The 57671-nt window shown below is 43.9% G+C and carries 55 protein-coding genes (1 of these 55 running past the window's edge); 46 read left to right on the top strand and 9 right to left on the bottom strand.

Annotated elements, in window-relative coordinates; genetic code table 11:
* The 5 genes from J7M13_06525 to J7M13_06505 form a co-directional block, all read right to left on the bottom strand.
* Positions 1-179, bottom strand: the beginning of a protein-coding gene (locus tag J7M13_06525) for an FAD-dependent oxidoreductase (GenBank protein ID MCD6363636.1). 1057 nt of this gene lie to the left of the window's left edge; the window shows 179 of its 1236 coding nt (coding positions 1-179); it begins with the start codon at positions 177-179; the stop codon falls past the left edge of the window.
* The gene (locus J7M13_06520) at positions 172-1659 is read right to left on the bottom strand and encodes an NAD(P)/FAD-dependent oxidoreductase (protein ID MCD6363635.1); all 1488 of its coding nucleotides are present in this window, start codon (positions 1657-1659) and stop codon (positions 172-174) included. Before J7M13_06520 ends, J7M13_06525 begins: the two co-directional genes overlap by 8 nt.
* Before the next feature lie 74 nt (positions 1660-1733).
* A complete protein-coding gene (locus J7M13_06515) occupies positions 1734-2468 on the bottom strand; it encodes an MBL fold metallo-hydrolase (protein MCD6363634.1) in 735 nt (244 codons plus the stop codon).
* Between the two features lie 15 nt (positions 2469-2483).
* Positions 2484-3947, bottom strand: coding sequence for a sodium:solute symporter family protein (locus tag J7M13_06510; GenBank protein ID MCD6363633.1), 1464 nt, complete (start codon positions 3945-3947; stop codon positions 2484-2486).
* A 4-nt stretch (positions 3948-3951) separates the two neighbouring features.
* A complete protein-coding gene (locus J7M13_06505) occupies positions 3952-4215 on the bottom strand; it encodes a hypothetical protein (GenBank protein ID MCD6363632.1) in 264 nt (87 codons plus the stop codon).
* A gap of 230 nt (positions 4216-4445) precedes the next feature.
* Here J7M13_06505 and J7M13_06500 point away from each other — a divergent pair, with 230 nt between their 5' ends.
* The 45 genes from J7M13_06500 (at position 4446) to J7M13_06280 (ending at position 51147) form a co-directional block, all read left to right on the top strand.
* Positions 4446-5441 carry a DctP family TRAP transporter solute-binding subunit gene (locus J7M13_06500; GenBank protein ID MCD6363631.1) on the top strand — a complete coding sequence of 332 codons (996 nt, stop codon included), beginning with the start codon at positions 4446-4448 and terminating at the stop codon, positions 5439-5441.
* Complete coding sequence (locus J7M13_06495) at positions 5438-5908, top strand: TRAP transporter small permease (GenBank protein MCD6363630.1); 471 nt, start codon at positions 5438-5440, stop codon at positions 5906-5908. The genes J7M13_06500 and J7M13_06495 overlap by 4 nt, the downstream gene beginning before the upstream one ends.
* Positions 5905-7191 carry a TRAP transporter large permease gene (locus tag J7M13_06490; GenBank protein MCD6363629.1) on the top strand — a complete coding sequence of 429 codons (1287 nt, stop codon included), beginning with the start codon at positions 5905-5907 and terminating at the stop codon, positions 7189-7191. Before J7M13_06495 ends, J7M13_06490 begins: the two co-directional genes overlap by 4 nt.
* Positions 7192-7205: 14 nt before the next feature.
* Entirely contained in the window at positions 7206-8027 is an 822-nt protein-coding gene (locus tag J7M13_06485) for a hypothetical protein (protein MCD6363628.1), read from the top strand.
* Complete coding sequence (locus tag J7M13_06480; protein ID MCD6363627.1) at positions 8027-8695, top strand: FadR family transcriptional regulator; 669 nt, start codon at positions 8027-8029, stop codon at positions 8693-8695. The genes J7M13_06485 and J7M13_06480 overlap by 1 nt, the downstream gene beginning before the upstream one ends.
* A gap of 91 nt (positions 8696-8786) precedes the next feature.
* Complete coding sequence (locus J7M13_06475; GenBank protein ID MCD6363626.1) at positions 8787-10247, top strand: PAS domain-containing sensor histidine kinase; 1461 nt, start codon at positions 8787-8789, stop codon at positions 10245-10247.
* A gap of 86 nt (positions 10248-10333) precedes the next feature.
* A complete protein-coding gene (rpsO, locus tag J7M13_06470; protein ID MCD6363625.1) occupies positions 10334-10603 on the top strand; it encodes a 30S ribosomal protein S15 in 270 nt (89 codons plus the stop codon).
* A gap of 7 nt (positions 10604-10610) precedes the next feature.
* Entirely contained in the window at positions 10611-12740 is a 2130-nt protein-coding gene (locus J7M13_06465) for a polyribonucleotide nucleotidyltransferase (GenBank protein MCD6363624.1), read from the top strand.
* A gap of 3 nt (positions 12741-12743) precedes the next feature.
* Positions 12744-13190, top strand: a complete 447-nt coding sequence (gene dut, locus J7M13_06460) for a dUTP diphosphatase (GenBank protein MCD6363623.1) — start codon at positions 12744-12746, stop codon at positions 13188-13190.
* Positions 13187-14833, top strand: coding sequence for a ribonuclease J (locus tag J7M13_06455; GenBank protein MCD6363622.1), 1647 nt, complete (start codon positions 13187-13189; stop codon positions 14831-14833). The genes dut and J7M13_06455 overlap by 4 nt, the downstream gene beginning before the upstream one ends.
* Positions 14830-15606 carry an undecaprenyl-diphosphate phosphatase gene (locus J7M13_06450; GenBank protein MCD6363621.1) on the top strand — a complete coding sequence of 259 codons (777 nt, stop codon included), beginning with the start codon at positions 14830-14832 and terminating at the stop codon, positions 15604-15606. Before J7M13_06455 ends, J7M13_06450 begins: the two co-directional genes overlap by 4 nt.
* Positions 15603-16220: a septum formation protein Maf gene (maf, locus tag J7M13_06445; GenBank protein MCD6363620.1), complete on the top strand. Its 618-nt coding sequence runs from the start codon at positions 15603-15605 to the stop codon at positions 16218-16220. The genes J7M13_06450 and maf overlap by 4 nt, the downstream gene beginning before the upstream one ends.
* Positions 16217-18151 carry a hypothetical protein gene (locus J7M13_06440; protein MCD6363619.1) on the top strand — a complete coding sequence of 645 codons (1935 nt, stop codon included), beginning with the start codon at positions 16217-16219 and terminating at the stop codon, positions 18149-18151. Before maf ends, J7M13_06440 begins: the two co-directional genes overlap by 4 nt.
* Positions 18148-19167, top strand: coding sequence for a polysaccharide pyruvyl transferase family protein (locus J7M13_06435; protein ID MCD6363618.1), 1020 nt, complete (start codon positions 18148-18150; stop codon positions 19165-19167). The genes J7M13_06440 and J7M13_06435 overlap by 4 nt, the downstream gene beginning before the upstream one ends.
* Positions 19164-19997 carry a transketolase gene (locus J7M13_06430; protein ID MCD6363617.1) on the top strand — a complete coding sequence of 278 codons (834 nt, stop codon included), beginning with the start codon at positions 19164-19166 and terminating at the stop codon, positions 19995-19997. The genes J7M13_06435 and J7M13_06430 overlap by 4 nt, the downstream gene beginning before the upstream one ends.
* A 3-nt stretch (positions 19998-20000) precedes the next feature.
* On the top strand, positions 20001-20939 hold the full coding sequence (locus tag J7M13_06425; protein MCD6363616.1) for a transketolase family protein: 939 nt from the start codon (positions 20001-20003) through the stop codon (positions 20937-20939).
* Complete coding sequence (gene ftsE, locus J7M13_06420; protein ID MCD6363615.1) at positions 20926-21606, top strand: cell division ATP-binding protein FtsE; 681 nt, start codon at positions 20926-20928, stop codon at positions 21604-21606. The genes J7M13_06425 and ftsE overlap by 14 nt, the downstream gene beginning before the upstream one ends.
* Complete coding sequence (gene ftsX, locus J7M13_06415) at positions 21599-22486, top strand: permease-like cell division protein FtsX (protein MCD6363614.1); 888 nt, start codon at positions 21599-21601, stop codon at positions 22484-22486. The genes ftsE and ftsX overlap by 8 nt, the downstream gene beginning before the upstream one ends.
* Entirely contained in the window at positions 22479-23654 is a 1176-nt protein-coding gene (locus tag J7M13_06410; protein ID MCD6363613.1) for a peptidoglycan DD-metalloendopeptidase family protein, read from the top strand. The genes ftsX and J7M13_06410 overlap by 8 nt, the downstream gene beginning before the upstream one ends.
* Complete coding sequence (locus J7M13_06405; GenBank protein ID MCD6363612.1) at positions 23651-23866, top strand: DUF951 domain-containing protein; 216 nt, start codon at positions 23651-23653, stop codon at positions 23864-23866. Before J7M13_06410 ends, J7M13_06405 begins: the two co-directional genes overlap by 4 nt.
* A complete protein-coding gene (locus J7M13_06400; GenBank protein ID MCD6363611.1) occupies positions 23811-24257 on the top strand; it encodes a 23S rRNA (pseudouridine(1915)-N(3))-methyltransferase RlmH in 447 nt (148 codons plus the stop codon). The genes J7M13_06405 and J7M13_06400 overlap by 56 nt, the downstream gene beginning before the upstream one ends.
* On the top strand, positions 24253-24564 hold the full coding sequence (locus J7M13_06395; GenBank protein ID MCD6363610.1) for a YbaB/EbfC family nucleoid-associated protein: 312 nt from the start codon (positions 24253-24255) through the stop codon (positions 24562-24564). Before J7M13_06400 ends, J7M13_06395 begins: the two co-directional genes overlap by 5 nt.
* Positions 24555-25160 (top strand): recombination protein RecR, encoded by a 606-nt coding sequence (gene recR / locus J7M13_06390; GenBank protein MCD6363609.1) that lies wholly within the window; start codon positions 24555-24557, stop codon positions 25158-25160. The genes J7M13_06395 and recR overlap by 10 nt, the downstream gene beginning before the upstream one ends.
* A 27-nt stretch (positions 25161-25187) precedes the next feature.
* On the top strand, positions 25188-26279 hold the full coding sequence (locus J7M13_06385) for a TRAM domain-containing protein (GenBank protein ID MCD6363608.1): 1092 nt from the start codon (positions 25188-25190) through the stop codon (positions 26277-26279).
* Positions 26280-26286: 7 nt separating this feature from the next.
* Positions 26287-26772, top strand: a complete 486-nt coding sequence (locus tag J7M13_06380) for a 2-C-methyl-D-erythritol 2,4-cyclodiphosphate synthase (protein ID MCD6363607.1) — start codon at positions 26287-26289, stop codon at positions 26770-26772.
* Positions 26765-27517, top strand: coding sequence for a septal ring lytic transglycosylase RlpA family protein (locus tag J7M13_06375; protein MCD6363606.1), 753 nt, complete (start codon positions 26765-26767; stop codon positions 27515-27517). The genes J7M13_06380 and J7M13_06375 overlap by 8 nt, the downstream gene beginning before the upstream one ends.
* A gap of 6 nt (positions 27518-27523) precedes the next feature.
* Positions 27524-28948 carry a glutamate--tRNA ligase gene (locus tag J7M13_06370; protein ID MCD6363605.1) on the top strand — a complete coding sequence of 475 codons (1425 nt, stop codon included), beginning with the start codon at positions 27524-27526 and terminating at the stop codon, positions 28946-28948.
* Positions 28945-30207, top strand: coding sequence for a glycosyltransferase family 2 protein (locus tag J7M13_06365; protein MCD6363604.1), 1263 nt, complete (start codon positions 28945-28947; stop codon positions 30205-30207). The genes J7M13_06370 and J7M13_06365 overlap by 4 nt, the downstream gene beginning before the upstream one ends.
* Positions 30208-30212: 5 nt before the next feature.
* Positions 30213-32099 carry a threonine--tRNA ligase gene (gene thrS, locus J7M13_06360; GenBank protein ID MCD6363603.1) on the top strand — a complete coding sequence of 629 codons (1887 nt, stop codon included), beginning with the start codon at positions 30213-30215 and terminating at the stop codon, positions 32097-32099.
* Positions 32071-32907: an RluA family pseudouridine synthase gene (locus J7M13_06355; protein MCD6363602.1), complete on the top strand. Its 837-nt coding sequence runs from the start codon at positions 32071-32073 to the stop codon at positions 32905-32907. Before thrS ends, J7M13_06355 begins: the two co-directional genes overlap by 29 nt.
* A gap of 220 nt (positions 32908-33127) precedes the next feature.
* Positions 33128-33616 (top strand): translation initiation factor IF-3, encoded by a 489-nt coding sequence (gene infC / locus J7M13_06350; GenBank protein MCD6363601.1) that lies wholly within the window; start codon positions 33128-33130, stop codon positions 33614-33616.
* A gap of 15 nt (positions 33617-33631) precedes the next feature.
* Positions 33632-33823 carry a 50S ribosomal protein L35 gene (gene rpmI, locus J7M13_06345; GenBank protein MCD6363600.1) on the top strand — a complete coding sequence of 64 codons (192 nt, stop codon included), beginning with the start codon at positions 33632-33634 and terminating at the stop codon, positions 33821-33823.
* Between the two features lie 28 nt (positions 33824-33851).
* The gene (rplT, locus tag J7M13_06340) at positions 33852-34214 is read left to right on the top strand and encodes a 50S ribosomal protein L20 (GenBank protein ID MCD6363599.1); all 363 of its coding nucleotides are present in this window, start codon (positions 33852-33854) and stop codon (positions 34212-34214) included.
* Between the two features lie 49 nt (positions 34215-34263).
* Positions 34264-35274, top strand: a complete 1011-nt coding sequence (gene pheS, locus J7M13_06335; protein ID MCD6363598.1) for a phenylalanine--tRNA ligase subunit alpha — start codon at positions 34264-34266, stop codon at positions 35272-35274.
* Between the two features lie 12 nt (positions 35275-35286).
* On the top strand, positions 35287-37689 hold the full coding sequence (locus tag J7M13_06330) for a phenylalanine--tRNA ligase subunit beta (protein MCD6363597.1): 2403 nt from the start codon (positions 35287-35289) through the stop codon (positions 37687-37689).
* A gap of 16 nt (positions 37690-37705) precedes the next feature.
* Positions 37706-37948 (top strand): cell division protein ZapB, encoded by a 243-nt coding sequence (zapB, locus tag J7M13_06325; GenBank protein MCD6363596.1) that lies wholly within the window; start codon positions 37706-37708, stop codon positions 37946-37948.
* Entirely contained in the window at positions 37948-38199 is a 252-nt protein-coding gene (locus J7M13_06320) for a cell division protein ZapA (GenBank protein MCD6363595.1), read from the top strand. Before zapB ends, J7M13_06320 begins: the two co-directional genes overlap by 1 nt.
* Positions 38181-38690, top strand: a complete 510-nt coding sequence (locus J7M13_06315; GenBank protein MCD6363594.1) for a CvpA family protein — start codon at positions 38181-38183, stop codon at positions 38688-38690. Before J7M13_06320 ends, J7M13_06315 begins: the two co-directional genes overlap by 19 nt.
* Positions 38681-41017, top strand: coding sequence for an endonuclease MutS2 (locus J7M13_06310; protein MCD6363593.1), 2337 nt, complete (start codon positions 38681-38683; stop codon positions 41015-41017). Before J7M13_06315 ends, J7M13_06310 begins: the two co-directional genes overlap by 10 nt.
* Before the next feature lie 12 nt (positions 41018-41029).
* On the top strand, positions 41030-43177 hold the full coding sequence (locus tag J7M13_06305; GenBank protein MCD6363592.1) for a cell division protein FtsA: 2148 nt from the start codon (positions 41030-41032) through the stop codon (positions 43175-43177).
* Between the two features lie 30 nt (positions 43178-43207).
* The gene (locus J7M13_06300; protein MCD6363591.1) at positions 43208-45037 is read left to right on the top strand and encodes a hypothetical protein; all 1830 of its coding nucleotides are present in this window, start codon (positions 43208-43210) and stop codon (positions 45035-45037) included.
* Positions 45034-46857: a HEAT repeat domain-containing protein gene (locus J7M13_06295; GenBank protein MCD6363590.1), complete on the top strand. Its 1824-nt coding sequence runs from the start codon at positions 45034-45036 to the stop codon at positions 46855-46857. Before J7M13_06300 ends, J7M13_06295 begins: the two co-directional genes overlap by 4 nt.
* Positions 46835-49456 (top strand): UvrD-helicase domain-containing protein, encoded by a 2622-nt coding sequence (locus J7M13_06290; GenBank protein MCD6363589.1) that lies wholly within the window; start codon positions 46835-46837, stop codon positions 49454-49456. The genes J7M13_06295 and J7M13_06290 overlap by 23 nt, the downstream gene beginning before the upstream one ends.
* A 20-nt stretch (positions 49457-49476) precedes the next feature.
* Positions 49477-49956, top strand: a complete 480-nt coding sequence (locus tag J7M13_06285; GenBank protein ID MCD6363588.1) for a purine-binding chemotaxis protein CheW — start codon at positions 49477-49479, stop codon at positions 49954-49956.
* 24 nt (positions 49957-49980) lie between these two features.
* Positions 49981-51147 carry an HD-GYP domain-containing protein gene (locus J7M13_06280; protein MCD6363587.1) on the top strand — a complete coding sequence of 389 codons (1167 nt, stop codon included), beginning with the start codon at positions 49981-49983 and terminating at the stop codon, positions 51145-51147.
* Here the strand turns inward: J7M13_06280 and rnr are convergent.
* From rnr to J7M13_06260, 4 genes are read right to left on the bottom strand one after another with little or no spacing between them, the layout of a single operon-like run.
* Positions 51112-53232 carry a ribonuclease R gene (gene rnr, locus J7M13_06275; GenBank protein MCD6363586.1) on the bottom strand — a complete coding sequence of 707 codons (2121 nt, stop codon included), beginning with the start codon at positions 53230-53232 and terminating at the stop codon, positions 51112-51114. The genes J7M13_06280 and rnr overlap by 36 nt on opposite strands.
* On the bottom strand, positions 53187-54368 hold the full coding sequence (locus J7M13_06270) for an amidohydrolase (GenBank protein ID MCD6363585.1): 1182 nt from the start codon (positions 54366-54368) through the stop codon (positions 53187-53189). Before J7M13_06270 ends, rnr begins: the two co-directional genes overlap by 46 nt.
* A 13-nt stretch (positions 54369-54381) precedes the next feature.
* Positions 54382-55905, bottom strand: coding sequence for a glutamine-hydrolyzing GMP synthase (gene guaA, locus J7M13_06265; GenBank protein MCD6363584.1), 1524 nt, complete (start codon positions 55903-55905; stop codon positions 54382-54384).
* A gap of 3 nt (positions 55906-55908) precedes the next feature.
* Positions 55909-56901 carry a hypothetical protein gene (locus tag J7M13_06260; GenBank protein MCD6363583.1) on the bottom strand — a complete coding sequence of 331 codons (993 nt, stop codon included), beginning with the start codon at positions 56899-56901 and terminating at the stop codon, positions 55909-55911.
* Positions 56902-56992: 91 nt separating this feature from the next.
* Here J7M13_06260 and J7M13_06255 point away from each other — a divergent pair.
* A partial coding sequence (locus tag J7M13_06255) for a cache domain-containing protein (protein ID MCD6363582.1) occupies positions 56993-57671 on the top strand: 679 nt, incomplete at its 3' end.

The following is a 57671-nucleotide window of genomic DNA, read 5'->3' as shown; positions in this document are numbered from 1 at the left end:
AGAGTTTCCTTAAAGTTATGAAGTCCAAAGCCGTCATGAATACACTGGTTCAAAATACCACCGAGTTTTCTTTCCCTCTCTATCAGAAGGACATCATTGATGCCTATTTCCTTAAGCTTTGTTGCGCAAGCTAAGCCCGCCGGCCCCGCTCCTATTATCACAACATCTCTCTCAGTCATTTTCTCTCATCCTCCCCGAAAAGAGCCAGGAGCCCTCTTTGTGAAGCTGAAAATCCTCCGGTTTATAGCCATATTCTTTTTCGAGAATTTCTATTATTTTAGGCAGACAGTAGCCTCCCTGACATCTTCCCATCATGGCTCTTGTCCTAAACTTTATACTTGCCAGCGTTTTGGCTCCTAAGGGGTTTTCTATGGCTTCTATTATCTCCCTTCGGGTGATTTTTTCACACCTGCAGATGATCTCTCCCCAGTCTGGATCCTCGCCTGCCTTTTTCTCCCTTTCTTCCTCGCTCAATTCCTCAAATCGCTCTCCTCTTAGATATCTGGGTTCGAAATTCTCCTTGGGAGTGAGTTTTTCTTTCTTCTCTATTATTCCCCGCACCATTTTGGCTATTGCAGGCGCTGCGGTTAACCCGGGAGATTCTATTCCTATCAGGTTTATAAATCTGGGAATGGATTCTTCCTCCTTTATCACGAAATCAAAGAAGCGCGTATCTCCGGGGGGAACCGGCTTTGCCCTTATCCCTGAAAATGTTCTTATAACATCGCTTCTTTTGAAGTAGGGCCAAAGCTTATATCCCTCTTCATACAGCTTATTCATGACTTCAGGAGTGCTTTCATAATCTTCTGGATCCTCGATATATTCTGCGGAAGGTCCTACGAGGATAGGTCCCTCTGGGGTAGGTGTAAGGTGAACTCCCAGGTGCCCGCCTACCTTCTTTGCAGGAACGGGATAGATCGGCATCTTAAGAAGAGGAGCTAAGATTTTATCAAGGAGTAGGTATTCTCCCCTGCATGGGTATATCCTATAGTCGTTTATTCCAACCATTTTGGAAAAGTCAGCAGAGTGAACGCCCGTTGCATTTATGAGCCATTTACACTCGTATTTGTTTCCGTTTTCGTCTTTGAGCTTGAAAATGCCGTTTTCCTTTTCAACCTTCCTTATTTCACAGTTAAGGAAGTATTTTACGCCGTTGTAGTGTGCGGTTTCCGCAAGCGCTATGGTGAGAAGATAGGGGGAGAATATCGCGGTTGCTGGAGAGTACATACAGGCTATTGCTCCTTTGACACCAGGGCATATTTTTTCGACATTTTCATTCTCTCTTATTATCTCTAATCCCTCAACTCCGTTAGCTTCACCACGCTCCTTAAGCTTATGAAGCTCCTCAACCTCTTCCTCATCGAAGGCAACGAGCACTTTTCCCGTTGCTTTAAAGGGCACCTTAAGGAGCCTGATCCATTCCCTCATGATTTTGTTTCCCTCCACGCAGAGCCTTGCCTTTAGTGAACCAGGCTGATAGTAAAATCCCGCGTGAAGAACTCCGCTATTCCTTCCGCTTGTTCCAAAGCACACATCTGGTTCTTTCTCAAAAACAGCAATTTTCAGATTATATCTTGACAGTTCATATGCTATTGCGGATCCTATAACTCCTCCCCCGACTATTCCTATATCAAACACGTTTTCACCTCCCGGCGCGATTATAGTAATACCCCGCTCAGAGTTAGTATACTGAGTATATTAGGATTGTCAAGAGGCGCGGGGCAAATTGAAAACTATATCAGTAGATGTTTTTGGGGGAGGGAGTAAGGGGTACTATATGTTGTCATTTCTATTCTGAGAGGATTACTTATATATTTTATTCTTCTGTTCTCTATTATGAAGGGTCTATCATGTCCAGGAACTATTATATCTGCTAGTTTGGTAATGATTTCATAGTTCCTAATAGAACTTTTTGGATCATAGAAAGAAGGCGGAGGAGTCTTATGAACTAAGTCCCACGCATTTTTAAGAGCGTCGCCTGTGAAAATGATGTTTTTATCATCTTTATCTTTTGCTATAATGCCAGCGCTGCCAGGCGTGTGTCCCGGCAGCGCTATAACTTTCACTCCTTCTTCTATTTCTTCGTTTTCTTTTACAAGTTGGAATCTGTTCTTTTTATACTGGTACTCTATGAATGTCAGTGGGATAAATGGATCATCGTGCTTTTTAAATTCCCCAGATAATGCATAAATAAGCTCTTTTTCAAGTAACATAATTTTGGCTTTCTCAAAAATTTCTATATTTATACAATGATCAAAATGAAGGTGTGTAAGGAAAATGATTTCTATATCTTCTGGTAAAATGCCTGCTTTCTCTAAGCTTGAAAGAAGCAGCTTTCTATCGCTGTAGGAACCTGTGTCAATTAAAATACAACTCTTTTTGCATTTTAACAGTGATACTGTACACCATCCTAATGCTCCTCGATTAGAATTGATCGGTACTCCGCGAAGAATTATTTTGTAAATCATGATTAGGTTATCGAGTTAAACATATTTTATAAGTTCATGAAATCTGTTTATCCTCTGCTTGGGTGGAGGAGGAGATAAAAGCGTGGTTACCACGAAAGCAATTCCTCCAACCATTAATCCCCAAAGTACGTTATATATTCCAAGAGGGAAAGGCCAGGCTAACCATGTTAGTATAGATGTTGTTCCGGAAGTTATCATGCTTGCGTAAGCTGAAATTTTGCCAGCACGGGGCCAGAATAGAACCCCTAATAAAGGATACATGTATCCAGATATGCATATGGCTGTTCCTGCGGTTGATATAGGTACGATCAAGCCTGGTCTAAGTAAAGCAATGAAAAGCACTGTTAATCCAAGAACTAAGACTATAGCTCTTCCATAGAAAGTTTCTTTTGTGGGAGAGAGCTTTTTACGGCTGGGATTCTGAATGAGATCTCTTAGCACTAATGAGGACGTTGTAAGAAGCTGGCTATTGAGCGTTGAAGTTCCAGCAGCAAAAGCTCCTCCTACTACTAATGCTGCTATGTATGGAGGCAGATATTTTGCTGAGAATAATATGGTTATAGAGTCGGTTGCCTTGCCTTTTATGCCTGGGATTAAGATAGTACATGCAATGCCGAGAAGAAAAACAGGAATGGTTTGCACCCACCCGCTTAATATGGAAGAGGCTATGGTAACCTTGCTTATTGTTCTTGGATCTTTAGCCATCATTAGCCTTTGAAACATATGGGGGAGAAGAACTGCGAACCCCCATGTTAGAACGAAGCCGATCCACATGCCGAATTTTATTTTTCCTGGCTTGAGAAGAGCAGGATTATTCTGCGATACCTTTCTAAAAACGCCTTCAAATCCTCCTCCTAAATGCATTGCATATAAAGCTATTCCAAGCATAACGGATAGGAAAAAGATTCCTTGAAATGTGTCTGTCCATACCACGGATCTCACGCCTGCCATTGCTATTACAAGAACCATGAAGACGAAAGTGATAGTTACCCCTGTCGAAAATGAAATGGCTCCGTTTGTGAATGTTTCTATGGCAATGCCCCCACCCATAAGCTGAACCGATATGTAAGGTAATAAAGCTAAGATTCCCATTATAGATGCTATTATGCCCAGCCATTTCGATTCATAATAATCATTTATAAGCTCTGAATATGTTATGTAGCCATACTTTTTCCCAAGGAGCCAAACTTTGGTCCCTATAAACCATACCATTAAAGGCCATGTTAAATTCCATAAGAGCATCATGGAAACAAACGATAATCCTGCTCTATAGTTTCCTCCAACAGCACCTAAGAAAGTCCATAGGCTCGCATACGTTGCTATTAAAGTCCCGGATAAGACAATGGTACCAAGGCCTCTGCTTCCTAAGTAGTAGTCTTCCGCTGTTGCTTTGGTACGTTTATAACCTATAAATCCTATTGCTAAAACTACGGCCATGTAGGATCCAACTACCGCTATAAGCCATCCAATAGAGGACATTTTTTTACCCTCCTTTCTTTTCAAGTTCTTCAAGCAGCTTAAAAGCTTTTTTGTAGAAAGGAGGGGAAAACACTTTTACCACGATTATTGCATTTACTACTCCCCATACTCCCATGCATAGCATAAAGAAGATTGAAAAGGGGAAAGGCCCAACATATGGAGTTATGGAATTTCCTATTACCCCTGCCCCTTGCAAAGAGAAGAGGATGAACCATAGTACGAGGATTCCTATAACTGACTTTTTCATATTTTTCCTATTCTCTGCCATCTCCCTCACTCCCTTTGTTTATTATTGAGCTGAGTATACCTAGTTTACTATCTATAAAGAGTATATACTTCTGGTCTTTATTTGTCAATATCGTGAATCCGCTTTTATATAGCTGAAAAAACGAAGTAAAGTAAGGGGAGGATGTATACTTGGCAAACCTATTGACACTACATTGTCTACCGGGTATACTTAGGATACCTAATATCCTATATTTTGCGGAGGTGAGAAAGATGGACGGACGGAAGCTGATAGCAGTGGTAGTGATGTTATGTTTTCTTGCTTTTCCGCTAATGGCCTTTGCTCGCACGATTCAGCTTGGATACGTTACGGCGGCGGTTAAAACTGATCCCTATTGTATAGCTGCTACTAAGTTCGCTGAGCTCGTTGAAAAATATACGGGAGGGAAAATTAAGGTTCAGCTTTTCCCGAGCGGGCAGCTTGGGAATGAGAGGCAGATGATAGAAGGCATAAGGATGGGTACGCAAGACATGGGTTTAATCACCAACGCTCCCGTTGGAGCTTTCGTTTCCACATTTATGGTGCTTGATCTTCCGTTTATATTCCCGAGTGCCGAGATAGCTCACAAGGTTTTAGATGGTTCCACGGGTAGGATGCTCTTAAGCAAGCTCGATAAGATTCATATTAAGGGATTGGCTTTTGCTGAGGGAGGCTTCAGGCACATGATAAATAACGTTCGTCCTATATACTCGCCTAAGGATCTCAAGGGGTTAAAGTTCAGAGTCATGAAGACTCCTATCTATATAGGGTTGTTCCGCGCGCTTGGCGCGAACGCCGTGCCAATTCCATGGGGAGAAGCGTTTACGGCGGTCCAGCAAGGCGTTGTTGATGGCCTTGAGATACCGATTTCGGTGATATGGGCTAATAAGTTTTATGAGGTTACTAAGTATCTCTCTTTAACTGGGCATACCTACTCTCCGCTTATCTTTATGGTTTCTGGGATGGTGTGGAATACGCTTTCTCCTGAGGAAAAGAAAGTCTTTCAAAAGGCTGCGCTTGAGGCTGCCAGATATGAGAGGGCGCGCTTGAGTGAAATAGAGGGGGATCTTCTTAAGAAGCTTGCGGGTAAGGGTATGAAGATAAATGAGGTTCCCGACAAAAAGCCGTTCCAGAAAGCGGTAAGACCACTTTATAAGGAGTTCGAGGGCAAAATAGGCAAAGATGTTCTCAATGCGGTCCTAAAAGCTGTTGAGAAGGAGTCGAAGTGAGGAAAATAAGCGCTTGGATATATAAAGCTTTGGAAATAGCGGGAGGGCTCCTTATAGGAGCTCTCGTGATTCTCATAGGAATAGAGGTCTTCTTTAGGTACGTTGTTGGAAATGCTCTTTCTTGGCCTGAGGAAGTCTGTGGCTTTATATTCGTTTGGGCTACGATGATAGGTGCGGTCTTGTGCGCTAAGGCAGATTCTCACGCTGCAGTTACCGTTGTGTTAAATCTATTTCCAGTGCGGCTTCGTAAGCTCATAAGGATTTCTCTACAGATTATAGTGCTCGTTTATGGCTACTTGATGATAACTCAGGGTGTTAAAATAATGTCTTTGTTTGGTTTTGAGAAGTCTCCCGCTGCGGGGATAAGTCTGGTTTGGGAGTATTCCTCAATTCCCGTGGCGGGGGTCCTTCTTATATTTTATGCCTCGCTTAAGATATTTGCTACCTTAGTAGGTGATGAGAAATGAACGTTGGAATAGTCCTCTTGGTTACCCTTGCCCTTCTAATTGCTTTGGGGCTTCCTATAGCCTTTTCCATAGGTATCTCCAGTATAGTTGCCTTGATTATGATGGGAAAAGCCTTAATGGTTTTCCCTCAGTTTTTAGTGGCTGGGACGGATAAATTTGCTCTTCTTGCTATCCCCTTTTTTATCCTTGTTGGAGCAATAATGGAAAAAAGCAGAATTTCTGACGCTCTTATAGAGCTTGCTTCCAAGTTGGTTGGCTTCATAGTTGGAGGGCTTGCTATGGTTACTGTTGTTGCCTCAATGTTTTTCGCAGCGGTTTCGGGGTCAGGTCCCGCTACCGTCGCGGCTATAGGTTCTATTATGATACCGGAGATGAAAAGAAGAGGGTATAGCATAGACTTCGCTGCGGGTATAGCGGCTTCTGCTGGAGCACTTGGACCAATTATACCTCCCAGTATCCCGATGATAGTTTTCGGAGTTATAGCTCAGGTTTCTATAACTAAGCTGTTTTTAACCGGTGTTGGAGCGGGTTTGCTTTTAGGAGGGCTTTTAATAATAACATCGTTTATAAAAGCCAAGAGGGAAAATGTCCCAAAATTTGGCAGGGTTCCCTCGGGCATTGAGGTTCTGAGGGCTCTCTGGAATGCGAAGTTTGCTCTTGGGGCTCCTTTAATAATACTGGGTGGGATTTATGGAGGGGTTTTCACTCCGTCAGAGGCAGGAGCTATAGGCTGTATATACTGCATGATAGTTGGTTTTTGTATAACAAAGGAGCTTACCTTAGGTAAGCTCATGGAATGTCTTATATCTACCGCAAAGCTCTCTGCCATAATCATGTTCATAATAGCAAATGCTGCAATCTTCGGATGGATAATGGCAAGCGCTCGAGTTCCAGTAGCTGTTTCTCAGTTCATGCTCAATCTCTGCCAAGGTAGCAGGGTTCTATTTTTGATACTTGTTAATGTGCTTCTTCTCTTGGTTGGTGCGGTTATGGATACCGTTGCAGCTCAGATTATTCTTGTTCCAGTGCTTCTTCCCGCCGCTATGAAGCTTGGAATAGATCCTATACATTTTGGCTGTATAGTTGTCGTTAATCTCGTTATAGGGTATATGACTCCTCCGCTGGGCTATAATCTTTATGTTGCTGCTCCGCTTTCAGGCTTGAATCTTGAGAGAACGAGCAAGGCCGTTGTTCCCTTTCTTATCGCTTCTATAATAGGGCTTTTTCTCCTTTCCTATATTCCATCTATACCGCTCTTTTTCCCAAAACTTCTCATGAGGTAGGGGGGTGACTTTTCTTGCTTGAAGGTGCTATAGATATGCACGTTCACACATCTCCAGATATTGTTCCGAGAAAACTTTCTGATTTGGAGCTTGTTAGAGCTGCGGAAAAGGCTGGTATGGCAGGTGTGCTTTTGAAGAATCACTTCGAACCTACTGTATCGAGGGCAATTATAGTTCAGAAGCTCGTGCGGAAGACAAAAGTTTATGGTGGAATCGTTTTGAATAACAGTGTTGGTGGCTTAAACCCCGAAGCGGTTGAGGTTGCTTTGAAACTTGGGGCTAAAGAGGTGTGGATGCCTACCGTTGATGCGGTTAATCACCTTGAAAAGGAGGGTAAACCTTCTTATGAAGGCATAACTATATTACGAGAAGATGGTAGATTGAAAGATGAGGTTTATGACATTTTGGATATGATTTCTAAAGGCGCCGCTATTTTGGGAACGGGTCATCTTTCGCTCAGAGAGATTTTAATTTTAATAGAGGAGGCTTTAAGAAGAGGGGTTCAAAAGATATTGGTTACTCATCCTGAGTTTTGGATAACGAGAGTGCCCCTTGATATTCAAAAGGAGCTTTCCAAAAGAGGTGTTTATTTTGAAAGGTGCTTCTATGTTGCAACGATTTCCGGTAAGAATGGGGTTCCTGTGAGGGATATAGCATGCGCTATAAAATTTGTGGGAGTCCAAAGCACGATTATATCTTCCGATCTCGGTCAGGTTTATAACCCTGACCCAATTTCTGGATTAGGAAGCTATGTAAGGGAATTGATGAAAGCTGGTATAATGGAGAGTGAAATAGACATAATGTTAAAGATGAATCCGAGGGAGTTACTGCTCTAATGAGTGCGTTCAGAACGAGAAGGGTTTATGAAGAGGTTGCAGAGGAGATAAAGAGCTGGATACTGGAAGGCAGGCTTAAGCCTGGTGAAAGGCTTCCTTCCGAGGAAGAGCTTTTAAGGAGGTTCGGCGTTAGCAGGGCTTCCTTGAGGGAAGCTTTCAGGCTTCTTGAGTCAATGGGATTGGTTGAAACCGTGCTTGGTAGGGGACGGTTTGTGAGATCTATTCCGTATATGGATAAGGATAGCCCTAAGATTTTTTATGAAACCATAGTTGCGCGAGAGCTTCTTGAGCCATCCATAACGAGGTATGCTGCAAGAAGCGCTACTCAGGAAGATGTTGAACGTATAAGAAGGGTCATAGAGAGAGTGGAGGGTAAGAAGGATATAAGGATGAGTGAGCTTATAAAGTATGATCAGGATTTTCACCTCGAGGTTGCTAAGGCAACGCATAACTTTCTGCTTATAAATATAACGATGGATTATCTTAACATAATAAAGGGCTTAAGGGAAAGCACCCTTAAAGTTCCCGGTAGAAAGGAAAAATCCTTTAAGGAGCATAAAAGAATTTATGAGGCTATAGCCCGTAGGGATGAGGAGGAGGCTTATAAGGCAGATCTTGAACATGTAAGGAATATAAGGAAGATAATAGAAAAGTTATATGGTATTTAGAACATCAGCTTACTTGAAAATTATCTGAAAGGATATTAAAATAAGTTCTGAAAAGGAAGAAGATCGATAGTGGAAGGAGTGAAATTGCTTTTTGTCCTCCGTGAGCGATATGGATACCTCCCCAGAGGCGGAGTTAATTGAGATCTTAGGGATTGGGCTTTTGAAGCTTGATGAGATTGGTTTAATCCTCTTTATAAATGATTCAGGAGCTTACCTCCTCGGTTTCGATTCTCCGCGGGAGATAGCAGGGAAAAGGTATATATGGGAATTCTTTTGGAAGGAAAAAGATATTGAGGAAAGAAAGGCCTTCTACGGAAAGCTCCTTGATATAGCAGAGGCGGAGGGGGATCTTTTTGATTTCGCATGTATCTTCTCATCTAAAAAAGGAAGCGATTTTTGCGGAATTTTAAGAGGTAAAGTCCTTCGCGATGAGCATCAGCGGAGATTTCTATCGGGAGCGATTTTTAAGCTTTCTAAGGAAGAAGAGATCTATATGAGGGTTTTTAGAGGGCTCCCAACCGCTATATTCGAGATAGAGGGGGAAAGTAAACTTGTTTTTATAAACGAGTTTGGAGCACGGGAACTTTTTGGGTGTTCTGCTAAGGACATGATAGGTAAAGATGTACGTGACTTTTACGCTGATAGGGATTTTGCTAAGAAGATTACTGGAGAGATAGTTAAGATTCTTTCAAGAGAAGGAAAATTGAGAATGGATAGACTACTTCTCAGGAGGGCTGATGGTGAGTTTTTCTGGGTAACATCTCTTGTTAAAGGCATTTATGATAAAGATGGGAAGCTTATCGGCAGAGAGGGTATGCTCATTAAGGTGGGAGATTATGAAGCTTCGCAGGGGAGCGCTCTTTTCGAACACTACAGGGGGCTTCTTAGAACTATTGGACATGATATTAGGTCTCTTTCCTCTTCTATCATCGGTTTTTTAAGCGTTCTTAGGGATACTGAGCTCGATGAGTTTCAGAGAGATTTGGTTGATAAGGCCTTTTCCGGTGCTCAGCATCTAACAGAGCTTCTTGATAATCTCTTGAGCTCTTTTAGCCTTCAGAGTGGAAAAATGGAGCTTATAGAAACCCCGTTTGATCTTAAGGAGGCGCTTGAGGAAGTTGCGGTGCTTATTTCTCCTCGCTTGAGGGAGGGAGTAGAGCTTCGAGTAAAGGTTAGGAAATTGCCCTATCGCTTGGTGGGCGATTCATATAAGCTGAAGCAGATTGTGTTAAATCTGCTTAGCAACTCCGCTAAGTTTACCGAAAGCGGATTTGTAGAGCTTGCAATCGATGAGATTTTAGATGAGGGAAATAGCGTTAGGGTTCTGATACATGTGAAGGATACGGGACCAGGGATTCCGGAGGACAAGAGAGAAGAGATATTTATGCCATTTAGTCGTCTTTCTTCCTCGCATGAGGGGACGGGCTTAGGGCTTTATATATCCAAAAGCATGGCGCTTCTTATGGGAGGAGATATTTGGCTTGGGGATTCTAAGGAAGGCGCGATATTCTATCTTCGTCTTCCCTTCAAGAAGGAGAAGAGTGTGATATAATTTTCATTAGCCCTCATCTAAGTTTACCGTTCTCCCCGACGATGGGCTTGGTTGGGGGCGATTAAAATTTGAAGGAGGGGGTTACTATGTCTTTAAGCAAGGAGGAAAAGGAGAGCATAATAAAGGAGTATAGGATTCACGAAAGCGATACTGGTTCACCCGAGGTTCAGGTGGCCTTGTTGACGGCGAGAATCAGGCATTTAACAGAGCACCTAAAACAGCATCCTAAGGATTTTCACTCAAGAAGGGGTCTTTTTAAGATGGTTGGTAAGAGGCGTAGGCTTCTTGCCTATCTGAAGGACAAGGATCCGCGGAGGTATTTTGAGCTTATAAGGCGTCTTGGCCTCAGGAGGTAGTTTCAAGATGGTGGAGATAGTAGAGGGAGATGTAGGGGGGCGAGAGCTCTCCTTTGAGGTTGGTAGAGTTGCCCGGCAGGCTCATGGAGCTACCCTCGTTAGATATGGTGGTACGGTAGTTCTCGTTACCGCTGTGATATCTGAGGAGGTTAGAGAAGGTATAGACTTTCTTCCGCTCCTTGTTGATTACGAGGAGCGTTTCTATGCTGCCGGGAAGATTCCTGGGGGGTTTTTCAAGCGTGAGGGGAGACCCAGTGAGAACGCCATCCTGAGTGCTCGTTTGGTCGACCGTTCCATAAGGCCTCTCTTTCCAAGGGGATTCAGAAATGATGTACATGTTGTCGTTACGGTTTTGTCATACGATCAGCTTAATCAGCCGGAAATACTTGCCATAAACGGTGCTTCTCTTGCTTTGAGTATATCTGAGATTCCCTTTGATGGTCCCGTTGCTGCTGTAAGGGTTGGCTATATAGACGGGGAGTTTATAGTTAACCCGACCGAGCCGGAGCTTGAAACCAGTGAGCTTGATCTTGTGGTAGCTGGGACTAAGGATGCTATAGTCATGGTTGAATCTGGGGCACGGGAGATACCTGAGAAGGTCATGGTGGAGGCGATGGCGTTTGCACATGAACATATCAGGAAGATCATAGAGATACAGGAAAGACTTATCGAAAGACTTGGTAAGGAGAAGATAAGGCTTGAGCCTCCCGAGAAGAATGAAGAGCTCTCTCGCATAATAAGGGAACGCTGGACTCAGGCTATTAGAGAAGCCTTAAACATTAGAACTAAGATAGAGAGGAATGCTGCTCTCAAGAAGATAGAAAAGGAGATATATACCGAGCTTGGAGAGGAATTCCTTGGGTATGAGTTTCAGATGAAGGAAGAGTTTGAGGCGTTGCTTCATGAAACCGTGAGAAGAATGATAGTTGAGGAGGGAGTAAGGGCTGACGGTAGAGGTTGGAAGGATATAAGACCCATAACCTGCGAGGTGGGGGTGCTTCCGAGGACGCATGGATCTGCCCTTTTCACGAGAGGTGAGACGCAGGCTCTCGTTATAACTACGATCGGTGTAGTAGGAGACGAACAGATAATAGATGGTCTTGGCGAGGAGGAAGCCAAAAGATTTATGCTTCACTATAATTTCCCACCTTATAGCGTTAGAGAGGTTAGGCCCATGAGGGGCCCTGGAAGAAGAGAAATAGGGCATGGAGCATTAGCCGAGCGTGCTCTTAAGGCGGTTATACCATCGGAAGATGACTTTCCCTATACCATACGGGTAGTTTCGGAGATCCTTTCGTCAAATGGTTCAACATCAATGGCGACCGTATGTGGTGGGACTCTCTCTCTTATGGATGCAGGTGTTCCTATAAGGTCGCCCGTTGCTGGAATAGCCATGGGATTGATAAAGGAGGGAGATAAAATAGTGGTTTTAAGTGATATCCTTGGACTTGAGGATCATCACGGGGATATGGACTTTAAGGTCGCTGGTACGGAGAAGGGAATAACCGCCCTTCAGATGGATCTTAAGGTGAAGGGGATATCCTTTGATACGCTTGAGGCGGCTCTTGAGCAGGCGCGTGAGGGAAGGCTTTATATCCTCGGTAAGATGAGAGAGGCCATTTCCGAACCTCGACCATCGCTTTCGCCTTATGCTCCAAGGATAATGGTTGCGGAGATAAACCCGGATAAGATTCACGAGGTTATAGGTCCGGGTGGGAAGATAATAAGGGATATAATAAGAAAAACGGGTGCCAAGATAGATATAGAAGAGGATGGAAAGGTTTACATATCCTCTCCGACTGAGGAAAGTGGGCTTAAAGCTCTTGAGATGATAAAGAATATAGCTCGTGAGGTTAAAGAGGGAGATGTATTTAAGGGTAAGGTTACAAGAGTTACGAAGTTCGGTGCTTTCGTTGAGATATGGCCTGGTAAGATAGGTCTGGTTCATATATCTGAGCTTTCTGATAGGAAGATAAGGAGCGTTGAAGATGTGGTTAAGGTTGGGGATGAGATAGAGGTGATGGTTATAGGTGTAGATAGCCTTGGAAGAATAAGCTTAAGCCGTAGAAAGGTCCTTGAATCGTCCAAAACTAAAAAGCCCCCTTTTAAGAGGCAGGGTGGATACAGGAGGATCTGATGCATGAGAGAGAATAGAGTAGTTCTCAGGATTAAAAGGGAGGGGGAAGATATCCCTCTCCCTTCTTATATTACGGAAGGTTCCTCGGGTTTGGATCTTAGGGCAGGGGAGGATGTGGTAATTCCTCCCGGTGAGTGGAGAGCTGTTTCAACGGGTTTGAGAATATCCTTGCCTTCTGGCTACGAGGTTCAAATTAGGCCGAGAAGCGGTCTCGCCTTGAAATATGGGGTAACGGTTTTAAACGCGCCGGGTACAGTAGATTCGGATTACCGGGGAGTAATAAAGGTCATTCTGATAAATCATGGTAGGAAAGCTTTTTGGATAAGAAAGGGTGATAGGATAGCTCAAATGGTTATAGTGAAGGTAGAGCACGCTGAGGTTAAGGAGGTGGATCTTCTTGATGAGACTCAACGGGGAGAGGGGGGATTCGGACACACTGGTTTAAGATGACTGGAAAGCTTTTGCTTGTGCCCCTTGGGGGATTGGGCGAAATCGGTAAGAATATGATGTTTCTTCAGTATGAAGATAGCATAATGGTTATAGATGCGGGCTTGGCTTTTCCAGATGAAGACATGCCAGGCGTAGATCTGGTTATCCCCGATATAAGCTATCTTCTTGAAAATAGAGATAAGGTCCTTGGAATAGTTCTGACTCATGGGCATGAGGACCATGTAGGGGCACTTCCTTATGTGCTTAAGGATCTGGATGTCCCCGTGTACGGGACTCCATTAACTCTCGCGGTAGTAGAGAGCAAGCTTAAAGAGGGTTTTGATTTTAAAAAGAGAATCATAAGGGCGAAGGAGAGGTTTACATTGGGACCTTTTGAGGTTGAGTTCTTGAGGGTATGTCATAGCATAGCCGATGGGGTTGGTTTAGCGATAAAAACCCCTGTTGGTCTTATTCTTCATACGGGGGATTTTAAGCTTGATCAGACTCCTGTCGATGGGAGGATAACCGATTACAGAAGATTTGCAGAGCTCGGCGATGAGGGGGTTCTTCTGCTTCTTTCCGATAGCACTAATGCCGAACATGAGGGTTATACGCCTTCTGAGAGGGAGGTTGGGATAGCCTTTGATGAGCTGTTTATGCGCGAGAGAGAGAGAAGGATAATCGTCGCAACGTTTTCTTCGAATATTCATAGGATTCAGCAGGTTATGGAAGCAGCCTCAAGGCATGGTAGGAAGGTTGCCATAGTGGGAAAAAGTATGCTGAAACTCGTGGAGCTTGCCAAAAGCCTTGGCTATCTCAATTTTTCAGAAGATATGCTGATTACGCCGGAAGAAGTAGAGATGTGTTTTCCCCATGAGGTCGTTGTGATAACTACGGGAAGTCAGGGAGAACCTCTCTCAGGCTTGAGTCTCATGGCTTCCGGGGAGCACAAATACGTTAAGATAACCTCGGACGATGTGGTGATTATTTCTGCGCTTCCTATCCCGGGTAATGAGAGGTTAGTGGCAAGAACGGTAAATCAGCTCTTTCAAAGAGGGGCGGAAGTGCTTTATGAGCCTTACAGGCAGGTCCACGTTTCAGGGCATGCGAGCAGGGAGGAGCTCAAGCTGATGCTTAACTTCACGCGCCCTAAGTATTTCGTTCCAATTCATGGTGAGTATAGGCACCTCGTTAGGCATGCTCAGCTTGCTCAGGATGTCGGGCTTCCCAGAGATGATATATTTATCCTGAGAAATGGCGATGTGCTTGAGCTTTCAAGTGAGGGGGCAAAAATAAGAGGTAGGATTCAAACGGGAGCGATCCTCATAGATGGTCTTGGCATTGGGGATGTGGGGAATGAGGTTTTGAGAGAAAGAAAGAGGTTATCTCGGGATGGCATAGTTGCCGTCTCGATAGTTATGGGGGAAGAGGGGCTCTTGTGTGAGCCGAGGATAGAATCACAGGGCTTTATATATGAGAGGGAGTGGGATGGCTTGATGGATGAGGCTAAGGATAGGGTTTCCAAGCTTGTTAGCACACTTCAAGGTATGAGCGATTCAACTCTTGAGGGAAAGGTAGTCGAGGCGTTGAGGTCTCTTTTCTTTGAGAGAACGGGAAGATACCCCGTTATAATTCCGATGCTCATAAGAGTACCCGGAAGATGACTGCACTTGAAGGTTTCATTCTTGGAGCAGTGCAAGGATTAACGGAGTTTCTTCCTATAAGTAGCTCTGGGCATCTCGTTATTCTTGAAAAACTTTGGGGGATAGGAGAAGATATTCTCTTTTTCAACGTTTCTCTTCATGCAGCGAGCCTGCTTGCGCTCTTTATCGTTTTTAGAAGAACCGTTTTGAGTCTCTTAAAGGGGTTTTTCTTTGAGGGGGGATACTATGGAAGGCTTTCGTGGGTGATAGTTTTTGCTCTCATTCCCACGGGCATAATAGGAATTACTCTTGAAAAGAGGATTGAGCTTCTTGGGATGAGGGAGATAGGTGTAATGTACCTCATAACTGCCTTTTTCCTCTTCTCGATGAGATATCTTGGAGGCTTAAGGGATTTAAGAAGCGTGGGTTTAAGAGATGGGGTTTTTATAGGAATAGCGCAGGGAATAGGCGTTCTACCTGGGATATCCAGATCTGGTATAACTATTTTCGCTGGTTCCTATCTTGGTTTAGATAGGGATAGTGCTATTAGATTCTCGTTTCTTCTCGCTATTCCAACCATAGGGGGGGCTTTTCTGCTTGAGCTTAAAGATGCATTTCTAACCTCTGGTAGATTTGTGTTTTTTTCGAAGCCCCTTCTCATTGGCTTTTTAAGCTCTTTTATCTTTAGCTTGCTTGCTATAGAGATCCTTCTTAGGACTCTTGTGCAGAGAAAGATTCATTGGTTTTCTCTTTATTGCTTGTTTCTCGGGGTGATACTTCTTTTAATAAGATGAGGTTAATTCTCGCTTCGTCATCTCCGAGAAGACAGGATCTCTTAAGGATGATAGGGTTGCGTTTTGATGTGATTCCTCCTTCAGATGTGGAGGAAAAGTTTGATTTGGGAGAAAGTCCGGAGAATCTCGCTATTAAGCTCGCGCTTCTTAAGGCGGAAAGCGTGGCTGAGAAGTTTCTCCCCTTTCTCGGTAAAAACGAAAGAGCCTTGGTTATAGGGGCTGATACGTTGGTTGAACTTGATGGAGAACTTCTCGGAAAACCTGCTTCGTGGGAAGATGCCTTTTACATGCTTGAGCTTCTTCAAGGGAAAACGCACAGAGTTTTAACCGGCTTAGGGGTTGTTGAGCTTCCCTCTTTGAATAAGGAAAGTGCTTGTGAAATAACGCTTGTCAGCTTTTCTCCCCTTTCACGTGAGGAGATAGAGCTTTATCTTAGAAGCGGTGAGTGGAGTGGTAAGGCAGGAGCTTATGCTATTCAGGGGAGGGCTTCTCTTTTTGTAGAGCGGATAGAGGGATGCTATTTTAACGTTGTTGGCTTGCCCTTGGGCCTTTTAAGAAGAACCTTGCTTAAGTTTGGAGTGGATATTCTTGCTTTTGGGGGTGGAGGCGCGTGAAGAGATACAGGATTTCGCGTAAAGTCTTGATGGCTCTTTTTTTAGCAGGACTTGCTGCAAGCTTTTATTTGCTTTATCTTAGAGTGTCTGCGGAAATCGGAAATAGGGTCTTTTCCGCTTCTCTCGATATGGAGGAACTTAAAACGGTTTCGCTGATAGAAGGGGTTCCTCTCAGGAAAGTTATAAATGACTTTAGGAAAAGTGGGGCTAACGCTGTTTCCGTGTATGCTTTCACGCTTGAAACGCTGGAAAGGGAAGGCAAGGCTATCATATTTCCGGGATACGAGGGAGTTAATTACGCTTGGCTAAAGGGGGAGTTTAATCCATCTTTTACCTATGCGGTTTTCAAAGATGGGAAGCTGGCTAAGGAAGTAGCCTCCGCTCTTTGCTCTGCTCTTGGCAGAAAGAGGGTATCGCTTAAGCTTTATGGAAATCACATACTTATAGAGGTTAAAAAGGATCTCGAAACTTTGCTTGAGATCCCGCTGGGATTCTCGCGGGAGGAGATCGATCTTCTTAAGGGAGCGGGATTTAAGATTTTTCTTCGGATAAAGAATTTTAGAGAAGTCAATCGTGCTTATATAAGATATATATTTGATCAGATGGATAAACTCGGAAGCGAGAAAATAGTTATATTCGAGGGGGAAGAGGTTCTCGGGTATCCTCTCTTTATAGATGATGTGGCAGAGGAGATGAAAAAAAGAGGCTATCTCATGGGGGTCGTTGAATTTGCCAAGCAGTCTGGGAAGGAAAGCCTTGCTCTTAAGGTATTTCCTCGCCTGCTCCTCGTTCATAGTATAGATCCTAATGAAATGCTTACTTATACGGAGGGTAAGGCTGTTTCAAGATATTTAAGAGCTGTAAAGGAAAGAAGTATGAGAGTCCTTTATTTAAGATTTTTCCTTAATCGGCCTGGCGATCTTATAAGAGAAAACATTCGGTACGTTTCAACCGTTATAGCTGATGTAAAGGGTATTGGTTTCAAGCTTGGTGTGCCGAAGCCGCTACCATTCTGGTGGATTCCAATACCGGTACTGCTGGTTATTCTACTCGGGGTAGCCTCACTGACGGTTATCCTTATAGATCTGTGGAGACCCTTAAGCGATCACTACAAGCTCGTGTTTCTGGCTCTTATAACGCTAATTTATGTTAACTTTTATCTTGAAAGAACTCTTATTTTTGGAAATATATGTCTCGCTTTTATGGTTTCAATAGTTTTCCCGGTATGGGGGATGTCCTTACTTCTTAAGAGAATGAAAAAAGTTTCCTTAGAGCACAGGGTTGGATCCTATGTAAAGGGATTCACCGAATTGAGCTTTTATCCACTCTTGGCGTCGCTATCCGCTGCCGTTTACATTGGAGGAGTACTGGGTGAGCCGCTTTTCATGACCAAGCTTCTTCAGTTTAAGGGGGTTAAGCTGGCGTATCTCTTACCGCTTTTAATTTCAGGGCTATTGGCTTTCTATAGTGAAGGAAGGAAGCTAAGGGATTTCCTCAAGGAACCTTTGCTCAAGGAGGAGTTTCTCGTTTTCTTGGTTCTAATTGCCGTTTTGGGAGTATATCTTCTAAGAAGCGGAAATTTCCCGTTGCTTAGGCCAGCTTTGGTCGAGAGGGAAGCAAGAAGCTTTCTTGAGAGTCTGCTTTATGCACGTCCGAGATTTAAAGAATTCCTGATAGGTTATCCCGCAATTGCTCTCTTCATATTCCTCAGCTATAGAGGATTTCTTTGGAGGTATAGACCGCTCGTTTTTATGTTCGGAGCTATGGCACCTGTTTCAGTTATAAATACGTTCTGTCATATTCATACGCCGGTTCTGTTCTCGCTTTTAAGGACGCTTAACGGTTTCATTCTTGGTTGGTTTCTCAGCGTGGTTGTGCTCTTCTTCCTCTATTTTATTCCACGGGCTTGGGAGATATTAAGAGGAGAATGAGAGTTTTTATATCAGGTTATTACGGCTTCGGGAATCTCGGGGATGAAATGCTTCTCGATGCTCTTAAGAAACTGCTTTTACTTGTGGGTGTTGGAAGGGAGGATCTGATTGTCTTATCGGCTTCTCCTCAAAAGACGTATGAGGAACACGGTCTCCCCTCCATGCGGAGGGGAGACCTTTTAGCTATCTTTAAGACCATACGTAAGAATGATCTATTGATAAGTGGTCCAGGCGGGTTGTTTCAGGATATAACAGGTCCCTTTACTCCAGCGTTCTATGCCACTCATCTTTTTCTCGCTTGGATTAAAGGAGCGAAGATCTGGGTTTATGGTCAGAGCTTAGGTCCCATAAAAAGGAAGATAAACATGGCTCTTCTTAAGCTCGCTCTGGAGAGGGCTTCTCTTATAACCTTGAGGGATAGCGGGATGAAGAGCATCGTTCCGAAGGAGAAGCTCTGCTTTACACCAGATCCTGCCTTTTCTCTTGAGTTTTCTCACGCTCATCAGGAAAGAAAGGGAATATGCTTTGTCTTTAGGCAGTGGAAATGGAATTTAGAGGAAATCATTCAGGAGGCTTTAAAGCTTGGTCATCCCTTGACCTTGGTTTCATTTCAGCCCTCCGTTGAAAGAGAGGTGGGTTTAAGGCTCTCCCGGAGATATAATTTGCCGTTTGTGATGCTCGACAACTGGCTTGAGGCTTGTGAGCTCATTTCCTCGTTTGAGGTGGTCATTGGAATGAGGCTTCACTCGCTTGTGATCTCCGCTATAACTTCTACTCCATTTATAGGCATAGGTTATGATCCAAAGGTTAAAAACTTATGTATACCTCTTGGTATGCCATGTATCGATCTTAAGGGGGTGGACTTTCTCTATAGATATACGAATGATCTCATGGTAAAATGGAATGAGATATCAAACGAGCTTAGGGAGAAAGTAGAGCTCCTGAGAGAGAAGGTGAGAGTGGTTTTTAAGGAATGTTGGAATCTTCTCTTGGAAGGGGGAAGCACAAGAGAATGAGAAAGCCGTCTGTCGAACTTATAGAGAAGCTCAGGGATATAGCAAAAGAGGTTAGACGCGATGTGGTTAAGATGACGGGCATTGCGGGGTCGGGACATCCTGGAGGCTCGTTGTCTGCGGTTGAAATTCTCGTTTCCCTTTATTTTGCGAGAATGAGGCATAATCCTAAGGATCCTTATTGGCCTGAGAGGGATAGGTTTGTTCTATCGAAAGGGCACGCGGCTCCCGCACTATATTCCATTTTGTCGCTTTGTGGGTACTTCCCCCGGGAGGAGCTCTGGACCCTTAGAAAGGTGGGATCTCGCCTCCAGGGACATCCTTCAAGGCTTGACACTCCCGGCGTTGAGGCTTCCACGGGTTCCTTGGGAATAGGCTTTGGTATAGCTCAAGGTATGGCAATAGCTGGGAAGCTTGATAGGAAAGATTACAGGGTTTTCGTTCTGCTGGGCGATGGGGAAATAGAGGAAGGAATGGTTTGGGAAGTTGCAATGTCCTCTGCTCATTATCATCTTGATAATTTCACCGCGATACTTGACTATAACGGGTTGCAGATAGATGGTTCGGTTCATGAGGTTATGTCTCCCTATCCCATAGCTTCCAAGTGGAGAGCTTTTGGGTGGGAGGTTTTTGAGGTAGATGGGCATGATTTTTACCAAATACTCGAGGCTTTCGATAGGGTCGAGGAAATTAGAGGGGCTCCCTCAATCATTATAGCCCACACCGTTAAGGGGAAAGGGGTATCTTTTATGGAGAATAATGTAGCATTTCATGGAAAAGCGCCTAAACCTGAGGAAGTTGAAATTGCGCTTAGAGAGCTTGGGGAGGAATAGCAGATGGTTGCTAAAAGAAGCCTTAGAGATGCTTATGGTGAGGCTCTTATTAAGCTGGGTGAGGAAAGAGAGGACATAGTGGTTTTCGATGCTGATCTTTCTTCCTCCACAAGGACAAGCAAGTTTGCTTCTCGCTTTCCAAACAGGTTTTTTAATATGGGGATAGCTGAGGCGAACATGATGTCTACCGCTTCAGGTTTGGCTTTATCTGGAAAGACCGTGTTTGCAAGCACGTTTGCTGTGTTTGCAAGCTGTAGAGCTTATGACCAGGTTAGGGTGGCTATAGCTTACTCTAAGGCTAACGTTAAGATCGTTGCCACTCATGGAGGGATAACCGTTGGGGAGGATGGCGCGACACATCATGCCATAGAAGATATAGCTCTTATGAGGGTTATGCCTAACTTCAAAGTTCTTGCAACTTGCGACTATGAATCTACTTACTCTATGGTGTTGAAGATAGCGGAAGAGGAAGGACCATTCTATCTTCGCTTGACCAGGGTTTCACTACCTGAGCTCTATGAAAGGGGAGAGAATTTCGATATTGGAGAGGGAAAGCTTCTTAAGGAAGGGAGCGATCTCACGCTCATATCGGAGGGCCCGCTGGTTCATGAGGCTCTTTTGGCGTCTCAGATGTTGGAAAAGGAGGGCATTTCGGTGGAGGTTATAGATTGCTATTCTATAAAGCCTTTACCCGAGGAGCTCATTTTGGATAGCGTTTCTAAAACGGGAAGGGTTATGACCGCTGAAGATCACAGCATTATAGGTGGGCTTGGTGGAGCGATCGCGGAGCTTCTTTCCGAGAGGAAGCCGCTCCCGCTTAAAAGATTGGGAATTCCGGATAAATTTTGCTTCTCTGGAAGCGCTTCCGATCTTCTTAAATATATGGGGCTTGATGCTTTGGGTATCGCGAGAGAGGTGAAAGATTTCCTTGATAAGGTTTAGCGCGGTGACTAAGGTTTACCCTCACAGAATAGTAGCCTTAAGAGATGTTAGCGTGCATATAGAAAAGGGAGAATTCGTCTTTCTGATAGGTCCCACGGGTTCTGGTAAGACAACCTTCCTTAAGCTTATATACCGAGAGATAAAGCCGACACGGGGCAGTGTTTACGTTATGGGAGAAAACCTCGCGAAGATGAAAGAGAGAAGGATCCCTTATTTAAGAAGGCAAATAGGGGTGGTATTTCAGGATTTCAAGCTTTTACCTTATAAAAACGTTTGTGAGAATATTGCTTTTGCTCTCGAGGTTATAGGTTGCAATCCTGCAGAAATAGAAGCACGGGTTGAAGAGGTTCTCGAAAGGGTTGGTTTATCTCATAGAAGTCATCTGCTTCCCTATCAGCTTTCTGGAGGAGAACGTCAAAGGGCGGCAATGGCAAGAGCGCTTGTGAACGATCCCCCCATACTTCTTGCCGATGAACCCACGGGTAATCTTGACTTTGAAGCAGCAAAAAGCATTATAGATCTTTTAGTAGAGGCGAACCTTCGCGGAACCACGGTCGTTGTTGCGACCCATAACAGGGATATAGTAAACGCTTTAAGAAAAAGGGTTATAGCTCTTAAAGATGGGACCGTAGTAAGGGACGATAAAGAAGGGGGATATGATGCGTAGGCTTGGATATTTCGTCAGAGAAGCTCTTAAAGGACTATGGCGGCATGGATTTATGAGCTTTCTCACGATAACGACGATATTTATAGTGCTTTTTATAATGGGGCTTTTCGCTCTGATAGGTTTGAATCTGCATTTCGCCGTAGGATCGCTTTCGCAGAGTCTTCGAATAAAGCTCGTGCTTAGAGGGAATCCTACCCCAGCAGATGTTCAAAGAGTTTATGCTCGTCTTCTCGCCCTGAAGGAGGTTAAGGAGGCGAGGTTTATATCCCGTGGGGAGGGCTTAAGAAGGTTAGCTAAGGAGCTTGGCAGGGGTGACCTGCTTGAGCTTCTTAAGAGTAATCCTTTACCGGATGTATTCGATATAAGGGTTAAACGAGCCTCTGATATAGAAGAAGTTGTAAGGATTATAAAGAGCTGGAGGGAAACTGAGGATGTTATATATGGGAGAGAGGCAGCTCGAAAACTTCTTGCTATCCAGAAATTCCTTTTGTATGGAGGAGGAGCTTTGGGGTTAATACTCGGTGTAGCTGCCCTGCTTGTTATATTCAATACCGTTAGGCTCGTCGTTTACGCGAGGAGAGAAGAGATAGAGATAATGAGACTCGTTGGGGCTACCCGATGGTTTATAAGATTTCCGTTTCTATTCGAAGGAGTAATTTTGGGAGGGATAGGGGGTGGGCTTGCGTCTGCTCTGCTGTTTTTTGCCTATAAAGAAGCAGTCAGGTTCATCTCGGTGCAGTTTCCCTTCGTCCCACTAATAAGCAATATAAGCGTTCTTTATAAACTATGTGGGGCGATATCGATCGCTGGCTTACTGATAGGATTGATAGGTGGACTTTTTGCGGTGCAAAAGTTTCTCGGAGGGGTTACACTTGAGTAAGAAGTGGTTTTCTTTTTTACTATTCATTCTTCTGCTGCTTCCGTCAGTTTCGTTTGCCATAAATTATGATGCGGAGATAGAGAAGAGGCAAAAGCTTCTCGAGAGGATAAAAAAACAACTTAGATATCAGGAAAAACTGATAAAGTACAAGGCGAGGAAGGAGAAGAGCATTCTCGCTCAGATTAATCGTCTTGATAAGGAGATAGAGAGAAAAAGACTTGAGATTAAGATAACCGATTTCAAGATAAGAAAGCTTAAAAGTGAGATAGATAAAAAAAGAAAGCTTATAGCGAGATTGCTTCGGGAGCTCGAGGAGAAAAGGGCGCTTCTCTCAAGCAGAATTAAGGCTATGTATAGGTATGGCAGGATAGGGTATCTTGAGGCTCTTCTTAAGGCTTCCTCGTGGGAGGATCTTGCCTTAAGAGGCCTTTATCTTAAGAGAATAGCTTCTTATGAAGCCTCGCTCATTGATGAGATAAGACGCAAAGAGATGAAAGTCTCTAAGGAAAAGGCTCTCCTTGAGAGGAAGCTAAAGAGATTCTTTGCGCTTAAAAGAACGCTCCAGAAAGAGATGGCAGAGCTTGGGAGGAAGAAATTGAGGAGACAGGCTCTGCTTAAAAAAATACAAAAGGAGAAGAAACTTTACCAAAGAGCTCGTGCGGAATTTGAGGAGCTCTCGCGAAAGCTTGAATTAGCTATAAGAAAGCTAATCTTAGAGAAGAAGATGGCTTCTTCGAGAAGGGTGGTGAGTGGGGGGAGCTTTAGGCTTGGATACAGAAGGGTGAGATTAGTATGGCCCGTAAGAGGGAGAATTACCTCAGGCTTTGGCTATAGAATTCATCCTATATTTAAGACGAAGAGGTTCCATGCTGGGATAGATATAGCTGCTCCTACGGGGACTGCGGTTAAGGCAGCTGCAAGCGGTGAGGTGCTTTATGCTGGCTGGCTAAGAGGATATGGCAAAGTTATTATAATACTTCATAGAGGGGGAATGGCTACAGTTTATGCCCATTTGAGAGATATAGTCGTCAGAGAGGGACAAAGAGTCGCGCAAGGGGAAATAATAGGTAGCGTTGGCTCTACTGGTTGGTCAACGGGGCCTCATCTTTATTTCGAGGTCAGAATTGATGGCAGGGCGGTGAATCCTCTTAAGTATCTTCCAAGATGAGGGTTGGAAGTATTGTCGCTCTGAGGAAGGCTCACCCTTGCGGGGGACGGAAGTGGAAAGTCATAAGAACGGGTGCAGATGTTAAGCTTAGATGTATGAGATGTGGCAGAGAAATATGGCTTCCAAGAAGCAGGTTAAAGAGGTTGATGGTTAAGCATGGCTTACAGGATAAGGGTAGTAGCAGTGGGGAAAATAAGGCAGTCCTTCTATAAAGATGCTATAAATGAGTACTTAAAAAGGCTTAAACCGCTTTGTAGGATAAGTATCGATGAAATTCCGGAAAGCGGTGACCCAGAGACCGAGGGAAAGAAGATATTAAAGGCCTTAAGGGAAAGGGATTTTCTTATAGCCCTTGATGAAAGGGGAGAGATGATAACGTCTATGGGACTTTCACAGAAGCTCGAGGAGCTTTTTGTTAAAGGACGGGAGCCGGTCTTCATTCTCGGGGGGATAAAAGGGTTATCCGAGGAGGTTAGGAAGCGTGTCTCATGTGTTTGGTCTCTTTCGAGATTGACTTTCACGCATGAGCTCGCGAGAGTGATACTTTTTGAGCAAATATATAGGGCTTTTAAGATAATGAGGAAAGAGCCCTATCACTATTAAGGGGGTGTTTTTCTTGGGAGGGAAATTATTTAAACAGCTTCAGGATAGGCTCGTAAAGGTTCAGCAGGAACTTGCTATGGAAACGGTTGAGGGATCCGCTGGTGGTGGTATGGTAAGGGTTGTGGCTAACGGTCAGCAGGAGATACTGGAAGTTCATATAGAACCGGAGGTTGTTAATCCCGAGGATGTTGAAATGCTTTCCGATCTTATAGTTGCTGCTACGAACGATGCCTTAAAGAAGGCTCGTGAGCTGGCGATGAGCAGGATGGGAAGTCTTCTGGGAGGTATGAAGCTCCCTTGGTTTTAGCCAAGTCTCTTAAGGAACTTATAGCGCTTTTAAGCGAGCTTCCGGGATTGGGAGAAAAGAGCTCTCAACGAATCGTTTTTTATCTCCTTAGAGAAAAGCCTGAGAGAGTTAGAAGGATAGCCGATCTTCTCGTTGAGGTGCGTGAGAAGCTAAGACCGTGTTCCGTGTGTGGGGCTCTTAGTGATAGCGATCCGTGTGGTATATGTTCTGATCCTTCGAGAGACCGATCGGTTATATGTGTTGTAGAGGATACTCTTGATCTTTTAAGCATAGAGAGAGCATCGTGTTATAAGGGAGTTTATCACGTTTTGGGTGGACTTATATCGTTTGTTGAGGGGAGAAGCCCTGAGGATATAAATATTGAGGGGTTAATAAACAGGGTTAGAAATGGGGATGTGAGGGAGGTTATATTAGCTCTTGACCCGAGCGTCGAGGGAGATACTACTATGTTTTATATAGCAGAGCTTCTTAAGCCTTTTAGGGTTAAGATTACACGTCTTGCCTTTGGAATTCCCATAGGCGGGGATATAGAAATGGCGGATTCGTTGACTTTAACGAAGGCTTTCGAGGGTAGGAGGATGATAGAGGAGGTGTGATAGTTGGGTGAGAAACAGCCGCGTTTTGTGGAAAAGCTCCTTCAGATAACCTTCGTTCTCCTCGGCGTGGGAATAGGATATCAGGTTGGCTTATATACTCTCAAATATATAGAGCATCCGTTGACCGCGGTGGGTAAAATGAGCCTGGTTGGTGCTATTACGGTCTTCGGGGGCTTTATTATGTACATATTTTCTCCAGGCATAATAGGTTCCATTTTGAGAGTGGTTAGCAAGGTTGAAAGTGATCTTCAAAAATTTCCGGCTACCGATATAGCGATAGGTTTGCTTGGGTTGATCTTGGGGCTTGTGATTGCCAATCTCTTAGCGGTTTCTCTTACCCCCATTCCGATAATAGGGGATTACTTTCCCTTGATACTTAACATAGCCTTTGGATATTTAGGTGTCAGATTAGCGCTCACTAAAAAGGAAGAGATAATATCGTTTTTCGGATCTATTCCACGGCTTAAGGATAGGTTTTCCTTTAAAGGGTTGAAAAGAGATAGTGCTTATGGGGAGATGGTTTGTCCAAAGATAGTAGATACGAGTGTTATAATAGATGGAAGAATATTTGATATTTATAAAAGCGGTTTCCTCGAGGGTGTGATTCTGATACCGAAATTCGTTCTCAATGAGCTCCAGTATGTTGCGGATTCCACGGATCCGATGAAGAGAAACAGGGGAAGGAGGGGCCTTGATGTTTTAACCAAGCTACAGAGTGAGGGAGGGAATAACGTCAAGATATACGAGGGAGATGTAGAGGGGAGAAACGTTGATGAGAAGCTTATATCTCTTGCTAAGAAACTCAATGCTGAGATAATAACCACGGATTACAATTTAAATAAAGTTGCTAATATAGAAGGAATAAAGGTGCTCAATATAAACGAGTTGGCTAATGCGCTGAAGCCTGTGGTTCTGCCCGGTGAGGAGCTCGTCATTCAGATAATAAGAGAGGGTAAAGAAATGGGGCAGGGAGTAGGATATCTTGATGATGGAACGATGGTAGTTGTTGAGGAGGGAAAGTATTATATAGGTAAAACCGTTGAGATTTCTGTGACGAGCGTTCTTCAAACCGCGGCGGGCAGGATGATATTCGGCAAGATAAAGAAGGTGTTAAGATAGGATAAAAATGGAGGGAAGAATAGGGTTAGGATATGATATTCATCCTCTTGTAAGAGGCAAAAAGCTTTTTTTGGGAGGGGTGGAAATAGAGCATTCAGAAGGGCTTTTGGGCCACTCGGATGCTGATGTTGTTCTGCATTCTCTATGCGATGCTTTGCTCGGAGCCTTAGCGCTGGGGGATCTCGGAGATTATTTCCCTCCGGGAGATCCGGTGTATGAAGGAATGAGAAGCGATTATTTTCTTAGGAAAGTGCTCATGATGCTAAAAGATAGGGGTTATTCCCCATACCAGGTTGATATAACGGTAGTTGCTCAGGTACCGCGTCTTAAGAAATATATATCTGCGATGAGAGAAAATATATCATCCATGCTTGGCATAGATATAGGGATGGTTAGCGTAAAGGCGGTTAGTCCTGAGGGGCTGGGAGCTCTTGGAAGGGGAGAAGGAATTTCAGCTATAACTATCGTGAAGGTGGTGAAGAGCAATGGGTAAGAGGACCGTGTTTCTCACCTTAGTTTTGTTTCTTTTGCTTCTCGTCACCGCTTCGTCTTACGCTCTTTCGTTTCCTTGCTGGTACGAGAAAAAGGGAGACTTAGTTGAGGTCAGGTTTTCGGGCTATCTCGTTATGAGACTTAAGGGAGATGATGCTGAGAGGAGAGCGAACGATTTCGCTTGTAAGATAAATTCCCTCTGGAAGAGAGGGATACTTTTCAGAAAGTTCGAGGCGGTTAAGGCGAGGGATGGAGGCTATTTAATCCGATATGATGGAATTAATATCTTCAAGATTACGGCGCAAGACGCAGAGAGGAATAAAACAACGCCATTTTACCTTGCTGCCAAGTGGTTGAATAACCTTTGTTATGGGATGTCTCGTCTTCAGGCTTACAGACTATGGTCTCGAAGACTCTCTCACCCGAGGATAATGGTAGGTTATGCTTCATGGTATGGTGGAAGACGCTGGAATATGAGGCGAACCGCAAGTGGAGAGCTCTTCTGGGATAGGAAGCTCGTTGCGGCGTCAAAAACGCTGCCCTTCGACTCGCTCGTTAAGGTTACGGACTTAAAAACCGGTAAGTGGGTTATAGTTAGGATAATAGACAGGGGTCCTTACGTTAAGGGAAGGATAGTGGATCTCTCTAAGCTCGCTGCTGAGCTTCTTAATATGGTCAAGAAAGGCGTGATCAAGGTAAAGGTTGAAGTAATCCAGTGGGATGATAGATTTGGAGGGAAGAGGTGAAGGCTTTTGAGCGTTAGAGTTAGATTTGCTCCCAGCCCCACAGGATATCTCCACGTTGGCGGAGCAAGAACGGCGTTATTTAACTATCTATTTGCTAAGAAGATGAAAGGGAGCTTTATTCTCAGGATAGAGGACACTGATAGGGAAAGATCAACTGTCGAGGCAGAAAGGGCTATTATGGAGGATCTGAAATGGCTTGGGTTGCTCTGGGATGAAGGGCCTTACAGACAGACCGATAGACTGGACATATATAGAAAGCATGCGGAGGAATTGCTTGAGAAAGGGCTCGCTTACCCATGCTATTGCACGGAGGAGGAAATAGAGAAGATGAGGGAGGATATGCTGAGGAGGGGAATGACGCCAAGATACGATGGCAGATGTAGAAACCTTTCCGAGAGTGAAAGAAGAAAACTTGAGGCCGAGGGTAGGGTTCCAGTGTTGCGGTTCAAAGTTCCGGACGAAAGTGAGATAAGCTTCTGCGATCTGGTAAAGGGGGAGCTGAGGTTTAAGCTATCAGAAATAGGCGATTTCGTGATAATGAGATCAGACGGTGTTCCTACCTATAATTTCGCGGTGGTTATCGATGATCACTATATGAATATAACTCACGTTATAAGGGCTGATGAGCATATAGCTAATACTCCAAAGCAGCTTTTGATATATAGAGCTTTTGAATGGGATCCTCCGCAGTTTGTTCACGTGTCTATGATACTGGGACCTGATAGAAAAAAGCTGAGTAAGCGGCATGGAGCAGTTTCAGTTGGAAAATACAGAGAAGATGGTTATCTTCCAGAGGCACTTGATAATTATCTTCTGCTTCTTGGTTGGTCATCTCCAGATGAGAGAGAAATATTTTCCATGGAGGAAATGATAGAGGCTTTTTCTCTTGATAGGCTTTCTAAGAGCCCTGCCGTTTTCGACGCGGGAAAGCTTCGCTGGATGAATGGCTACTACATGAGAAAGCTCCCGCTCGAAAGGATCTTTTCGTATGCTAAGCCCTTTTTCCAGAGGGCAGGCTTTCCTGATGATGATGTTTGGCTTAAGAGGGTAGTTTCGGTTTACAGGGAGCATACCTCTACCTTGAGGGAAATGGTTGAGGAAGCAATTCCTCTGATTAGGTATTCACTTTCTCCCAAGGATGAGTTGATGAAGAACCTTAGGAAGGAAGAGGTTCCCAATATTCTCAGGAGCTTTATTGAGCTTTTTTCCCCATATGCTGAAAGAGAGTTGGGAGCTACCGAGGTTTGGGAACTTCTAAGGAGCCTTGTTAAAAGCCTTGGGCTTAAAACCGGCAAAGTTCTCTTTCCGCTAAGGGTTGCTCTGACGGGAAGGAGATCCGGGCCAGAGCTTTATCACTTTATAGAGCTCATCGGTATAGAGGAGGCTATTGGGAGGGCTAAAAGGGCTTTAGAAATGCTGGAGGAAAGATGAGCGGGGGAGAAATCTGGTTTTATCTTACGCTGTTCGTCCAGTTCGTGGTAGCTCTTCTGGGCGGATATTATGTTTTCGTATATACGGTGGGGCTGCTTCCGTGGCGTAGGGAAAAAAAGGCGCGGGAAGAGCGTTTTTTAAGATTCACTATTTTGATTCCTGCTCATAATGAGCGAGATGTGATAGATAGACTTATAGAGAACCTGAAAAGGTTGGATTATCCAAGTGATTTTTATAAGATTATAGTTATAGCTGATAACTGCACCGACGATACGGCTGAAGTTGCCCTTAAAAGCGGAGCAATTGTGTGGAGGAGATATGATCCTTTAAAAAAGGGCAAGCAGTATGCGCTTGATTGGGCTTTCAAGCGGCTTCTTGAGGAAGAGGACTTCGATGCGGTTTGTGTTTTCGATGCTGATAACCTGGTATCTCTTAACTTTCTTAGGAGAGTTAATGAAAGGCTTCTTTCAGGGGAAAAGGTAGTCCAGTGTTATCTTGATACAAAGAATCCGCTCGATAGCTGGGTAACTAAGGCTTATGCGCTTGGATACTGGATATCCAACAGAGTTTTTCAGTTCGCGAGGTGGAGGCTCGGTTTCTCCGCTGTCCTCGGTGGAACGGGGTTTTCCCTAACGCGTGATCTCCTGGAAAGGTATGCTCTTGGTTTAACCTCACTAACTGAAGATCTTGAGCTAACTGTTAAGCTTAACCTTAAGGGGGTAAAGGTGGGCTGGATACATGACGCCAAGGTATACGATGAGAAACCCTTAACGTTTAGGGAATCTTGGTATCAGAGATTGAGGTGGATGAGAGGGCATTGGGATGTTGCGCTCAGGTATGGCTTTGCCCTTCTTAAAAAAGCGATTCTGGAGGGAAAGCTTCATATGCTGGATATGTTCTTTTATGCGATATCACCCTTAAGAATACTCTTGGGGGGGGCTATAATATTCTTTCTTCTTCTCTCCTCCTTTGCAGATGTGGGCATGGGGGGAATTCACACAGGTGGTTTTTTACCGTTTTGGCTTTGGGTTTCCATTTCTGTTTGGGTATGGCTTTATCCACTTGTAGCTTTAATTCAGGAAAAGGTCCCTTTAAGGCTTTTTCCTTATCTTTTCTATCTGGTGGTATGGAGTTTAACTTGGATCCCCGTTGTAGTTCAGGCTCTCTTGAGCGTGAGAGTCAGGAGCTGGTCCCACACGAGGCACACGCGTTCCCTGACTCTCGAGGAGCTAACTAACCTAAATTTTAAAAGGAGCTGATGAGTATGCCGAACGTTAAGGTTGGAGAGAAGATTATAAGTGTAGATAAGGGAGCTAAGCTCCTTGATATAGCGGTCTTGCTTGGGTTTAAGGAGGCTCTTATGGCGGAAGTTAACGGAAAGGTTGTGGAGCTCACCTTTGAGGTAGACGAGGATTGTGAGGTTAACTTTCTTGATTTCTCTCACCCTGAGGCTCAAAGGGCTTTTTGGCATACTGCCTCTCATATTATGGCGCAGGCGGTAAAGCGCCTTTTCCCTCAGGTTAAGCTGGGAATAGGACCTGCGATAGAGAAAGGCTTCTACTATGATTTCGATTATCCCGATGGTTTTTCTCCGCAGGATCTTGAGAGAATTGAGGAGGAAATGAAGAAGATAGTCGAGGAGGATTATCCTGTAATAAGGGAGTTTAAGACAAGAGATGAGGCTGAGGAGATTCTTAAAGATGAACCTTATAAGCTTGAGCTTCTTAAGGATATACCTGATGAAAGGATCAGCTTCTATAGGCAGGGGGAGTTCATAGATCTGTGTGCGGGACCTCACGTTCCATCAACCGGGCTCATAAAGTACTTTAAGCTCTTGAGCGTTGCGGGGGCTTACTGGAGAGGGGACGAGAGGAATCCCATGCTTCAAAGAATATATGGAACTGCATTTCCAGCTAAGGAGATGCTTGAAGAACATTTAAGAAGGCTGGAAGAGGCGAAGAAGAGGGATCACAGACTTCTTGGTAGGGAGCTTGATCTGTTCAGCCTTCATCCCGAGGGTCCGGGATTTCCCTTCTTCCATCCTAAGGGAATGGTTGTCTTAAATGAGCTTATAGATTTTTGGAGAAGGGAGCACAGGAAAGCGGGGTATTTGGAGATAAGAACACCTCTTGTACTTAATAGAGAGCTTTGGGAGCGCTCAGGGCATTGGGATCACTATAAGGAAAACATGTATTTCACTAAGATAGATGAGGTGGATTACGCTATAAAGCCGATGAACTGCCCTGGTGCGATACTCGTATTTAAAGAAGGCATAAAGAGCTACAGAGATCTACCTTTGCGCCTTGCTGAGCTGGGCATAGTCCATAGACATGAGAGATCTGGCGTTCTGCATGGACTCATGAGGGTTAGAGCTTTTACGCAGGATGATGCACATATCTTCTGTACACCCGAACAGATAAAGAGTGAGATAGAGGGCATAATAAGGCTTGCAGATCACTTTTACAGGGATATATTCGGTTTCGATTATTCAGTTGAGCTTAGTACGAAACCAGAGAAAGCCATGGGATCGGATGAGATATGGGAGAAGGCAACAAGCGCTCTTAAGGATACGCTTGATGACCTGTCTATCCCTTATGAGATTAAGAAGGGTGAGGGAGCTTTTTATGGCCCTAAGATAGACTTTCACCTTAAAGATTGCATAGGTAGGACATGGCAGTGTGGTACCATACAGCTTGATTTTCTCATGCCGGAGAAATTCGATATAACCTATATCGGACCTGATGGAGAGAGGCACAGGCCCGTAATGCTTCACAGGGTAATATATGGTAGCTTAGAAAGGTTTTTTGGTATTCTCATAGAGCACTATGCTGGTGCCTTTCCTCTGTGGCTCGCCCCACTTCAAATAAAGGTGTTAACGATAGGAGAGGCTCACATTCCTTATGCGCGGGAAGTTTATAAAAAGCTTCTTGATGCGGGGTACAGGGTTGAACTTGACGATAGGAATGAGAAACTTGGTTACAAGATAAGAGGAGCTCAGCTCGAGAAGGTGCCCTATATGGTAATAGTTGGAGATAAGGAGGTTAATGAGAGAAAGCTTTCCGTGAGAGAAAGAAGGGAAGGAGATCTGGGAAGCTTTACTTTGGAGGAGTTTATGAGACTGCTTGAGGAAAGAAAGAAAAACTTTAAGTGACTTTTTGAGCTTTCAATGCAAAGATAGACTTATCACACTTCGCGAGTTTCTCGCAAGGGAACTTTCTATATCGCGAAGAATGGCTAAAAGGCTTATCGATAGAGGTTGGGTTTTCGTAAATGAGGAAAGGGTTTCTAAGGCTAACTTTCCCTTAAGTGATGGAGATCGAGTTGAGGCTATTATCTATGAGCCTGATTACACTTATGATATCCTTTACGAGGATGAATATATAGTTGCGATTAGCAAACCCCCCTTTATGCCGACAAATGAATCCCCCAAAAGCTTGGAAAGCACATTAAGAAGGGATGGATATAAGGTTAGGGCCATCCATAGGTTGGACTTAGAAACAACTGGAGCTGTCCTCTTTGCTAAGGGAGATGGTGTTTTTAATAAGTTTAAGGAGCTGTTTAAGAAAAAGGAAATTGGCAAACTTTATATAGTTATAGTGGAGGGGAGAGTGGATAGAGAAGCCTTTGAGGTAAGCTTTCGCGTGGGGGGAAAAGAAGCGCACTCCTTTTTTAGGGTTCTTAAGCGTGGTAATATCGCAACATTGCTTCAGGCAAGGATAACAACGGGTAGAAAGCACCAGATAAGGATTCATCTCTCGATGGTGGGACATCCAGTAGTTGGTGAGAAACTTTACAGAAAAGGAAGAATTTGGGAGGAAGCCATTCGTAAGGTTCCCAGATGTATGCTTCATTGCGAAGAGCTTTCTTTTAAACACCCTTTGAGCGGAAAGCTTCTTAAGATACGTGCTCCTCTCCCCGAAGATTTTAAAAGGGTTTGGGAGAAACTTCTTTACTTATAAGCTTTTTCATGATATACTTCAATTGATTCTTTCTTCAGTAAGAAGGGGCATCTATCTGCCTCTCACCCTGCGGCGAGGGAGCTTGCAGGGTCCTTATTAAAGCGAGAAAAAGATCGTTTTTCGTGGCTAAAAAGGGCAGATAGGTGTATTCTATCTGCCCTTTTTAAAATATCTTGCTTGAGAAAAGAATCGGAGGTGATATGTTATTAAGGAACATCGGATCAACGAGCAGATCAGGGCGAGGAAGGTTAGACTTATCGACGAGGATGGCAAGCAGATAGGTATATGTAATATCCAAGAGGCTCTTCGGATCGCTTCCGAGAAACAGCTTGATCTCGTTGAGGTAGCTCCTGAGGCAAATCCTCCAGTTTGTAAACTTATGGATTATGGAAAGTATCGCTATGAGATGAAGAAAAAAATGAAGCAGACTAAGAGTAAAACTAAGGGAGCTGTTGTTAAGGAGATAAGGATGAGGCCAAAGATAGAAGAGCACGATTACAGGTTTAAGCTTAAGAGCATCAGAGAGTTTCTTCAAGACGGATGTAAAGTTAAGGTTACGATGTTTTTCAGAGGAAGGGAGTTAAGTTATGCCGATAACGGTAGGGAAATCCTAAACAGGGTTGTTGAGGAAACCAAGGATATTGGTAGACTTGAATGGGGTCCAAAGGCAGAGGGGTGGTCTATGAGTCTTATGCTTGCTCCAAAATAGAGGAGGGATGAAGCCATGATGAAAACTCGTAAAAGCGTGGCAAAGAGATTTAAGATAACCGCTACGGGTAAGGTTAAGTACATGAAAACGGGAAGAAGTCATCTCTTAAGAAGAAAGAGCCCTAAGAGGAAGAGACAATTGAGGAGAGATGCCTTCTTAGGGGGAAGCGATGCTTACAATGTTAAGGAAATGCTGCCCTATGCTTAAATCGCGATGAGGAAAAGGGGTGAGAGATATGAGGGTTAAAAACGCAAGCTCTGGAAAAGGAAGGAGAAAGAAGCTATTTAAACTTACCAAGGGTTACTATGGTCAGAAGAAAAACGTTTTTAGGAGAGCTAACGAGGCTATGCTGAAAGCTCTTAGCTATTCCTATAGGGATAGAAAGGCGAGGAAGAGGGAGTTTAGGAGGCTCTGGATAGCGAGGATAAATGCTGCTGCAAGAGAGGAGGGGTTGACCTATAGTCGGTTTATAAATGGTTTGAAAAAAGCTGGCGTGGCTATAAATCGTAAGATGCTCGCTGAGATGGCAATTTATGATAGGGACTCCTTCGTGAAGCTGGTCGATGTTGCTAAAGAAAGCCTTGGACTGGCGGGCTGATCTTTGCTTTTTGGAGGGAGGAAGCCCGTTAATGAATACAGATAAGATAATGAACATAGATGAGATAAGGGAAAGCTTTGTAAGAGATATAGGGGAGGTTTCAACCCTCCCCGCTCTGTATGAGGTAAAATCCAGATATATAGGCAGGAAGGGGAAAATAAGCTTTCTATTTAAAAATCTTAAAGGTTTGCCTCCGGAAAGGAGGAAAGAAGAGGGGAGACTTCTTAACGAGCTTAAGGGGTGGATAGAGGAGAGGATAAGGGAGAAGGAGAAGGAAATACGTGCAGCAGAGGCTCATAGAAGGGAGCTTGAGGGAAGGATTGACTTTACTCTTCCTGGCAGGCGCATTAGGATAGGAAATATCCATCCTTTAAACATAGTTTTAAGAGAGATAATAGAAATTTTTTCATCTATGGGGTTTTCTCTCGAGGAAGGACCGGAAGTAGAGCTCGATTATTATAACTTTGAGGCTCTCAATATACCCAAGGATCATCCTGCGAGGGACATGCATGATACTTTCTACATCACGGAAGGAGCGCTTCTTAGAACCCATACTTCTCCGGTTCAAATAAGGGTAATGAAGGAAAAGAAGCCCCCTTTGAGAGTTATTTCTGCCGGCAAGGTCTATAGAAGGGATTTGGATCCCACCCACTCTCCCATGTTTCATCAGGTTGAGGGCTTGCTCGTCGACGAAGATGTTAAGCTTGCTGATCTTAAGGGAGTTTTATCTGAGTTTGCTAATAGAATATTTGGAGGGAAGAGGAGAACGCGTTTCAGACCCAGCTATTTTCCATTTACGGAACCGAGCTTGGAGGTTGATGTTGAGTGCGTTAGATGTGGAGGGGAAGGGTGTTCTGTCTGTAAAGGAACGGGATGGCTTGAAATACTTGGCGCGGGAATGGTTCATCCCGAGGTTTTTAAAGCTGTGGGCTATGATAGTGGCAAGTATGTAGGTTTTGCCTTTGGGCTTGGCGTTGAAAGGATAACGATGCTTAAGTATGGTATAGATGACTTGAGGCTCTTTTTCGAAAACGATCTGCGCTTTCTAAGGCAGTTTTAGGGAGGGGTAGGAATGAGGCTTTCCTTTAAGTGGCTTAATGAGTTCATAGATGTTGGATTTTCACCTGAAGCGCTCGCTGATAAGCTTCTCATGGTTGGTCTCGAGGTCGAGGAAGTTGAAAGGCTTAATCCTGGTATCAGCGGGCTGGTAGCTGCGAGGGTGAGGAAAACGGAGCGCTTTGAATCGGGGTATAGTGTGCATCTTTCGGTAGGTGATAAGATTTATTTTGCTTTCTATGATGGAGAGACTCCTCCACAAACTGGAGAAATGGTAGTGATTGCTCCTGCAGGATCTTCTATTCCCGGGGGAGGCATGGTCAGAGAATACTCGATCGCTGGAAGTAGCTTTAACGCTATCCTCCCTTCGGAAGAAAGACTTGGTATAGGAGAGGAAGGGGGATTTATAAGGCTTCCAGAGAGCGTATCTGAGGGGGAAGATTTCGTTAAACTGTATGAGCTGGATGATGTGATTTTAGATATAAGTATAACTCCTAATAGAGGAGATTGCCTGAGCATGCTTGGTGTGGCAAGAGAAGTTGCTGCTATAAAGGGCATGGGACCGGCGAATCTTCTTCCTAAGTTCGATCTTGAGGAGGAAGGAGAAGACATAAGGGACCTCGTTAGCGTAGAGGTACAGGATTATGAGCTTTGTCCGAGATATGTTGGTAGGGTTATAGAAAATGTTAAGGTGGGGGAAAGCCCACTGTGGCTCAAGAGAAGGTTGATCCATTGTGGACTAAGGCCCGTGAATAACGTTGTTGACATAACGAACTATGTTATGCTTGAGCTGGGGCAACCGCTTCATGCGTTCGATCTCGACCTTATAAGGGGTAAAAAGATAATTATAAGGAAAGCGCTTGAGGGTGAAAAGCTGATCTGTATAGACGGGGTGGAAAGGAGGTTTACACCCGAGAATCTCCTAATTGCCGATGTGGAAAGGCCTATAGCTATAGCTGGTGTTATCGGGGGTGAGGAAACTGAGATATGGAGCGGAACCAAAAACGTTTTCCTTGAATCGGCTTTCTTTAATCCATCTTCTGTGAGAATGACGGCACGTTATCTTGGAGTATCTACGGAGGCCTCATATAGATTTGAAAGAAGGGTTGACCCGGGAAATACCCTCTTTTCAGCCGATAGGGCTGCCTATCTCATTTCAAAAATAGCATCTGGTAAGGTGGCACGGGGTTACTTTGATCTTTCTAAGGAGACATTTAGGTCGTGGTATGTGATGCTTCGGCCTGGGAGAGTCAATAAGATACTGGGCACTCAGCTAAGAAATGAAGAAATAATAACCATTCTTTCCTCGCTTGGCTTTGCCTCGAGATATAGAGAGGATCTTCTCGAGGTGGAGATTCCGACTTATAGAGGAGATATTCAAAGAGAGATAGATCTTATAGAAGAAGTGGCGAGGATATACGGGTATGTAAAAATTCCGGCGAGAATGCCTTGGGGAGAAACTCAGGTAGGTGGCATGAGTGAGGCTCAAAAGCTCGAATGGAAGGTTAGGGATATTCTCGTTGGAAGTGGTCTTACTGAGGTAATAACCTATAGCTTTATAGATCCCTCTATCTTCGATGCTCTTCTTCTGCCTGAGGGACATCGCTTGAGAAAAGTCGTTAAATTAAAAAATCCGTTGAGGGAAAATCAGTCCGTTATGAGGACCTTCATGCTTCCCGGTTTATTTAGCGTTCTTCTCACGAACTACAGGCGAGGACTGAGAGAGATGTCTCTCTTTGAAATAGGCAGGATTTTCATCACCGACCTTACTCCCGAGGGCTTGCCCACGGAGAAAACGAGAATAGGGTTTATAATGCTTGGTGGGGTAGATAAAGAGCTGATAACCGGCTGTAAAATTCCCAGGGATTTTCTAAACCTTAAGGGAGCAGTTGAGAATCTTTTCGATGCTCTTAAGATTGAAGGCTATACCTTTGAAGAACTTAAGGAGGATCTTCCCTTTCTGTCTCGCTATAACTCTTCCTCTATATCTATAGGTGGTAAGGCAATCGGGTGGATTGGAGAGCTGAGCCCGAAGATAAGAATAGAGCATGATATTGAGGAAGCAGTATATATAGCAGAGCTCGATTTTGACCTTCTTTTATCGCTCGTTTCAAGAGAGATAAGGTATAAGGGATTACCTAAGTTCCCTGCGGTGAGAAGAGATGTATCCGTGATCGTACCCTTAGAAGGAAAAGCTGCGGAGGTAGAGAGGATAATACGTCAGACGGGTGGAGAGATGGTTGAGGAGGTAAGGGTATTTGATTTCTATCAGGGACCGCAGATTCCACAGGGATATAGAAGTTTGGCTTTCTCTGTAATTTATAGGCTTAGGGACAGGACTCTTAAGGATGAGGAAGTAGATGTCGTTCACTCTAAGGTAAGGGAGAGCCTTCGCCAGGCCGGCTTCGAGGTCAGATAAGGAGGGGATTCCGGAGTTGATGGAAGAGCTGAAAGCCCTTGAGGAGAAGGTAGATGCCTTAATTTCCCTTGTGGGGAAATTAAGGGAGGAGAATAGCAAACTCAGAGAAGAGCTCTCAAAGGCGAATGAGAGATTAAAAGAAATTGAAGAAATAGAGAAGCAGAGAGAGCAGTTCTTAAGGGAAAAGCGCGACATGGAAGACAGAATAAGGAGAATTTTTGCCAAGCTTGTTGATGTTGTTAATAAGGAAGGCGAGTAATGGCTAAGGTTAAGCTCGTTATCTTGGGGGAAACGTACTGGATAAAAGGAGATGAGCCTGAGGACAAGCTCAAAGAGCTTGCATCTATGGTGAGTGATACGCTAAGGGATATAGAAGAAACGTTCCCCCATCTTGACTCTCGCGAGAAGCTTATAATGCTTTCGCTGAATCTTGCTGAAAGACTTGTCGATTTGAGGAGAAACCTTCTTAAAATCGGGAAGAGGGTGGAGGAGTGCCTCATGAAGGAATAAATGTTGGTTTTTTAGATATCTTTGCATTAGCCCTTATACTGTTTCTCTTCGTGCGAGGGTGGTTTAGAGGCATATCGAGAGAGCTAACCTCCCTGGTGGGGTTAATAGTTGGTTTAGGAATTGCTTTTAAATATTACCCCAGTTTAGCGGGAGGATTGCGGTTGAGGTTTCCCTCCATTGCTTCGTTTTCTTCCTTAATATCTTTTGCTCTGATATTCTTCCTCGTGCTTGTTTTTTTCTCTCTTTTGGGGGTTTTGCTCCATAAGATTCTTAAGGCAGTTTGGCTGGGTTGGCTCGATAAATGGGGGGGAGCCCTCTTCGGGGTTGCGGAAGCGCTCGTTATCTTAAGCGCGCTCTTTTTCGTAATTTCTGTGCTTCCCGAGGTTACCTTATTGAAAACTCTTAGGGAAAGCTCGCTATTTTATGGGATTTTCAAAAAATATGCTTTTCCTTATGTAAGGAGGGTGATAGGTGAATTAAAATGGATGTAGATAAGAGGACAAGGAGACTTCTTGAATTTGAGGCGTTTAAGGAGCTGGTGTCGAAAAAGGCTCTTACAAGCATGGGCAGAAGGAGAATACTCGCTAAAACCACTCTGGATAAGGATAAGCTCAAGAGAGAGCTCATCCTGCTTGAAGAGTTTCATCGACTTCTTTCATCTGGAGAGTTTCCTCCCTTTACGGGGGCTCTTGAGGATATAACCCCGCTTTTAGAGAACCTTAAAACATCTCTGAAGCTCTTTCCCGAGGAGCTTCTTAAAATAAGGGATTTCTGTAAAAGCGTGGAGAAGCTGAGGGATTATTTTCACTCGCTTAGAGGGGAATATCCTTCGCTCTACTCTCTTGCGAAGGATATTGAGCCTTTAAGAGGGCTTTCTTCATCGATATCAAGCGCTATAAATGATAGGGGAGAGGTGGATTCCGGAGCTTCTCCCCTCCTTTCTTCTTTGAGAAGGCGGATAAAAGCTCTTGAGGAGAGAATAAAGGGTGAGCTTTCTAAAATAATATATTCTCCTGATTTCTCCGATGTAATTCAGGAACCGATATATACTCTTAGGGAAGGGAGATATGTTATTCCCGTCAGGCGGGATAAAAAGGGATCCTTTCCGGGAATTGTTCATGATCTTTCGGGAAGCGGTATGACCGTTTTTATGGAACCGCTTTCTACTCTCGAGCTTCAAAATAAGTTGAGGGAACTAAGGTCTGAAGAGGAGAACGAAATAAATAGAATTTTGTACCGTCTCGGGGAGATAACGATGAATGCCTCGAGGGAGCTTATGAGAAACCTCAATATAGTTGCTCAATTGGACGATCTCTGTGCTCGTGCTCTTTTTATGATAGATGAAAAATGTATAGTACCTAAGTTGGAGGAAAAGCCTTTTCTTAAGCTTGTGGAAGTGAGACATCCTTTGCTTGGTAGGGAAGCAGTGCCTATAAGCATAGAGGTTGGTAAGAAGTTCAGTATTCTTGTTATAACAGGCCCAAACACGGGTGGTAAGACGGTAGCTTTAAAAACGGCAGGCTTGATGGTCTTGGCTTCCTGGTGTGGGTTTCCCATTCCCGCACAGGAAGCGATAGTAGGCGAGTTCGATGTGCTGTTTGCAGATATAGGAGATGAGCAGAGCATAGTGCAGAATCTATCGACGTTTTCCTCTCATATAGAGCCTATAGCTAAGATTCTCCCACGTATAAGCTCTCGTTCCTTGCTTCTACTTGATGAGCTTGGTGCGGGGACGGATCCGCAGGAAGGAGCAGCACTTGCTATGGCTATTTTAAAGTACATAAGGGAAAAGAGAGCCAAGGCCATAGTTACGACTCACTACCCTGCGCTGAAATATTATGCTATAAGGGAGAGGGATATAGAGAACGCGTCAGTGGAGTTCGATATAGAGACGCTTAGGCCCACGTACAGGCTCTTCATAGGCATTCCTGGAGCAAGCAATGCTCTCGCTATAGCGAAGAGACTCGGTATGCTCGAGGAAGTATTAAAAGAAGCAAGCAGACTCATATCGTCTCAGGATGAGAGAGTGGAAAAAGTTATAAGGGAGCTTCATACGAAGCGCTCAAGTTACGCCATACTTGAGAAGAAGCTTAAGGAAGAACTGAAAAAAGCTGAGGAAGCTAAGGACAAGTATCAAAGAAAGCTTGAGAGGATAAGGGAAAAGGAGGAAAAGATTCTTTCTTCCGCGAAGCTTAAGGCTAACAGGATGCTCAAAGAAGCGGAAAAAGAGCTTAAAAAGATACTTAAAGATGCGAAAGCCAGTGTAAGGAGCTACGCTGAAGCGAAAGGGAAGCTCAGAAAGCTTTCTAAGGAGCTGGATGAAGATAAGCCCATTACCTTTGAACCCTTAAGGAGCGTTAAGTTCCTTAAAATCGGGGACAGAGTATATGTTCCGAAGTTTGGAAAGTGGGGAGAGGTTGAGGAAATCTTCCCTGAAGATGAGGAAGTCGTCTTGAGAATAGGGTTCTTCAGGGTATTTCTCTCAAAGGATGAGGTCAGTGGAGAGGGGATAACTCAGAATGAGCTGGATGAGCCAGAAAGGGAGGAAATAAGCTTTGAAGTGGAAGACGTTCCATTTGAGCTTTCTATAAGAAAGAAAAGCGTTGAGGAAGCCCGAGAAGATGTTTTAAGGTTTCTCGATAGAGCTTTCTTGAAGGGATATCCATACGTTAAGATAGTTCATGGTAAAGGGGAAGGAATTCTTCGCAGAATGGTATGGGACCTTCTTAGGGAGATTCCCTATGTGAAGGAGTTCAGGTTTGGAGATGAGATAGAGGGAGGACAGGGAGTTACCATGGTTTACTTTGAGAGAGATTGAGGTGTTGAACGCATGGCAAGAAAAAAAGTTAAAAGCGAGATCTTTGCTCTCGATATAGGTACGAGAAACGTGGTTGGGCTTATAGCAGAGCCTGGGGAGGAGATCCTTAGGGTGAGACATCTCGTTCTCGAAGAGCATAGAACGAGATCTATGCTTGATGGACAGATACACGATGTTGAGCAGGTTTCTAAGGTGGTTTCTCGGGTTAAGGAGGCACTTGAGAAGCAACTTAAGCGCAGGCTTTCTGAGGTAAGCGTTGCCGTTGCAGGAAGGGCATTGAGAACGATGAGGGGAACTGCTGAGGTTCCTATAGATCTCGCTCAGGATATAACAGAAGAGATGGTCAGAGAGCTTGAGCTCCAGGCATTGCAGAACGCCCTTAAAAGGTTGAGGGGATCTTCTGAGGCCGGCGAGGAGTTTCACTGTGTGGGATACAGCGTCGTTAAATATACGCTTGAGGGAGATCCTATAAGAAATCTTGTGGGTCAGAGAGGCAAGAAGATGGGGGTTGAGGTTCTCGCTACCTTTCTGCCAAGAGTGGTTCTGGATAGCATGCTTTCCGTTCTAAGAAGAGCTGAGCTTAAGGTTTCGAGTATAACTCTTGAACCTATAGCGGCTATAGAGGTTGTGGTTCCTCAAGATATGAGAAGATTGAACTTGGCACTTGTGGATGTGGGTGCAGGAACGATGGACATAGCTATAACGAGGGAAGGAACGGTTGTTGCTTATGGAATGGTTCCCGTTGCTGGAGATGAGATAACGGAAAAGCTTTGCGAGAAGTATCTTCTTGACTTTAATGTGGCTGAGAGGATAAAGAGATCACTGCGAGATGAGCTGTCTGTTATTGAATTTGAGGACATACTCGGGAACCATTATAAGCTAAATAAAGATGAGATAATATCCTTTCTGGAACCTGAAGTGGAAAGGCACGCTAACCTTCTTTCAGAAAAGATACTCGAGCTAAACTCTGCTCCTCCGCAGGCGGTGATATGTATAGGCGGAGGGAGTCAGATTCCCCTCTTTGATGTTAAGATAGCAGAGCGTTTGGGAATTGATCCTTCAAGGGTCAGGGTAAGAGGAGCAGAGGTTCTAAAAGGTATAGAAGATTTAACTGGTGAGCTTAAGGGGCCCGAGATGGTAACGCCTCTTGGCATAGCAGTCATAGCGAGAAAGCGAGCTGGCTTTAGATTCGTGGATGTCTGGGTAAACGATGAGATGATAAGGCTTGTTTCTCTAACTGGTGAGCTTAGGGTTTTAGATGCTCTGATTCCGATGGGTATTTCTCCGGATGAGCTTAAGCCTCGTCCCGGTATGTCTCTCACCGTTGAGATAAATGGAAGATTAAGGATAATAAGAGGCGAGCTTGGAGAGCCAGCGAGGATCTGGGTAAACGGTGAAGAGGCAGGTCTTGATTCGCCTATTAAGAGTGGAGACAGAATAAGGGTGAGAAGAGCGCGTCCTGGGAAGCCGGCATTTGCACTCCTTAAGGATGTCGTTGGTGCTCTTTCCCCTCTCAGATTGTTTATAAACGGAAAAATGTACGAGTTTTTCCCAGATGTCTATGTAGATGGCAGGAAAATGCCACTTAAAGCACCGCTTTACGATAGAGCGAGAATAGAGATAGTTCAGGTTTCTAACGTTAAGGAGGCTCTGAAGAAGGCGGGTGTTCTGCCTGCTCCTTATGAGATGGAGATCACCTTGAACGGGGAAAAGAAGCTACTTCCGCTATGGAAAGGTAGGGTTATGCTTAATGGTAATGAAGCCTCGTTTGATGCCCCAGTCAGGGATGGCGATAGGATAGACCTGCTTGACCTCGAAAGCATCAGTTATAAGGTTAAGGATCTCGTTCCCGACTTAGCTGAGAGGAAGATCAGGGTTTTCGTTAATGGAAAGCCCGTTGAGGTTAGCTGGGAGGAAACGGCGGTTATGATCGATGGAAGAATTGCTTCTCCTGAAGATGATATATATAACGGTGCGAAAATAGAGGTCAGAAGGGGATTTGCTGATACCCCTATACTTTCACATATCTTTAAGGTCTTTCCCGTTGAGGAGATATTGAGGGAGAAGAAAGGATATATAAAGATGAAGGTTAATGGAGTTGAGGCAGGCTTTACAACTCCTATAAAGGATGGAGACAGGATAGAGATTTATGTGGAATAGAGTAAATGTTTAAAATGGAGGCGAGGAGAGATGTCCTTCAGAAAGGGAGCATGCCTCCCGCTGGTGCTTTTTCTGGTGTTGGGGACCTTGTTAGCCGGCTGTGGGACTTCCTCGAGGGAAGCTTCCTTAAATGAGTTTTCGCTTTCTGACCTGTCTATGGTAAGCAATACCATAGAGGTAAATTACCCTTTTCAGATTTGCTTCACCTTGACCGCTGAGAGGGATGCAGAAAACGTAGCGATAAGCTTTTATCTTACAAAGAAAACGGGTGAAGAAGACATAGTTGAAGAGGATACATATCCCCTTGGAGGGTATGTAATCCCGCATGTTAGCGCAGGAAGCGATACTTATACCGTTCTTCTTTCAGGAGTTATGTGGGATAGTGGTATATCTCCTGGAAGATACTATATTATGGCTTGCGTAGATCCCTTAAAAAGGTTTTCGGAGTCAGATAGATCCGATAATGTAGCTTGGACATCCGATATGGTCAACGTTGGGACTCAATATGTTAACACACCAGATCTTGTAGCAAAAAAGCTTTATCTTGATAGTGATTATGTGTCGTTGTATGAGCATCAGTATAACGTTTGTGTTGAGGATGGCGTTAGAGAGGGATATATAAGTGGTACGCTCATTGTTAGTTCCATTGGCGCAGGAGCAGAGGACGTTCCAATTAGAGCTTACATCGAGACCTCAAAAGGAGAGGAAGAAATAATGCTATGGGATTCGAAGAGTCAAAGTTACCATTATGGCTTAATAATACCCGTTATACACAGGGATGAGGATGTTAGCGTTCCTTTCGATGCATTTATTCCTTCCGATGTGCTTGATGATATAGAGAATGACATTGAACTGGCTGGGAAAAGTACTTTCCCTCTCATTTTTAAAGTGAACTCGGATGGTGCTATAGAGGAACATGAGGAACCTTATAATTTACCAGGCGTAGATAATAACATTATCAAGAAAAACGTTTCCATATTTAAAGGATTCGCATGTGTTGATGCCAGGGGTAAGGACGCTAATTCAATATTGTGGGAAAAGAGCTTCCACAAGGGCTTTGATAGCAAATATTTTGGGGCGAGTGTAAGCTTTAGCGGTAAATTTGCAGCGGATGAAAATGGCGTTAGCGTAAATGCTTCTGCAAGCTTGCCTGTTAGGGTTTTTGGTTATTCTACGGAGTTTCTTGGTTTTGATGGTGCTTCCTTCTTAACACCTTTATCTTCTAAAGATTGTACGCTGGATGTGAATCTTGTTTTCTCGGGTGATACCATTTATCAGATTCATAAGAATGGCTTAATAGAGTGGGATAAGGATTTCAGCGTATCTGAGGGATTTGAGATAAAGGATGTAATATGGGTATCGGTAATACCGGTTAAACTTAAGATGAAGGCTTATGGTGAGATAGGTTTTGACCTGAACGTTTCTATAAACGTGGGAGAAAATGGGGGAGATCTTAAATCCTGTCAGGTTCCGTTAGCTAACGTGGACACAGAAGCTTCGGCAAGCGTGGATTTGATTGCCGTTGAGGCTGGTATTACTGGACATATTACTATTTTTGGTGGAAAGTTTATATCTGATAGCAGTGCTTCATTGTCCTTGGCATCGGGACGAATTGAGAAAGTTAGTATGGAAGGTGACTTAAGCGAGAAGCTTTCTTATGATATTACTGGTCCATCAGGATATCTCGAAATTTGGGTTAAATATCCTAAAACCTGTTGGAAATGGCATATAATACCTTATCCCTGTGGGCACGAAGAACGCTCTAAGACGCTCGTGAGATGGGATACCTTCTCGAAAAAAGATACGATTTTCGATGAACAGCGTCATATAGATATAAAGCGCGGACGTGATCGAGAATGAAATCGCATCGACTTATATGGATTATAATACTTGTACTTGCAGGGATAGTGGGGATATCGATTTCGTTCTCTGGAAAGAGCAAAATTCCTCGAGGTCCCTTTATTAAGTGGACCGTCGGTTCAAGAGAAGCTTACAGATTTAAACTTGAGAGCTTTGTAAGTGTGAATCTTTTCCCTCAAAGAGAGGGAAAAAGCTTTATTTCTCAAAGGGTTGGAGGTGTTCTTAACTTTAGGGTTTTAAGGATAAAGGGTAATAAGGTTCATACACTCTTTCAGATTAGCCCTGTTTTCTATTTTGCTTATGGAATTCGCTTTCGAGGAGCTGAAAATGCGCTTTCCGTGCCATTTGAGGTTATCTTCTCCAAGGAAGGAAGAGTCCTTGAAGCGTTTTTCCCCAAGGGGATGAGAAAAAGTGAAAAAGGACTCCTTCTGGAAATCGTGAAATCTATGGAAGTTGTCGTCCCTTCTCAGGCCAGTAGGAGCTGGGAAACTGTTGAGGTTCATGAGACTGGAAGGTACAGGGCTAAGTATACCGCAAGTTTTTTTGAGGGAGGCGTGAAGATAAGTAAGGAGAAACTTGTCTATCTTACCTCGAGACCAGAGGGTAGCAAAATAAAGGTTATAGGTTCGAAATACTCAGTTGTTATTGGAAAAGAAAAGAGTTGGATAAAAGAACTCGTAGGGAAGGAAAAGCTAATTCTCTTCTATAAAGGAAGCAAATTTATGGAGTCCTCCTTCAAGGTAAAAGCTGAGCTTCTTAATGAATTACCTCGCTCTGATCTCCCGATATGGAAGGTGGACTCGGCTCAAGAACTATTGAAATCGTTTAAGGTTAGGTTTTCGGAATCTGAGTCTACCAGCTCCTGTTCATGCTCTTCTGAGGAGGAACGGAAAAGCGCTCCTCTTAAATTGAATCTTAAGGGAAAAGTTTCGGTACGGCAATTATTATCCGTGCTAAGATCTAATCCTGAATTTATGAGAAGGATACCTGCTATTCTGAAATCTCGTAATCTCATTAGTGATGAGGCTTCCGCGAAGCTGATTTATGCTCTGAGAGTGATTGATACTCTGGAAGCGCAGAGGATCCTCGTTTCTATAGCTACGGATTTAACTCAATCTCATGTCAATATTTTAAGAGCTGTGATTGCCATGGGTGGGCTCAAAAATCCGACTGATGCTACCATAGCCTCTTTATGGGAACTCGTAGAGGAGAGGGGAAATGAAGATCAAGATGATATTTCGAATACTGCTCTTTTATCTATTGGTATAATAGGTAGAACTCTGAGGGAGAAAAAGGATCCAAGATATCCTCGGTTGAGAAGCGAGATTTGCAGGTCTCTTGAAAACGCTGAAGCTCAGGGAGATAACGATTTTCTTATCGCGGGAATAAAAGCTGTGGGAAACACGCGAGATCTCTATTTTGTCAATCTTATCATAAGATTGATGAAAAGTGAAGATTCAGGTGTAAGGGGAGCGTGTGCTTATGCTTTAACGAACCTGAAATCTCAGAAGTCTACTGAGCTTCTTTTAAACATCTTGGAAGGAGAAAAGAGTTCCTATGTTAGACTTAGAGCGGTGGAGGGGCTATCTATACGAAAGCCCAGCCGTAAAATTGTATCTGCTTTTGAGAAAGCTGCGTTAAGAGAAAAAAATCCAATCGTGCGGTATAAAATCGTTAAGTATCTTGCTGAATCTGTAAAGGATTTCCCGAGGGTAAGGAGTTTTCTTAAAGAGCTTGTTAAAAGCTCAATTGATAGAAAAACTGCCCAGCTTATTTACCACGTATTGGGGAAATGGGATGCTTCTCACAAAGCTCGGTAAATATAAGATTATCTCTTGGCTTGGCGGAGGAGGATTTGGAGACGTATATCTTGCGGAAGATACCTTATTGGGTAAAAGATTTGCCCTTAAGGTATCTCGCATTCGTGAAAAAGAGCTGCGCTTCCTAAAACAGGAAGCACAGCTTCTGGCGTCTCTTGATCACCCTAACATTGTTCGCTTCTATAACCTTGATCTTATAGAGGGGAAGCTCGTTCTCGTTATGGAGTATGTTGAGGGGGAGTCCTTAAGGGCGGTTCTTGAAAAGAAGGGTAGAATAGAGCTTGATGAGGCGGTGGGAATATTCCCGCCTGTTCTCGATGCTCTCGCGTATGCTCACTCCAAGAGATTGGTTCACAGAGATATAAAGCCGGAGAATATTCTGATATCTGGTGAGGGAAGAGTCAAGCTCGTTGACTTCGGACTGGGGATTTTTCTAAGAAAGAGCGGTCTTAAGGCAACGCTTGCTGGAACGCCTGTATATATGCCTCCAGAGGCCTGGAATGGGGTTTTTCTCCCCAGTGGGGATCTTTACTCACTTGGGGTTGTAATCTATGAGGCACTAACTGGTCGTAATCCTTTCGATGGAGAGACCCTCGAGGAGATAAGAAGAAAGGTTTTTGAGGAAGAGGTAAAATCCCTGAAGTTTTATCTTCCTTCTGCTCCAGATAGATTAAATCATGTTTTAAGAAAAGCGCTTTCGAGGGTCCCCGAGGAGAGATATCTTGAAGCCTCTACTTTTAAGAGCGAGCTTTTGGAGGCTTTCAGCGTTGGCAAGCTTCACAAGCTTCATAGGATTTCTCAAGTTCTCCCTAAGGGGGCTTCAAAGAGCGAGCTTGAACTTACGCCTGCTCAAAAAAATGTCGTTTTTTCAACTGAAGAGAGGATCTTGCTTGTGGGCGGTGCCGGTACAGGAAAAACTACCACCCTTCTTTATAGGCTTTATAGAAAACTGAGGGAGGGGGAAGATCCGCTAAGCTTTCTCGTTATGTCATTTACAAGAAGAGCAGTGAGCGATTTTAAGGAGAGGCTTGCTCTCCTTCTTGGAAGAGATGTTAGAGAAATGTGGATAGACACGTTTCATGGGGCTTTTTACAAACTTCTTAAAAGAGAAGCTGAGAGATTCGGATTCTCACCGGATTTTTCACTTATATCGTCTTCGCTTCCCCTTTTTAAGGAAATAGCTGTTGATATGCCCTCATCTGCCGTTGAAAGAATGTTAAATGAGATCTCCTTTTTAAGGGTTAGCATAATTTCTCCTAAGGAGTTTTTAAAGGAAGCTCGCTCTCCCTGGCAAAAGAAAGTAGCCGAGCTGTATGAAAAGCTTGTAAAGCTTAAGAGAGAAAAGGATGTCATGGATTTCGATGATATTCTCTTTTACGGTGTAAAGCTCCTTCAGGAGCCCGATCTTAGGGCCCTTTATTCGAAGAGATTTAAGCATATATTCGTGGATGAGCTCCAAGATCTTAATGAAGCGCAGTATCGCCTGATAAAGCTTTTAGCATCACCTGAAACGGAGCTGTTTTTAACGGGTGATAGCGATCAATCGATATATTCCTGGCGGGGTGCTGTCCAAGGCATAATCGAGAGAGCTGAGAGGGAGCTTGACCTTAAGAGATTTAACCTGACTCACAGCTTTAGGTTACCAAGAAGCGTGCTTAAGGTAGCGGTTTCACTTATGTCCCACGCAGGTAGAGATTTATCAAATCTTGTTAGTTTAAAGGGGGAGGGTAATGTTGAGCTTTATATAGCGAGAGACGAGTTAGATGAAGCGAGATTCGTGGTTAATACCATCAGGGAGCTAAGTGGGAAAAAGTCCCTTTCCTCCATGGCGATTCTTTACAGACACAACGTTCAGTCGAGAATATTTGAGGATCTCTTGAGCAAAGCTCAGATCCCTTATGAGGTTCTCGGTGCACTCCGGTTCTATGAAAGAGATGAGGTTAAGAGGTTTATTTCCTACCTTAGGGGAATTTGGGGGAAGGATCTTGAGTTGATCTCGGACTTTTTCCACTGGATTCTTAACCTTAAGGGCAAGAAGCTTGAGATCAGAGGGGATGAAATAGCTCTGCGGGAGGAGAACTTTAGGAACAGGAAAAAGGCGGAGAGGCTACTTTCATTTTTGAGGGAGGCTTTAGGTGAGGAGCGTTTCGGTTTAGAAGAGTTATTGAGAATTCCCGTAGAGATATCCGGACTATTGGGGAGAAAAGGACGAAGATGGGAAACCTTTAAGGAGGGATATTTTGAGCTCCTTAAGCTCGCTTCTTCCTTTCAAGGCAGTGGCATTGGGGAGTTTTTAAACCATATTTCGCTGATGGAGGAGATGGGTATAAGAAAGAAGAGCGATGCTGTTAAGCTTTTGACCTTTCATTCTGCAAAGGGACTTGAGTTCGATACCGTTTTTATTACAGGACTTGTGGAAGGGAAAATCCCTCCTGTGAGGAGTTTAGCACGCCTTGAAGAGCTTGAAGAGGAGAGGAGGCTTCTTTTCGTGGGTATAACGAGGACGACCGATACTTTGTATCTGTGCTATCCTAAGCGCGTTGAGGGTAGAGCTTCTGAACCTTCCAGGTTTTTATTGGAGTTGCTTGGCATGTTATAATAGAGTGGAAAGCCTTTAAGATGGGAGGGGAGAAGATTATGGAGGAGCTTCAGCTTGTTGTTTTTAAGCTTGGTAAGGAGGAATACGGCGTTGACATAGCGAAGGTGCAGGAGATAGTTAGAATTCAGGAGATAACTCATATTCCGCAAGCGCCTCCGTTCGTTGAGGGAATAGTTAATTTAAGGGGGCAGATAATTCCAATAATAGATCTTAAGAAGCGGTTCAATCTGGAATGCAAGGAGGAAACCGAAAAGGAGAAAAGAGTTATCGTGGTGAACATAAGTGGACAGATAATAGGAATCGTTGTTGATAATGTATCGGAGATAATAAGGATATCTAAGGAGAAGGTTGAACCGCCTCCTCCTATAGTTGCTGGCATAGAGTCTGAATACATAGATGGGGTTGGAAAGCTTGATAAGAGGCTTATAATTCTATTGAATATCGAGAAGATATTAACGGAGAAGGAAAAGGAGGAGATAAAGGAGCTTAGCGTTTCTTAAGGATAGGAAAGAAGGTGAGCTTTTTTGAGTAAGCTCATAAGGAAGAGCATTTTTGACCTCCTACCGGGGGATGTTATAGGGGAAGACATCTTCGGGGGAGGAGGAACTCGGGTTTTTCTCGTTCCTGCAAAGATGAAGGTATCGAGCTGGGAGGAGTGTGAGGCTTTAAAGCTCAAGCTTCAGGAATTTGGTGTAAGCGAAATTATGGTCGAGGCGATTGGTAAAGAGGAGGGCGCGGAGGCGCCCTTTATTAATGAGATCAGAGAGAAGATAACGCGGATATTTCCCGTTATAAGCGAGGAAACGAGAAGACAGGCTTTGAGCGTGATCAAGAGTATAGCTGACACTGGAAAAGTCGATAAAAAGGAAATAGACGAAGCGGTCGATAGAATGGTTCATGAGGTTATCGAGAAAAGGGATGTTATGGTGAGTTTATATGCCCTTAGACGCTATGATGACTACACGTTTGTTCACTCCGTTAATGTCTCGATGCTTGCCATATTCTTGGGATTGGATTTTGGTTATGATGCGGATGAGCTTAGGGTCCTTGGAAGAGGAGCTCTTCTTCACGATATAGGTAAGATGAAGGTCCCGAATGAAATCATAAATAAGCCAGGCAAGCTTGACCCAGCGGAGCTCGAGAGAATAAGAAAACATCCGCTTTATGGTATCGAGATGGCTCTCTCCATTGGAGAGAGCGAGAAGGATGTATTAGCTATAATAGGTCAGCATCATGAATGGTTTTCGGGGAGGGGATATCCTTGGGGGCTTAAGGGGGAGGAAATCCATCCCATGGCGAGGATAGTCGCTGTTGTAGATGTCTTCGATGCGCTAACAACCGAGAGATCTTACAAACCAAAGATGCTTGCTTATGATGCGGTAAGCAGAATTCTTCACGAAGGTCCCATTCACTTCGACCCTACGGTTTTAAGAAGCTTTGTTAACAGGTTTTCGATATATCCTGTGGGAAGCTTGGTAAGACTGAGCGATGGGAAAATAGGAGTCGTTTCTAAACCTAATCGTCTCTATCCCGTTAGGCCTGTGGTTAAGATTCTTTATGATGAGTATGGCAAGGAAGTGGACGAACCATATGAAATAGATCTGCTTAAGTCCGAGCTCTTTATTGAGGAGGTTCTTGATGATCTGTCCAAGAGTCTATTCTATAAGGAGGAAGTCGATCTTTCTCGCTAAGGGATCGGATCTGACCACCTGGACTTTAACGCGATCTCCCATTCTATAAATCCTTCTCGAACTTGCCCCTATTATCATGAAGTTTTCCTCGGAGACTATATATCTGTCCTTTGGCATCAGGTCTAACGGAACGAAACCTTCAACTCCATTATCAAGCTCAACGAATATCCCTTGTGGTATGACACCACTTATAACTCCCTCGAATATCTCTCCGAGCTTCTTTCTCATATAGAGACACTTTCTGAATTTCTTTTCCTCTTCTTCTATCTCATCTGCCTCGAGCTCTCTTTTAGTAGAATTCAGTGCCGCCTCTGGCAGGAAAAGTGAAAGCTGATATTGCCTCTGAGGATGGAGGTATCCCCTCTCAAGGAACTCGGCCAGTATCCTGTGAATGACGAGATCGGGGTATCTTCTTATAGGAGATGTAAAGTGTGTATAACAACGCGATGCTAAGCCAAAGTGCCCAAGGTTTTCCACATCATATCTCGCTCTCGCAAGTGATCTTAAAAGAAGCGTTGAAATAATTCTTTCTTCCGGTTTTCCCTTGACCTCCTCGAGCAGCGCTTGAAGATGCTTTGGCTTTATCTCTCCTCTTATTTTAAGCGTATACCCAAAAAGCTTAACGAATCTGGATAGCTCTCTGATCTTTTCAGGATCTGGCTCCTCATGAACTCTATATATAAAGGGAAGTAGCCTATAAGAGGCGAATTCAGCCACGCATTCATTTGCGAGTATCATGAACTCCTCTATTATTTTTTCCGCTATACCTCTTTCATAACTTATTATCTCTTTGACTTCGCTTTTCTCTCCGAGAACTACCTTAATCTCCTTGAAATTAAAGTCCAGAGCTCCTTTAGAGAGCCTTTTTCTTCTTAATATTAAGGCTAACTCTCTCATTAAATTTAGCTCTTTCCCTAAGCTTAGGTAGGGTTCCTTTCTTTCTCCTTCGAAGAAAGCATTAGCCCCTTCATAGGTTAGCCGTGCCCGGGATCTTATGATGCTTTTGTATAACTCATAGTTTAGAACTTTGCCATTTGGATCTATTTTTATGATTATGCTGAAGCTTAATCTGTCCTTTCCCTCTATTAGACTGCAGAGATTGTTCGAGAGCCTGAAGGGTAGCATAGGTATAACCCTGTCTGTTATGTAGACGCTACACCCTCGCTTAAACGCTTCCTTGTCAAGCCTGCTTCCTTCCTTAACATAGTATCCAACGTCCGCTATGTGAACTCCCAGTATGTAGTTGCCTTCTTCATCCTTTTCTATTGAAACGGCGTCGTCAAAATCTCTTGCATCTTCGCCATCAATGGTAACGGTAATTTTATCTCTAAAGTCCTTTCTTTTCTCGATTTCATTTGGGGGTATACTCTCAGGCAGGGATTCTGCTTCCCTTTCTACCTCTTCTGGGAACTCGAGTGGAACGCCGTGGGATAGCAAGATACTTAGAATTTCGGTTTCTGTTTCTCCTGCTTTTCCAAGAATGCGGATTATCCTACCTATGGCTCCCTGCGCTCCTCGGGGGAAGGCAGTTATCTCAACGAGAGCTTTATATCCATTTTTCACATCTTTTGTGAGATTTTTCTTAGGAATCAATATGGGATCTTTTAAGGAAGGGTCATCTGGAATGAGAAGGGCAAACGCTGAATAAAGCTCTAACCTTCCTATTACTCTGTTTCGCGCTCTTTCTATAACCTTGATTACCTCTCCGTAGGTTCCTCTACCCTTTCTCTTTTTGGTTTTTATAAAGACCCTGTCTCCACTCATTGCTCCGTTTATAGCATCAGGAGGGATGAAAATTTCCTCTCCCATATCTGTTTTTAAAAACGCAAAACCACGAGGATGTATCTTTATCCGCCCGGGAACGAGCTTGGCTCTCGATGCGAGCATTACTCTTCCCCTCGGGTCTATGTAGATTTTTCCTTCTCTCTCGAGCTCCCTTAAGCTTTCTTTAAGCTTTTTAAGACTTTCGCCCCCTTCGAGAAGGTCCTCCATTTTCATAGGTTTAGAGGCTCTTGAAAGTGCTTTTAGAATTCTTCTCTTCATAGCTTTATATCTTTGCTCCTTAAGGCGAGATATGCCTCCCACGCCGATCCCTCTGGGAGTATTTCCTCGTTTAGGACAAAGTTTGGACTATGCAATCCTACTTTGCCTCCAACGCCGATAAAGCTGAAGCACGAGGGAATAACTTTTGTGAAGAAGCTGAAATCCTCTCCTCCCATGGAGGGGTGCTTAAGCTCTATCGTTCTTTTATTACCCCAGAACTCCCTTGCGATGTTAATGACTTCCTCGGTGAGCCTTGGGTGATTGTAAGTTATAGGGTATAGCTTTTTATATATCAGTTCTCCACTACCACCATAAGCCCGTGGAATGCCTTCTGCAATTGCTCGCAGTCTCTCGACGATGAGGTCTCTCGTCTTCTCGTCAGTAGCTCTCACCGTTCCATGAAGCTCTGCACTTTTAGGAATGATGTTTTCAGCGGTTCCTGCTATTACCTTTCCTATGGTTATCACTGCGCTTACTTGAGGACTTACGCTTCTTGATACTATGTGATGAATTGCTGATATGACCTCGCCGAGAATGGGTATTGGATCTATTGCATCGTCCGGATTTGCAGCATGTCCACCCTTCCCACGTATTCTAAGTGTGAATCTATCGCTTATGGATGTTATGGCTTCCTTTCTCGTCGCGAAGACCCCATAGGGGAGAAACACAGGCCAAATATGATGTCCGAACAAGAAGTCTATCTTGTATTTCTTAAGTAATCCTTCTTCAAGCATTCTTTTCGCACCTGCTTTTCCCTCCTCCGCAGGTTGGAAAAGGAGGATGATTTCTCCACAGATCCTGTCCTTAAGGAGTGAGAGTATCTTTCCCGCTCCAAGGAGCATAGCCATGTGAGCATCATGTCCGCATGCGTGCATTACTTCGTCGATCTTCGATTTAAATTCTAAGTCTGTTTCCTCCTTTATTGGCAGAGCGTCCATATCGGCTCTTAAGGCTCTTGTTGGGCCGTCTTTTTCTCCCCTTATTCTGCCTATAACTCCTGTTTTTGCAATTCCCGCTTCGACCTCATATCCCCAACTTTCGAGGAGCTCAGCTATTCTGGAAGATGTCCTAAATTCCTCGAAGCCAAGCTCAGGATAAGCATGAAATTCCCTACGGAGGGAGATTATCTCATTTCTTATTGATAGAGCTATCTTTCTCGCTTCCTCAGGTGTTAACATAAAATCACCTCTTTTATTCCCATTCTATTGTAGCCGGGGGCTTAGATGTTATATCGTATACCACCCGCGTTATTTCCCTTACTTCGCGCGTTATTCTATTTGATATTCTTTCAAGGAGATTATGGGGTAGCTTAACCCAGTCTGCTGTCATGCCATCTTCGCTTTCTACCACTCTTATTGCTATGGTGTATCCGTAGCTTCTTTCATCTCCCATGACTCCAACGCTTCTAATAGGTAGGAGTACTGCGAAAGCTTGCCATACCTTGTCATACCATCCGCTTGTAATAAACTCCTCCTGGACGATTCTGTCTGCTTTTCTCAGTATTCTAAGCTTTTCCTCAGTTATCTCTCCAAGAATTCGAACTGCAAGGCCCGGACCTGGGAAAGGATGCCTTTTTATAACTTTTTCGGGTATACCAAGGGCTCTTCCGAGGTTTCTAACCTCGTCCTTAAAAAGCTCTCTTAGCGGTTCTAAAAGCCCAAAGCGGAGCTTCTCTGGCAATCCTCCAACGTTATGATGGCTTTTTATTCTCGCGGCTCCTTTGCCTCCGCTTCCGCTTTCTATTACATCGGGATACAGCGTTCCCTGAAGCAGGTACCTTACATTTCCGAGTTTAGACGCTGTTTCTTCAAAAACGCTTATAAACTCATGGCCTATAATTTTTCTCTTTTCCTCGGGGTCTGTAATTCCTTTGAGCCTTTTTAAGAATCTATCGCTTGCATCAACATATATTAAATTGAAACCTCTGCTTTCGAAGAAATTTCTAACTTCTTCTGCTTCTTTCTCTCTTAAGAGCCCATTGTTAACGAAAACGGCTATGAGCCTATCTCCTATGGCTTTCTTTACAAGGGTAGCTGCAACGGTAGAGTCTACTCCGCCACTTAGTGCGCATAGAACCTTTTCCTCCCCTACCTTCTGGGCCATCTCCGGGATCATTCTCTTGAGGAAGTTTTCCATATTCCAGTTTTTCTCAGCTTCACACACCTTGGTTATGAAATTGTCGAGAATCCTTTTTCCATGATCCGTGTGTATTACTTCGGGGTGAAATTGAAGACAGTAGATCTTTCGCTTTCGATCTTCCATAGCAGCTATTTTTACCCCCTCACCGGAGGCTATTATCTCGAATCCAGGGGGTGGAGAGATTACGCTGTCTCCATGACTCATCCAAACGAAGCTCTCTTCAGGAACTCCATCAAATAGAGGGGAATTTCCCCTTATCTTTATCTTGGTTCTCCCATACTCTCTCTCTTTTTGAGATTCCAGCTTACCTCCAAGCATCTTAGCGATGATCTGCATTCCATAGCAGATGCCAAGTAGCGGGATACCGCTTCTTAAAATTCTCAGATCTGGTGTAGGTGGATTTGGTGCTAAGACGCTTGCTGGCCCACCAGAGAGAATTAATCCCTTGGGCTTCTTTAAAAGGATCTCATCCGCTTTCTTATCCCAAGGTAGAATCTCTGAGTATACGCCCAGCTCTCTTATTCTTCTCGCTATGAGCTTCGTATATTGAGACCCGAAATCCAGGATCAATATCATCTTCTATCTAAACCCCCTCAAGGTAAGATACATGCTTCCTCCCGCAATCAGGTTCATTTCTCCACTTATCATGGCTCCACTATCCAGCGCGTATGTTCCTTTAGCCCAGGTTATTCCGCCTCCTTGAAGCGTTATTACTACCTTGGTTTGATCTCTATATGCGACGTACTCTCTGAGACTAAGGATTCTATCCTCATCAAGGATCATTCCCGTCTGGAGCGTTCTTAGAAGTTGAGGATTGTGCCAGTATCCGCTTACATAGTATAAAACTTTGCGTCCCATTGGATTATTTTGATCTATGATCGTTGCGCGGATGAGCTTTCCTTGAACGGAATCTATCCTTACCGTCATTGATCCACCGGGCATCGGAGTTCCCATGACTCCAAAGGTTATCGCATAAGTTAGGCTCCTGCCAGGTTGTATCCATCCTGGAGGCGGATAGTAAACCCACGCAGGGGTTTTTCCCCAAGCATAATTGAAGTATATCATGATATTTTGACTTGCTGAATTTGCCTCTCTCATCTTTTCTGTAAAGCTCTTTATAAGGCCACTCGATGAGTCGTAAACAGCTTTTAGGCTGTAGCCATGATCTGGTTGATCTATGGTTATTATTCCGGGTCGGATCTTTATTCCCAAATCGGGTCTGTTTAGATTCTTGACATAGGCTGGGTTTATCCAAAAGTCGCAAGCTCCGCCGAGAAGCATGGTTTCGACTATGGGAGGCGAGGTATGGTTTGGAGAGTAAAGCGTTAAAGTGGCTACTGCTTGATATGGGTTTAATACATCTAATATATAAAGCCTTGTCATGCATGTGGTTCCCGTGTTTTTTAAAAGCGTGTGTGTTGATCTTGCAGCATTATAGTATAGCTTTAAACCGGGCTTAACGAAAGATGGCAAGGGCATTTTAAACGAGCTTAAGGGGGACGCAAAGGATATAATGGGCGCAAGAATGAAGCTTAGAGAAACCGCCAAAGCCAATAATTTCAAGCCTTTCATCGCGCTTTAATACCTCCTTTATTTATGCTTCTTTCCCTTCATTATATCATAGCTAAATGGTATAATGTTTCTTAAAGGGGGACGGGTGAGCTTGAAAGCTAAAGCCATCTTTCGTGCTCTCATAGTGCTTGGTCTTATTGGCGTTGCCCTCATTTCCTTATTTGTATATCGGGAGAGCCTCTCAAATGCGATAGAGTTTATATCTCGTGAGAATCGTCCTAAGGTAGAGCTTGCGAGCCGTATGTTTAGATCTATCCTTCATAGGAGGGTAGAGAAGCTGAAGGTTATTGCTTCTTCAATTGAAAGATGGCCTAACCTCTTCACTATTAGAGCTCTCTTTAGGCGCTTTTACACTGAAAGCGGGGGAAATTGCTTTCTCGCGGTAGAATGGGTTGATTCTGAAGGCCATATCATAGAGGGGTATCCTCCTGAGCATACTCCTTATGGTTTTTTTTACGGAAGAAACAAGACCAGCTGGAATTACTTTCTCAGAGTTAAGAGGGCAAAAAATGTGGTTATCTCTGGCTCAATAAGGCTTTTTGAGGGGGAGCTTGGTTTATCTCTTGCCTATCCGGTTAGAAGTGGAAGCAGATTTATCGGAGCGGTTATCATGATCTTAAGCTATGACAGGTATATTGGTCCACGTGTTTTCGGAAAGGGCAGGTTTATACTTGTGGATGCCGATAATGGCAAAATTGTCTATGCTCCTGAGTTTCCAGGGTTATCTGAGAGGAAATTTAAGGAGATCGTTAAGGCTGATATTCCCAAAG

It is taken from the genome of Synergistota bacterium, assembly GCA_021159885.1.
In the GTDB taxonomy this organism is placed as follows: domain Bacteria; phylum Synergistota; class GBS-1; order GBS-1; family GBS-1; genus AUK310.
This window is presented reverse-complemented; position numbering and strand designations above follow the sequence as displayed.

What these genes read in the sequence shown, in the direction of transcription:
- J7M13_06300 (MCD6363591.1), top strand. Translation starts at nt 43,208, where the DNA reads ATGTCCTTCAGAAAGGGAGCATGCCTCCCGCTGGTGCTTTTTCTGGTG.
- ftsX (MCD6363614.1), top strand. Translation starts at nt 21,599, where the DNA reads ATGCGTAGGCTTGGATATTTCGTCAGAGAAGCTCTTAAAGGACTATGG.
- J7M13_06365 (MCD6363604.1), top strand. Translation starts at nt 28,945, where the DNA reads ATGAGCGGGGGAGAAATCTGGTTTTATCTTACGCTGTTCGTCCAGTTC.
- J7M13_06435 (MCD6363618.1), top strand. Translation starts at nt 18,148, where the DNA reads ATGAGAGTTTTTATATCAGGTTATTACGGCTTCGGGAATCTCGGGGAT.
- thrS (MCD6363603.1), top strand. Translation starts at nt 30,213, where the DNA reads ATGCCGAACGTTAAGGTTGGAGAGAAGATTATAAGTGTAGATAAGGGA.
- dut (MCD6363623.1), top strand. Translation starts at nt 12,744, where the DNA reads ATGAGAGAGAATAGAGTAGTTCTCAGGATTAAAAGGGAGGGGGAAGAT.
- J7M13_06450 (MCD6363621.1), top strand. Translation starts at nt 14,830, where the DNA reads ATGACTGCACTTGAAGGTTTCATTCTTGGAGCAGTGCAAGGATTAACG.
- J7M13_06270 (MCD6363585.1), bottom strand. Translation starts at nt 54,368, where the DNA reads ATGTTAACACCTGAGGAAGCGAGAAAGATAGCTCTATCAATAAGAAAT.
- J7M13_06375 (MCD6363606.1), top strand. Translation starts at nt 26,765, where the DNA reads ATGGGTAAGAGGACCGTGTTTCTCACCTTAGTTTTGTTTCTTTTGCTT.
- J7M13_06515 (MCD6363634.1), bottom strand. Translation starts at nt 2,468, where the DNA reads ATGATTTACAAAATAATTCTTCGCGGAGTACCGATCAATTCTAATCGA.
- guaA (MCD6363584.1), bottom strand. Translation starts at nt 55,905, where the DNA reads ATGATATTGATCCTGGATTTCGGGTCTCAATATACGAAGCTCATAGCG.
- maf (MCD6363620.1), top strand. Translation starts at nt 15,603, where the DNA reads ATGAGGTTAATTCTCGCTTCGTCATCTCCGAGAAGACAGGATCTCTTA.
- rplT (MCD6363599.1), top strand. Translation starts at nt 33,852, where the DNA reads ATGAGGGTTAAAAACGCAAGCTCTGGAAAAGGAAGGAGAAAGAAGCTA.
- J7M13_06405 (MCD6363612.1), top strand. Translation starts at nt 23,651, where the DNA reads ATGAGGGTTGGAAGTATTGTCGCTCTGAGGAAGGCTCACCCTTGCGGG.
- J7M13_06500 (MCD6363631.1), top strand. Translation starts at nt 4,446, where the DNA reads ATGGACGGACGGAAGCTGATAGCAGTGGTAGTGATGTTATGTTTTCTT.
- rpmI (MCD6363600.1), top strand. Translation starts at nt 33,632, where the DNA reads ATGATGAAAACTCGTAAAAGCGTGGCAAAGAGATTTAAGATAACCGCT.
- J7M13_06330 (MCD6363597.1), top strand. Translation starts at nt 35,287, where the DNA reads ATGAGGCTTTCCTTTAAGTGGCTTAATGAGTTCATAGATGTTGGATTT.
- J7M13_06425 (MCD6363616.1), top strand. Translation starts at nt 20,001, where the DNA reads ATGGTTGCTAAAAGAAGCCTTAGAGATGCTTATGGTGAGGCTCTTATT.
- rpsO (MCD6363625.1), top strand. Translation starts at nt 10,334, where the DNA reads ATGTCTTTAAGCAAGGAGGAAAAGGAGAGCATAATAAAGGAGTATAGG.
- J7M13_06290 (MCD6363589.1), top strand. Translation starts at nt 46,835, where the DNA reads ATGCTTCTCACAAAGCTCGGTAAATATAAGATTATCTCTTGGCTTGGC.
- J7M13_06305 (MCD6363592.1), top strand. Translation starts at nt 41,030, where the DNA reads ATGGCAAGAAAAAAAGTTAAAAGCGAGATCTTTGCTCTCGATATAGGT.
- J7M13_06480 (MCD6363627.1), top strand. Translation starts at nt 8,027, where the DNA reads ATGAGTGCGTTCAGAACGAGAAGGGTTTATGAAGAGGTTGCAGAGGAG.
- J7M13_06465 (MCD6363624.1), top strand. Translation starts at nt 10,611, where the DNA reads ATGGTGGAGATAGTAGAGGGAGATGTAGGGGGGCGAGAGCTCTCCTTT.
- J7M13_06285 (MCD6363588.1), top strand. Translation starts at nt 49,477, where the DNA reads ATGGGAGGGGAGAAGATTATGGAGGAGCTTCAGCTTGTTGTTTTTAAG.
- J7M13_06295 (MCD6363590.1), top strand. Translation starts at nt 45,034, where the DNA reads ATGAAATCGCATCGACTTATATGGATTATAATACTTGTACTTGCAGGG.
- J7M13_06320 (MCD6363595.1), top strand. Translation starts at nt 37,948, where the DNA reads ATGGCTAAGGTTAAGCTCGTTATCTTGGGGGAAACGTACTGGATAAAA.
- J7M13_06260 (MCD6363583.1), bottom strand. Translation starts at nt 56,901, where the DNA reads ATGAAAGGCTTGAAATTATTGGCTTTGGCGGTTTCTCTAAGCTTCATT.
- pheS (MCD6363598.1), top strand. Translation starts at nt 34,264, where the DNA reads ATGAACATAGATGAGATAAGGGAAAGCTTTGTAAGAGATATAGGGGAG.
- J7M13_06380 (MCD6363607.1), top strand. Translation starts at nt 26,287, where the DNA reads ATGGAGGGAAGAATAGGGTTAGGATATGATATTCATCCTCTTGTAAGA.
- J7M13_06310 (MCD6363593.1), top strand. Translation starts at nt 38,681, where the DNA reads ATGGATGTAGATAAGAGGACAAGGAGACTTCTTGAATTTGAGGCGTTT.
- J7M13_06430 (MCD6363617.1), top strand. Translation starts at nt 19,164, where the DNA reads ATGAGAAAGCCGTCTGTCGAACTTATAGAGAAGCTCAGGGATATAGCA.
- J7M13_06505 (MCD6363632.1), bottom strand. Translation starts at nt 4,215, where the DNA reads ATGGCAGAGAATAGGAAAAATATGAAAAAGTCAGTTATAGGAATCCTC.
- J7M13_06455 (MCD6363622.1), top strand. Translation starts at nt 13,187, where the DNA reads ATGACTGGAAAGCTTTTGCTTGTGCCCCTTGGGGGATTGGGCGAAATC.
- J7M13_06490 (MCD6363629.1), top strand. Translation starts at nt 5,905, where the DNA reads ATGAACGTTGGAATAGTCCTCTTGGTTACCCTTGCCCTTCTAATTGCT.
- J7M13_06400 (MCD6363611.1), top strand. Translation starts at nt 23,811, where the DNA reads ATGGCTTACAGGATAAGGGTAGTAGCAGTGGGGAAAATAAGGCAGTCC.
- J7M13_06510 (MCD6363633.1), bottom strand. Translation starts at nt 3,947, where the DNA reads ATGTCCTCTATTGGATGGCTTATAGCGGTAGTTGGATCCTACATGGCC.